This window comes from Methylobacterium sp. FF17, assembly GCF_025813715.1.
Taxonomy (GTDB): Bacteria; Pseudomonadota; Alphaproteobacteria; order Rhizobiales; family Beijerinckiaceae; genus Methylobacterium; species Methylobacterium flocculans.
Map to the genome: position 1 here is coordinate 1,757,536 of NZ_CP107532.1, position 56,764 is coordinate 1,814,299.

Annotated in this window: 49 protein-coding genes (2 of these 49 running past the window's edge); 30 read left to right on the top strand and 19 right to left on the bottom strand. The window is 70.9% G+C overall.

Going from position 1 to position 56,764, the window contains the following annotated elements:
- Positions 1-192, bottom strand: partial view of an Ldh family oxidoreductase gene (locus OF380_RS08125; protein WP_264050268.1) — the 5' portion only. It extends 798 nt beyond the left edge of the window; only the first 192 of its 990 coding nucleotides appear in the window; its start codon is at positions 190-192; its stop codon lies beyond the left edge, outside the window.
- Between the two features lie 122 nt (positions 193-314).
- Entirely contained in the window at positions 315-524 is a 210-nt protein-coding gene (locus tag OF380_RS08130) for a hypothetical protein (protein WP_264050269.1), read from the bottom strand.
- Here OF380_RS08130 and OF380_RS08135 point away from each other — a divergent pair.
- Positions 523-1,518, top strand: a complete 996-nt coding sequence (locus OF380_RS08135; protein ID WP_264050270.1) for a Hint domain-containing protein — start codon at positions 523-525, stop codon at positions 1,516-1,518. The genes OF380_RS08130 and OF380_RS08135 overlap by 2 nt on opposite strands.
- Before the next feature lie 144 nt (positions 1,519-1,662).
- Here the strand turns inward: OF380_RS08135 and OF380_RS08140 are convergent, their stop codons facing one another.
- Complete coding sequence (locus tag OF380_RS08140) at positions 1,663-2,526, bottom strand: chorismate mutase (RefSeq protein ID WP_264050271.1); 864 nt, start codon at positions 2,524-2,526, stop codon at positions 1,663-1,665.
- Positions 2,527-2,892: 366 nt separating this feature from the next.
- On the opposite strand from OF380_RS08140, the gene metX reads away from it, so the two are divergent.
- Complete coding sequence (metX, locus tag OF380_RS08145) at positions 2,893-4,008, top strand: homoserine O-acetyltransferase MetX (protein WP_404810605.1); 1,116 nt, start codon at positions 2,893-2,895, stop codon at positions 4,006-4,008.
- Positions 4,005-4,703: a methionine biosynthesis protein MetW gene (metW, locus tag OF380_RS08150; protein ID WP_404810554.1), complete on the top strand. Its 699-nt coding sequence runs from the start codon at positions 4,005-4,007 to the stop codon at positions 4,701-4,703. The genes metX and metW overlap by 4 nt, the downstream gene beginning before the upstream one ends.
- 36 nt (positions 4,704-4,739) lie before the next feature.
- Here metW and OF380_RS08155 read toward each other — a convergent pair whose 3' ends face one another.
- A complete protein-coding gene (locus OF380_RS08155; protein ID WP_264050272.1) occupies positions 4,740-5,504 on the bottom strand; it encodes a methyltransferase domain-containing protein in 765 nt (254 codons plus the stop codon).
- 79 nt (positions 5,505-5,583) lie between these two features.
- Positions 5,584-6,816, bottom strand: coding sequence for an amidase (locus OF380_RS08160; RefSeq protein WP_264050273.1), 1,233 nt, complete (start codon positions 6,814-6,816; stop codon positions 5,584-5,586).
- Positions 6,817-6,927: 111 nt separating this feature from the next.
- Between OF380_RS08160 and OF380_RS08165 the strand changes: the two genes are divergently transcribed.
- From OF380_RS08165 to OF380_RS08180, 4 genes are all read left to right on the top strand, one after another.
- On the top strand, positions 6,928-7,968 hold the full coding sequence (locus OF380_RS08165; RefSeq protein WP_264050274.1) for an extensin-like domain-containing protein: 1,041 nt from the start codon (positions 6,928-6,930) through the stop codon (positions 7,966-7,968).
- A 127-nt stretch (positions 7,969-8,095) separates the two neighbouring features.
- Positions 8,096-8,563: a hypothetical protein gene (locus tag OF380_RS08170; RefSeq protein ID WP_264050276.1), complete on the top strand. Its 468-nt coding sequence runs from the start codon at positions 8,096-8,098 to the stop codon at positions 8,561-8,563.
- Positions 8,560-9,240 (top strand): ribonuclease T2 family protein, encoded by a 681-nt coding sequence (locus OF380_RS08175; protein ID WP_404810555.1) that lies wholly within the window; start codon positions 8,560-8,562, stop codon positions 9,238-9,240. Before OF380_RS08170 ends, OF380_RS08175 begins: the two co-directional genes overlap by 4 nt.
- Before the next feature lie 86 nt (positions 9,241-9,326).
- Entirely contained in the window at positions 9,327-10,172 is an 846-nt protein-coding gene (locus OF380_RS08180) for a 23S rRNA (adenine(2030)-N(6))-methyltransferase RlmJ (protein WP_264050278.1), read from the top strand.
- Positions 10,173-10,176: 4 nt separating this feature from the next.
- On the opposite strand, the gene OF380_RS08185 is transcribed toward OF380_RS08180, so the two are convergent.
- Positions 10,177-11,610, bottom strand: a complete 1,434-nt coding sequence (locus OF380_RS08185) for an FAD-linked oxidase C-terminal domain-containing protein (RefSeq protein ID WP_264050279.1) — start codon at positions 11,608-11,610, stop codon at positions 10,177-10,179.
- Between the two features lie 288 nt (positions 11,611-11,898).
- Here OF380_RS08185 and OF380_RS08190 point away from each other — a divergent pair, with 288 nt between their 5' ends.
- A complete protein-coding gene (locus OF380_RS08190) occupies positions 11,899-12,264 on the top strand; it encodes a c-type cytochrome (protein ID WP_264050280.1) in 366 nt (121 codons plus the stop codon).
- Positions 12,265-12,391: 127 nt separating this feature from the next.
- Here the strand turns inward: OF380_RS08190 and OF380_RS08195 are convergent, their stop codons facing one another.
- Positions 12,392-12,925, bottom strand: a complete 534-nt coding sequence (locus tag OF380_RS08195; RefSeq protein ID WP_264050281.1) for a MarR family winged helix-turn-helix transcriptional regulator — start codon at positions 12,923-12,925, stop codon at positions 12,392-12,394.
- Positions 12,926-13,111: 186 nt separating this feature from the next.
- Here OF380_RS08195 and OF380_RS08200 point away from each other — a divergent pair, with 186 nt between their 5' ends.
- A complete protein-coding gene (locus tag OF380_RS08200; RefSeq protein WP_264050282.1) occupies positions 13,112-13,534 on the top strand; it encodes an organic hydroperoxide resistance protein in 423 nt (140 codons plus the stop codon).
- 44 nt (positions 13,535-13,578) lie between these two features.
- Here the strand turns inward: OF380_RS08200 and hisS are convergent, their stop codons facing one another.
- The 4 genes from hisS to secB all read right to left on the bottom strand — a co-directional run bounded on the left by hisS (position 13,579) and on the right by secB (position 17,780).
- Positions 13,579-15,102: a histidine--tRNA ligase gene (gene hisS / locus OF380_RS08205; RefSeq protein WP_264050283.1), complete on the bottom strand. Its 1,524-nt coding sequence runs from the start codon at positions 15,100-15,102 to the stop codon at positions 13,579-13,581.
- A gap of 98 nt (positions 15,103-15,200) precedes the next feature.
- The gene (locus OF380_RS08210) at positions 15,201-15,692 is read right to left on the bottom strand and encodes a DUF3429 domain-containing protein (RefSeq protein WP_264050284.1); all 492 of its coding nucleotides are present in this window, start codon (positions 15,690-15,692) and stop codon (positions 15,201-15,203) included.
- Between the two features lie 117 nt (positions 15,693-15,809).
- Positions 15,810-17,057, bottom strand: a complete 1,248-nt coding sequence (locus OF380_RS08215) for an MFS transporter (protein WP_264050285.1) — start codon at positions 17,055-17,057, stop codon at positions 15,810-15,812.
- A gap of 213 nt (positions 17,058-17,270) precedes the next feature.
- On the bottom strand, positions 17,271-17,780 hold the full coding sequence (gene secB, locus OF380_RS08220; RefSeq protein WP_264050286.1) for a protein-export chaperone SecB: 510 nt from the start codon (positions 17,778-17,780) through the stop codon (positions 17,271-17,273).
- Between the two features lie 480 nt (positions 17,781-18,260).
- Between secB and OF380_RS08225 the strand changes: the two genes are divergently transcribed.
- From OF380_RS08225 to OF380_RS08265, 9 genes are all read left to right on the top strand, one after another.
- Complete coding sequence (locus tag OF380_RS08225) at positions 18,261-18,992, top strand: Tim44/TimA family putative adaptor protein (protein WP_264050287.1); 732 nt, start codon at positions 18,261-18,263, stop codon at positions 18,990-18,992.
- Positions 18,993-19,026: 34 nt separating this feature from the next.
- Positions 19,027-20,232 carry a murein transglycosylase A gene (mltA, locus tag OF380_RS08230; RefSeq protein ID WP_404810556.1) on the top strand — a complete coding sequence of 402 codons (1,206 nt, stop codon included), beginning with the start codon at positions 19,027-19,029 and terminating at the stop codon, positions 20,230-20,232.
- Positions 20,229-20,858, top strand: a complete 630-nt coding sequence (locus OF380_RS08235; RefSeq protein ID WP_264050288.1) for a Smr/MutS family protein — start codon at positions 20,229-20,231, stop codon at positions 20,856-20,858. The genes mltA and OF380_RS08235 overlap by 4 nt, the downstream gene beginning before the upstream one ends.
- A gap of 276 nt (positions 20,859-21,134) precedes the next feature.
- Positions 21,135-22,475: a transcription termination factor Rho gene (rho, locus tag OF380_RS08240; protein ID WP_264050289.1), complete on the top strand. Its 1,341-nt coding sequence runs from the start codon at positions 21,135-21,137 to the stop codon at positions 22,473-22,475.
- A 270-nt stretch (positions 22,476-22,745) separates the two neighbouring features.
- A complete protein-coding gene (gene mnmE, locus OF380_RS08245) occupies positions 22,746-24,092 on the top strand; it encodes a tRNA uridine-5-carboxymethylaminomethyl(34) synthesis GTPase MnmE (protein WP_264050290.1) in 1,347 nt (448 codons plus the stop codon).
- A 160-nt stretch (positions 24,093-24,252) separates the two neighbouring features.
- Entirely contained in the window at positions 24,253-26,136 is a 1,884-nt protein-coding gene (mnmG, locus tag OF380_RS08250; protein WP_264050291.1) for a tRNA uridine-5-carboxymethylaminomethyl(34) synthesis enzyme MnmG, read from the top strand.
- Positions 26,126-26,764 carry a 16S rRNA (guanine(527)-N(7))-methyltransferase RsmG gene (gene rsmG, locus OF380_RS08255; RefSeq protein WP_264050292.1) on the top strand — a complete coding sequence of 213 codons (639 nt, stop codon included), beginning with the start codon at positions 26,126-26,128 and terminating at the stop codon, positions 26,762-26,764. The genes mnmG and rsmG overlap by 11 nt, the downstream gene beginning before the upstream one ends.
- Positions 26,761-27,609 carry a ParA family protein gene (locus OF380_RS08260; RefSeq protein ID WP_264050293.1) on the top strand — a complete coding sequence of 283 codons (849 nt, stop codon included), beginning with the start codon at positions 26,761-26,763 and terminating at the stop codon, positions 27,607-27,609. The genes rsmG and OF380_RS08260 overlap by 4 nt, the downstream gene beginning before the upstream one ends.
- A gap of 71 nt (positions 27,610-27,680) precedes the next feature.
- A complete protein-coding gene (locus OF380_RS08265) occupies positions 27,681-28,580 on the top strand; it encodes a ParB/RepB/Spo0J family partition protein (protein WP_264051242.1) in 900 nt (299 codons plus the stop codon).
- Between the two features lie 3 nt (positions 28,581-28,583).
- On the opposite strand, the gene holA is transcribed toward OF380_RS08265, so the two are convergent.
- From holA to leuS, 3 genes are all read right to left on the bottom strand, one after another.
- On the bottom strand, positions 28,584-29,612 hold the full coding sequence (holA, locus tag OF380_RS08270) for a DNA polymerase III subunit delta (protein ID WP_264050294.1): 1,029 nt from the start codon (positions 29,610-29,612) through the stop codon (positions 28,584-28,586).
- 19 nt (positions 29,613-29,631) lie between these two features.
- The gene (lptE, locus tag OF380_RS08275; protein ID WP_264051243.1) at positions 29,632-30,189 is read right to left on the bottom strand and encodes an LPS assembly lipoprotein LptE; all 558 of its coding nucleotides are present in this window, start codon (positions 30,187-30,189) and stop codon (positions 29,632-29,634) included.
- A gap of 124 nt (positions 30,190-30,313) precedes the next feature.
- Positions 30,314-32,920, bottom strand: coding sequence for a leucine--tRNA ligase (leuS, locus tag OF380_RS08280; protein WP_264050295.1), 2,607 nt, complete (start codon positions 32,918-32,920; stop codon positions 30,314-30,316).
- A 255-nt stretch (positions 32,921-33,175) separates the two neighbouring features.
- Between leuS and OF380_RS08285 the strand changes: the two genes are divergently transcribed.
- Positions 33,176-33,904: a YggS family pyridoxal phosphate-dependent enzyme gene (locus tag OF380_RS08285; RefSeq protein ID WP_264050296.1), complete on the top strand. Its 729-nt coding sequence runs from the start codon at positions 33,176-33,178 to the stop codon at positions 33,902-33,904.
- Between the two features lie 3 nt (positions 33,905-33,907).
- On the opposite strand, the gene OF380_RS08290 is transcribed toward OF380_RS08285, so the two are convergent.
- A complete protein-coding gene (locus OF380_RS08290) occupies positions 33,908-34,330 on the bottom strand; it encodes a MarR family winged helix-turn-helix transcriptional regulator (RefSeq protein ID WP_264050297.1) in 423 nt (140 codons plus the stop codon).
- Positions 34,331-34,443: 113 nt separating this feature from the next.
- On the opposite strand from OF380_RS08290, the gene OF380_RS08295 reads away from it, so the two are divergent.
- From OF380_RS08295 to OF380_RS08315, 5 genes are all read left to right on the top strand, one after another.
- Complete coding sequence (locus OF380_RS08295) at positions 34,444-35,790, top strand: MFS transporter (protein WP_264050298.1); 1,347 nt, start codon at positions 34,444-34,446, stop codon at positions 35,788-35,790.
- 420 nt (positions 35,791-36,210) lie between these two features.
- Positions 36,211-36,933 (top strand): amino acid ABC transporter permease, encoded by a 723-nt coding sequence (locus tag OF380_RS08300; RefSeq protein ID WP_264050299.1) that lies wholly within the window; start codon positions 36,211-36,213, stop codon positions 36,931-36,933.
- Between the two features lie 43 nt (positions 36,934-36,976).
- Positions 36,977-37,669 carry an amino acid ABC transporter permease gene (locus tag OF380_RS08305; protein WP_264050300.1) on the top strand — a complete coding sequence of 231 codons (693 nt, stop codon included), beginning with the start codon at positions 36,977-36,979 and terminating at the stop codon, positions 37,667-37,669.
- A 78-nt stretch (positions 37,670-37,747) separates the two neighbouring features.
- The gene (locus OF380_RS08310) at positions 37,748-38,476 is read left to right on the top strand and encodes an amino acid ABC transporter ATP-binding protein (RefSeq protein ID WP_264051244.1); all 729 of its coding nucleotides are present in this window, start codon (positions 37,748-37,750) and stop codon (positions 38,474-38,476) included.
- Positions 38,477-38,717: 241 nt separating this feature from the next.
- Positions 38,718-39,212: a lipocalin-like domain-containing protein gene (locus OF380_RS08315; protein ID WP_264050301.1), complete on the top strand. Its 495-nt coding sequence runs from the start codon at positions 38,718-38,720 to the stop codon at positions 39,210-39,212.
- Positions 39,213-39,820: 608 nt separating this feature from the next.
- On the opposite strand, the gene OF380_RS08320 is transcribed toward OF380_RS08315, so the two are convergent.
- The 4 genes from OF380_RS08320 to ptsP form a co-directional block, all read right to left on the bottom strand.
- On the bottom strand, positions 39,821-41,314 hold the full coding sequence (locus OF380_RS08320) for a carbohydrate porin (RefSeq protein ID WP_404810557.1): 1,494 nt from the start codon (positions 41,312-41,314) through the stop codon (positions 39,821-39,823).
- Between the two features lie 137 nt (positions 41,315-41,451).
- Positions 41,452-43,155 (bottom strand): fructose-specific PTS transporter subunit EIIC, encoded by a 1,704-nt coding sequence (locus OF380_RS08325; RefSeq protein WP_264050302.1) that lies wholly within the window; start codon positions 43,153-43,155, stop codon positions 41,452-41,454.
- An 89-nt stretch (positions 43,156-43,244) separates the two neighbouring features.
- Positions 43,245-44,189 carry a 1-phosphofructokinase gene (gene pfkB / locus OF380_RS08330; RefSeq protein WP_264050303.1) on the bottom strand — a complete coding sequence of 315 codons (945 nt, stop codon included), beginning with the start codon at positions 44,187-44,189 and terminating at the stop codon, positions 43,245-43,247.
- Positions 44,186-46,738 carry a phosphoenolpyruvate--protein phosphotransferase gene (gene ptsP, locus OF380_RS08335; RefSeq protein ID WP_264050304.1) on the bottom strand — a complete coding sequence of 851 codons (2,553 nt, stop codon included), beginning with the start codon at positions 46,736-46,738 and terminating at the stop codon, positions 44,186-44,188. The genes pfkB and ptsP overlap by 4 nt, the downstream gene beginning before the upstream one ends.
- Positions 46,739-46,892: 154 nt before the next feature.
- Between ptsP and OF380_RS08340 the strand changes: the two genes are divergently transcribed.
- The 6 genes from OF380_RS08340 to OF380_RS08365 form a co-directional block, all read left to right on the top strand.
- Positions 46,893-47,876, top strand: a complete 984-nt coding sequence (locus tag OF380_RS08340; protein ID WP_264050305.1) for a LacI family DNA-binding transcriptional regulator — start codon at positions 46,893-46,895, stop codon at positions 47,874-47,876.
- Between the two features lie 394 nt (positions 47,877-48,270).
- Positions 48,271-50,934 (top strand): pyruvate dehydrogenase (acetyl-transferring), homodimeric type, encoded by a 2,664-nt coding sequence (gene aceE / locus OF380_RS08345; RefSeq protein ID WP_264050306.1) that lies wholly within the window; start codon positions 48,271-48,273, stop codon positions 50,932-50,934.
- A gap of 116 nt (positions 50,935-51,050) precedes the next feature.
- Positions 51,051-52,373, top strand: a complete 1,323-nt coding sequence (aceF, locus tag OF380_RS08350) for a dihydrolipoyllysine-residue acetyltransferase (RefSeq protein ID WP_264050307.1) — start codon at positions 51,051-51,053, stop codon at positions 52,371-52,373.
- 40 nt (positions 52,374-52,413) lie between these two features.
- Positions 52,414-54,279, top strand: coding sequence for a dihydrolipoyl dehydrogenase (gene lpdA, locus OF380_RS08355; RefSeq protein WP_264050309.1), 1,866 nt, complete (start codon positions 52,414-52,416; stop codon positions 54,277-54,279).
- A gap of 134 nt (positions 54,280-54,413) precedes the next feature.
- Positions 54,414-55,049: a hypothetical protein gene (locus OF380_RS08360; RefSeq protein ID WP_264050310.1), complete on the top strand. Its 636-nt coding sequence runs from the start codon at positions 54,414-54,416 to the stop codon at positions 55,047-55,049.
- Positions 55,050-55,170: 121 nt separating this feature from the next.
- Positions 55,171-56,764: the 5' portion of an NADP-dependent malic enzyme gene (locus OF380_RS08365; protein ID WP_264050311.1), read on the top strand. Its footprint extends 647 nt past the window's final position; 1,594 of the gene's 2,241 nt are visible here — the first part of the coding sequence; its start codon is at positions 55,171-55,173; its stop codon lies beyond the right edge, outside the window.

Genomic DNA, 56,764 nt, shown 5'->3' on the forward strand with positions numbered 1-56,764 from the left:
ACCCTTCACCTTGCCCGCCCGGACCTGCGCCGCATAGGCGGGAACCCGGGACAGGCCGTGCCCCCTGAGGCCGTCGGCCTCCGCGCCGACCAGGGCACGCGCGGTGCTGTCGGCCGCAGTAGGCGACGTGCCGCATCGCAGCAACGCGTCCGTCACGAGGGCTTGGGCCTGGTCAAGGGTCAGAATCGGCATGGTCTTCGCGGTTTCCTTACTCTGCCGGTGATGCAGACGCGGCGGCTGGCCGGTCACCTCGGCGCGGTGACATCGGGTTTACTGGGCCGAGGCGCTGCAAAAATGGCACATCGCCCCGGAATTCATTCTTGATCTTTAACGGAACCGGAGTTTGGCCCCGGTTTGGGAAGTTCTGGCAAATGCTTCGGGGGGATTTGCCATAGACGCCCCAAGATCTTCGCAACATAGAACGAGAACCGATGACGGATGCCGGATCGTCTGGGCGCGCAACACAGAGCCTTGTCTTCCGCTGCAAAACGGTCGTCGAAGAAAATATTGGAGGGATCGAGCATGGCTGTCACTTTCAGAGATACTGTCTATGGCGCGGGCTTTGTTGGGTCAGATGACGGCGCTCCCAGCGCAGGATTTGGAATCGACGATGTCTCGACCTCGGCGATCTCCTTCACCGGCACCGTGAACCAGGCCGGCGATTCCATCTCGGCGACGGGCATCTTCCCGGGGGAGTCGGCCTCCTCGACCAGGACCCTGTTCGCGACGCAGTACGATTCGCAGAGCCAGATCCAGTTCACGGACAGCACGACCACGCCCACGACCCGGTACGTCCTGTCCAACTCGACCCTGACGCCCCGGCAGCGCGTCACCTTCGACAGCAACAACACCGTGGGTGACTACGCGCCGGTCTGCTTCGTCACCGGCACGGGCATCCGCGTGATCCGCGACGGCCGCGAGGTGGATGTCGCGGTGGAGGACCTGCGCGTCGGCGACCGGGCCGTGACCGCGTCCGGCCCGATCCGGCCGATCGTCTGGATCGGGCACCGCGACCTCGCGGGACAGGGCGGCGCGCTGCCCCACGCCCAGCAGCCGGTCCGCGTCAGCGCCGGTGCCTTCGGAGACGGCCTGCCGACCCGCGACCTCACCCTCTCGCCGGGCCATCCCGTGCTGGTGGGCGCGGACGACGACGCGCAGGGCGGCCACCTCGTGCCGATCATGTGCCTCATCAACGGCACCACCATCGTGCGCCTGCCGCTGGCCGCCGTCACCTACTGGCACGTGGAGCTCGACGCCCACGACATCCTGCTGGCCGAGGGTCTCGCCGCCGAGAGCTACATCGACGGGGGCGACCGTCCGTTCTTCGCGCAAGCCTCCGACCACGCCCTGCACAACCCGGATTTCGTGGCGCCGGGCTGGTCGGCCCGCTGCCGGCCGGTGGCCGTGGACGGTCCCGTCGTCACCGCCGAGCGGGCGCGCCTGAGCGCCGTGTTCGCCGACACGCTGACGGCGCAGGGCGCCTGGACCGACGCCGCCTTCACGACCGCGTGGAACTGACGAAACCGATCTCGCGGGCGGCGCTCGTGTGCCGCCCGTGACCGGAGCCCGAGCGCCCCGTCGATCGACCGTCCCGGACATGGGGGGTGCCGATCGGCGGGGCGCTTCGCTTTGGCCGCTCCCGGTGGGCGCGCTTCGCCCCGGTCAGACCCGGAAACGGGCGGCGTGGCTGCCGATCTCGTCGAGGGCCTGGGGCGCGGCCCCGGCGCGGGTCAGGGCCTCGTGCAGCTGCCGGGTGCTGACGCCGCCGGGGACGGCCAGCAGCAGGCAATGCCCCTCGGCCTGGGGCGCGCGCGCGACGACCTCCCCGTAGAGGTCCTGCAGGGCGCGCGACGCGGCCGGCTCCCAGGCCGCCACGCGGGTCGCGTGCAGGACCCAGTCGCGCTGGGCCGCCGCCGGATCGTCGAGGGGGTTCGAGACCACGAGGACGGGGGTACCGGCCGGATGCGTCGGCCGCTCGATGAAGGGCAGGCGCGCGATGACCTTGGGGCGCCCCTCGCCGACGAGCCCCTCCCACCAGGGCGCCGCGTCGGCGGACGCGCCCGAGCCGTCGGGATCGAGCCGGAAGATGCCGAGGTCGCCCCGCGAGGCCGCCACCGCCGCGATCACCGCGAGACAGGTGGGGTGCGGCCGGTAGGGCACCGTGAAGCCGAAATGGAAGCGGGCGGAATCGCGCATTGGCGCATCCCCGCCCGAGATGTCGGCATGCACCGAGAACGGCGCCTGCACGTAGGTGAAGGTGGCGATGATGACGCGCCAGATGCCCTCCACGGTGTCCAGCGGCAGCAATCCGCGATGGCGCTCGGCGACGCGGCGCATCATCGAGGCTTCCCGCCCCGGCCGGAAGGCCGAGCCGCTGGCCGAGGTCCGCTTGACGGCGATCAGCTGGTCGATGATCGACCCGCGCTGGATCAGCAGGTCATGCATCTCGGCGTCGATCCGGTCGATCTCGGCGCGCAGGTCGGCGAGGTTCTCGAGGGACGGCGCGGGTCTCGTGGTGAAGCGCATGCGGGGCTCGCGAGGGTCCGGCGAGAGATCCGGAGGAGAGGGGGTCGAGGAAACCGGCGGGGTCTCGTTCCCCCGTCATCGCCGCCCGGTCTACGATCGTGCGCGCCGAAGGGCCAGTGCGGAGCGCCGGCGGCGGTGGCCTTTCGTTGACGCGTGAGGGTGCGCACACTACCTCAACCCCCTGGGTCGCAGGGTCCTCGCGCGGATGGCATACCAGCCGGCCGCCCATCCCGGATCGACGCGCCGCCTCCTCCAACCCGTTTCCTGATCATGTCGCTGGATACCGCCCTCAAGCCCGGCACGTCCGAAGACGAAGCGGCCCGCGCCGAGGCGCCGGGCCTGGAACTGTCGCAGGCCCGCGAGCCGATGGGCCTCGTCGCCGCGTTCGGCCTGGACGAGCCCCTGGCGATGGATGCCGGCGTGCAGCTGGCCCCGTTCCAGATCGCCTACCGGACGGCCGGCACCCTCAACGCGGACCGCTCCAACGCCGTCCTGATCTGCCACGCGCTGACCGGCGACCAGCACTTCGCCCATACCCATCCGGTCACGGGCAAGCGCGGCTGGTGGGAGACCCTGGTGGGGCCGGGCAAGCCCGTCGACACCGACCGCTACTTCGTCGTCTGCTCCAACGTCATCGGCTCGTGCATGGGCTCCACCGGCCCGGCCTCCATCGACCCGGCGACCGGGCGCGCCTACGGGCTGGACTTTCCCCTGGTGACCATCCGGGACATGGTCCGCGCCCAGGCGATGCTGCTCGACCGCCTCGGCATCCCGGACCTGTTCCTCTGTATCGGCGGCTCCATGGGCGGCATGCAGGTGCTGCAATGGGCGGCGAGCTACCCCGAGCGGGTCTTCGCCGCGATGCCGATCGCCACGGGCCCGCGCCACTCGGCGCAGAACATCGCCTTCCACGAGGTCGGCCGGCAGGCGATCATGGCCGATCCCGCCTGGGCGGAGGGGCGCTACCTCGAGGTGGGCACGCGTCCCGCCAAGGGCCTCGGCGTCGCCCGCATGGGCGCACACATCACCTACCTGTCGGAGCCGGCCCTGCACCGGAAGTTCGGCCGGCGCTTCCAGGGTGGCTCGGCCCCGACCTTCTCGTTCAACGCCGACTTCCAGATCGAGAGCTACCTGCGGCACCAGGGCCTCAGCTTCGTCGAGCGCTTCGACGCCAACGCCTATCTCTATCTCACCCGGGCGATGGACTATTTCGACCTCGCCGCCGACCAGGGCGGCGTGCTCGCCAACGCCTTCAGGGGGACGAAGACCCGGTTCTGCGTGATGTCCTTCACCTCCGACTGGCTGTTCCCGACCTCCGAATCCCGCGCCATCGTGCACGCGCTGAACGCGGCCTCGGCCCCCGTCGCCTTCGTGGAGGTGGAGAGCGACAAGGGCCATGACGCGTTCCTCCTCGACGAGCCCGTGATGTTCGCCGCCGCGCGGGGCTACATCGACGCCGCCGCCCGGGCGCGCGGCCTGTGACGGCGTCCCGATCTCCGATCCAGGAACGCCCCTGGGAGACCGCCGAGGCACTGCCGCGCGACGACGCGGGCAGCACCCGCGTCGACCACCTCGTCGTGCTCGGCCTCGTGCCGGAGAATGCCCGCGTCCTCGATATCGGCTGCGGCGACGGAGCCCTGCTCGCCCTGCTGCGGGACCGGCGCGGCGTCGACGGGCGCGGCATCGAACTCTCGCGCGAGGGCGTCAATGCCTGCCTCGCCCGGGGCCTGCCGGTGATCCAGGGCGACGCCGACACGGACCTGGCGAACTATCCCGACGGCGCCTTCGACGTGGTGGTGCTGTCCCAGACCATCCAGGCGACCCGCAACCCGCGGATCGTACTGGAGCATCTGCTGCGCATCGGGCGGCAGGTGGTCATCTCGTTCCCGAATTTCGGCCATTGGCGCGTGCGCTCGGAACTCGCCCTGCGCGGGCGCATGCCGGTCACCGCCCTGATGCCGGAGGAATGGTACGAGACCCCGAACATCCATCACTGCACCATCCGCGACTTCGTCGGCCTGTGCCGGACGGTGAACGCGAAGATCGAGAAGGCGACGGCCCTCGACGCGCGCGGCCGGCCCATGCGGTTCGCGATGCCCTGGTGGGTCTGGAACCTGATGGGGGCCCAGGGCGTGTTCCTGCTGCGTCGCGGGGGCGCCGGCGATCCCGCGCCCTGAGCGAGGGCGCGGGATCGCTGTTGCACGTGAAAACCCTTAACCCTGTTGGCTGCGCCGGATGAGCAGGGTCGCGACCTCGTAGGTCACCTGCGCGCCCCCCGCCTCGAAGACCCGCAGGACGCGGCGCAGGGCGCCCGGCCGCAGGGGCATCCCCCCGCCGGGGGTGTCCGCCCCGATGGCGCGCAGGGATCGCAGGAAGGCGCGGCCATCGGCGTGGGGTTCGAGCAGGGCCTCGGCCGAGACGCAGAGCGTGCAGCCGGGAACCGCCAGCGCCGCGAGGTCCGCCAGGGCGGGGTAGCGGGGCGTCGCCGCCTCCAGGCCACAGGCCGCGTGCGCGGCCCGCCACTCGGTGAAGCTGCCCGAGGACAGGGTCGCCACCGCGAGCAGGCCGCCGGGGGCGAGGAGCGCGGCGAGGCTCGCCAGCGTGCCCGGAAGATCCTCGAACCATTGCGCCGCGAGGCTGGAGGCGATGAGGTCGAAGCCGGGGGCAAGGCAGGGCCGCTCCGCATCCATGACGAGGACGCGCAGGTTCGCCGCCCCGGCGAGGCGGGCGCGGCAGCGCCGGACCATGCCGGGCGCGATGTCGGTGGCGAGGAGCGTGCCGCCGTGCCCGTGTTCCCGTAAGGCCGTGGTGAGCAGGCCCGTCCCGCACCCGACCTCGAGGATGCGCCGCGCCGCCCGGGCTTCCCCCGCGATGCGTCCGGCCAGCCGCGCGGCGGCCTCGGCCTGGATCCGGGCCGCGCCGTCGTAATCTTCGGCGCCGTCGAAGGCCCGGGCCACTGCCTGCTTCCAGGAACGCATCACGGCTGCCGTCGGGATCGTCTGCGAGAGGCGGCGATAGCGCCTGCGCGGGGGCGGCTCAAGGTCCGGCCGGTCCGGTTCACGCCGCCAGCGCCGCCTCGATCATCCGCGCCACCGCGAGGGCGCGGCCGTCATCGCCGAAGCGGGCCACCACCTGCACGCCGAGCGGCAGGCCGTCGCTCGGGACCGGGACGGTGACGCAGGGGACGCCCATCAGGGTCCAGAGGCGGTTGTAGCGGGCGTCGCCCGTGGTGCCGAGACCGGCCGGTGCGCGGCCGGGCGCGGAGACGGTCAGGATGGCGTCGACGTCGCGGAACAGGTCCTTGAGCACGCGGCGGGCCCGGTGCGCGCTGCGCCGGGCCTCGTCGTACGCGGCGGCGTCGAGGGCCTGGGCCGCGTCGAGCTGGTCGCCGAGTTCCGGGCTGAGCCGGGCGCGGTGGTGGGTGTATTCCCAGGCCAGTGCCTGGCGCGCCTCGTAATCCTGGATGGTCGCGTGGCAGGCCCAGGCTTCGGGCAGCGGCGCCGGCAGGGTCAGGTCGCCGACCCGTGCACCGGCGGCCTCCAGGGCGCGCACGGCCGTCGAGAGTGCCGCTAGCGCCTCCGGATCGGCCGGGCCCGCGAAATCCTGGAGGCAGAGGCCGATGCGCGGGGTGCCCGGCGCTTCGTCGAGATCGAGCCCCGGCCGGTCGGCGATCAGGCTCAGGCCCTGCGCGATGTCCCGGATGCCGGCCCCGAACAGGCCGAGGGTATCGAGCGCCCAGGAGAAGGTCTTGACGCCGACCGTGGGCAGGAGGCGGAAGGACGGCTTGATCGCCGCGACCCCGCAGAACGCCGCCGGGCGGATCACCGAGCCGCCGGTCTGGGTGCCGATGGCCAGCGGGACCATGCCGGCGGCGACCGCCGCGGCCGAGCCCGCCGAGGACCCGCCGGGGGTGTGGCCCCGATCTCGCGGGTTCACCGTGGCGGTGGGGTCGTGGCTGGCGAACGGCGAGGTGGTGGTCTTGGCCAGCGGGACGGCGCCGAGCGCCCGCAGCCGCGCCACGATGGCCGCATCGGCCTTGGGTTGCCAGCCGGCATAGATCGGCGAGCCCATCTGCGTGGGCAGGTCGGCGGTGTCGATGATGTCCTTGATGCCCACCGCGATGCCCGCGAGCGGCCCCCCGCGGGGGATCGCCGGGTCCGGGTGCTGGCGGACGATCGCCCCGATTCCGGGATCGCGTGCCGCGATGGCCTCCTGGGAGAGGCGGACGGCACCGGCCGGATCCAGGGTGCCGGCGGCGATGCGGGTACGGAGATCGACGAGGGACAGCATGCGGGCTTGGTCCGGCCTGCGTCGGCGGCTGTCAACACCGTTCCACAAGGTCCGCGTTTCGCGTGGCATCGTTGACGCATCGTTTACGCAACGCTGCGCATCGTCCGCATCATGTGGCGTAGCGTATTCGCATTCTCAGGCTTGGCGTTGTTCGGTGCGGGCCTCACGGGCTGTGCCCTCAACAGGTTCGAGCAGCGCGAGCCCTGGCGCGACCAGACCGAGCAGGCCTGCAACGCCAAGCGGCTCGTGGAGACGACGGAGTTCGTCACCCCCGCCAAGGAGATCAGCGGGCCGGGCGTCTGCGGCATGCTCCAGCCCTATCGCGTCACCCGCCTCGGCAGGGGCACCGTCGCCCTCAAGCAGCGCGTGACCCTGGCCTGCCCGGCGCTCACCGAGGCCGAGGCCTGGCTCGCCGACACCATCCAGCCGGCCGCGAACCTGTATTTCGGCCAGCCGGTCGCCGAGATCAACGCGGGCACCTATGCCTGCCGGGGCCGCAACAACCAGGTCGGCGCCAAGCTCTCGGAGCATTCCTTCGGCAATGCCCTCGACATCATGTCGTTCAAGCTCGCCGACGGCTACGTCATCACGGTGAAGGGCGGCTGGCGCGGTACCGAGGCCGAGCAGGGCTTCCTGCGCGAGGTGTTCCTCGGCGCCTGCGCCCGGTTCTCGACGGTGCTGGCGCCGGGTTCGAACGTGTTCCACTACGACCATATCCACGTGGATCTCGCCCGCCACGATCCACGCGGCCTGCGCCGGATCTGCCAGCCGCTGATTAAGTTCGTGCCGCAGCTCGGCGCCGACGGAATGGCCCGTGCCACGGCCCGGCCGCGTCCGCCGGAGCGCCTGCCGGCCCCGCCCCAGGCGCCGATCGACGTCGAGGAGGACGATCCCTACGGGGCGACGCCGATGTCGTCCCGGCAGCCCGCGCGGCCGGCCCCGTCGCAGCTCGCGCACGCACCGGCCCGGATCCCGGCGCAAGCTGCGGCCCCGATGCGCCCGCCCGCGCCGGCGGTCGCCTACACCGCCGCGCCTCGTCCCCCGACCCCGCGCCCGCCGGCACCCCGGGTCGCGGCCGCCCTCCCCCCGGAGGATTTCGCCTCCGAGCCGCTCTCGCTGGCGGCGCCCGGGCTCGCCGATCCGATCTACTGAGGTGTGCCCGGCGAACCCCAGGCCCCCGAGAAAGCGACGCCGTTTCCCGGCGCGTGCTTGACACACCGGGCCGAGCCGCCATCGTTCGGGCAAGACTTACGGACTCCAGCGGAATAAAGACGCCGGCATGCGCCCGAACCCTCTCTCCACCGCCTTCGCCCTCGGCCTCGTCCTGGCCGGCGCCCTCCAGCCGGCCCTCGCCCGCTCCGGCCGCGAGGAGATCACCCCCGCCGAGGAGCGCGAGTTCAACTACGAGGCCGATATCCCGGGCTGCCAGGCGCCGGAGGTGCTGGAGCGGCTCTCGTCCCACTTCGCCGAGAAGGAGGCGAAGTTCTGGAACTCGTCCCTGACCATCCTGCGCTACGAGCGTATCGAGCGGACCGCCTGGCGGCCCTGGGGCCTCGACTACGTCCCGCGCCGCTTCTGCAGCGCGGTCGCCACCACCTCGGACGGCGTCCGCCGCAAGGTGGACTATTCCGTGCGTGACGGTCTCGGCATCATCGGGGCCGACTGGGGCATCGAGTTCTGCGTCCACGGCCTCGATCGCAACCTCGCCTACGCCTACGCCACGGCCTGCCGCGAAGCCCGTCCGTGACGCTTCGCCCGCGGCCGACCCTGCGCCTCGCCCTGGCGGGCCTGACCCTGGCGCTGGCGGCGCCCGATCTGCGGGCCCAGGGTTTCGAACGCGGCGGCACGCCGGGGTCGTTCGACTTCTACGTCCTGGCCCTGTCCTGGTCGCCGACCTATTGCGACGGCCCCGGGGCCCGTCGCGAGGCGGACGGCCAGTGCCGGCCGGGGCGCGGCCTCGGCTTCGTCGTGCACGGGCTCTGGCCGCAATACACCCGCGGCTATCCCTCCAACTGCGCCTCCGTCGAGCGCTCGCCGACCCGGCAGGCCATCGCGGTGGCGAGCGAGGTCTATCCGAGCGAGGGGCTGGCCCGGCACGAGTGGCGTACCCACGGCACCTGCTCGGGCCTCGACCCGGTCTCGTACTTCCAGGCGGCCCGCGAGGCCCGCGCGGCGGTGACGATCCCCGAGGCGTTCAAGCTCCCGGAGCGCGGCACCCGGATGGCACCGATCGAGGTCGCCCGGCAGTTCGTGACGGCCAATCGCGGCCTGCGCCCCGACATGATGTCGGTGACCTGCCGGAGCGGGCAGCTGCAGGAGGTGCGGATCTGCTTCACCAAGGACCTGCGCGGCTTCACCCCCTGCCCCGAGGTCGCGCGCCAGAACTGCCGCGCCGGCGAGGTCGCGGTCGACGCCGCGCGCTGACGCCGTCTCCGACCGGCTCTTGGTTCGATGCGCGATTCCCGCCCCGAGCGGAGGCGCCGGGCATCTGTGAGACGGGTTCCGAAGTCATGAATTACCGCCACGCCTTCCACGCCGGCAACTTCGCCGACGTTCTCAAGCACCTCGTGCTGACCCGCGTCCTCGCCCATCTCTGCCTGAAACCCACCGGGTTCCGGGCCATCGACACCCATGCGGGCCTCGGCTTCTACGACCTCACCGCCGACGAGGCCGGGCGCACCGGCGAATGGCAGGAGGGCTGGGGCCGTCTGGCGACGCCGTTCCCCGAAGCCGTCGAGGCCCTGCTCGCCCCCTATCGCGCGGCCGTCGCGGCGACGCGGGAGCGCCACGGGGCGGACACCTATCCGGGCTCGCCCGCCCTCATCCGCGAGTTCCTGCGCCCCACCGACCAGGGCGTGTTCGTGGAACTGCACCCCGCCGATGCCGAGACCCTGCGGGCGCGCTTCAACCAGGATTCGCTGTCCAAGGTGATGCACCTCGACGGCTGGACGGCGCTCAATGCCCTGATCCCGCCCCCGGAACGGCGCGGCGTGGTCCTGATCGACCCGCCTTACGAGGAACTCGGCGAGATCGACCGCCTCGGCGCCGCGCTGGCGAAGGCGGTCGCGAAATGGCCCACCGGCATCTATCTCGGCTGGTACCCGATCAAGGACGTGGCCAAGGTCGACCACATGGTGGCCGAACTCGATCGCGCCCTCGCCCGCCCGGCCCTGCGCCTCGACCTGATGGTCTCCGCGCCCGACCCGACCCGCCTCAACGGCAACGGGCTCATCGTCATCAACCCGCCCTGGCGGCTCGCCGAGGAGGCGATGCTGTTCCTGCCCGCGCTCGCCGAGCGCCTGGCCCGGACCGATTACGGCGCCTTCCGCTGCGAGGCCTTCGGCGCGGCGGCCTGAGTGCTCAGGCGAGCAGGCGTCCCTCCAGGGGAAACACCTTGGCGGGGTTCATCAGCCAGCCGGGGTCGAACACGTTCCTCACCCGCATCTGCTGCTCGAGGTCGGCCTGGGCGTACTGGAAGCGCATGAGCTCGCGCTTCTCGATGCCGACGCCGTGCTCGCCGGTGAGGCAGCCGCCGACCTCGACACAGAGCTTCAGGATCTCGTCGCCGGCCGATTCCGCCTTCTCGATCTCGCCCGGCGTGTTGATGTCGAACAGGATCAGCGGGTGCAGGTTGCCGTCGCCCGCATGGAACACGTTGGCGACCCGCAGGCCGCGCTCGGCGCAGATGGCGCCGATGCGCTCCAGCACCTGTGGCAGCTGGCCCGTGGGGATGGTGCCGTCCATGCAGATGTAGTCCGAGATGCGGCCCGTGGCGCCGAAGGCGGATTTGCGGCCCTTCCAGATCGCGGCGCTCTCGGCCTCGGACTTCGACACCCGCAGGCTCGTCGGGTTGAAGTCGCGGGCGATGGCCTCGATCCGGGCGAGCATGGCCTCGCACTCGGCATCCGAGCCCTCGACCTCGATGATCAGCATGGCCTCGGCGTCGCGGGGATAGCCGGCCTGGGCGAAGTCCTCGGTGATGAGGATCGCCTCGCGGTCCATGTACTCGATCGCCACCGGGATGATGCCGGCGCCGATGATGGCCGCCGTGCAGGCGCCCGCATCCTCCACCGAGCCGAAGCCGACGAGGGCCGGGCGCGCGCCCTCAGCCGCCCGCAGGATGCGCACGGTGGCCTCGGTGACGATGCCGAGCTGCCCCTCGGAGCCGCAGACGAGGCCGAGCAGGTCGTAGCCGCCGGAATCGAGGTGCTCGCCGCCGATCTCCACCACGGTGCCGTCGTTCATCACCAGGGTGACGCCGAGGAGGTTGTTGGTGGTGACCCCGTATTTCAGGCAGTGCGCGCCGCCCGAATTCATCGCGATGTTGCCCGCGATGGTGCAGGCGAGCTGGCTCGACGGGTCGGGGGCGTAGAAGAAGCCCTCGTGGCTCACCGCGCCCGAGATGGCGAGGTTGGTGATGCCGGCCTCGACCCGGGCGGTGCGGTTCTCGTAATCGAGGGCGAGGATGCGGTTCATCTTGGCGACGCCGAGGATCACCGCGTCCTCCTGCGCGATGGCGCCGCCGGCGAGCGACGTGCCGGCGCCGCGCGGCACCACCCGCACCCCGTTGGCATGGCAGAAGGCCATGATGGCCGAGACTTCGGCGGTGGTGGAGGGCAGCACCACGGCCAGCGGCATCTTCCGGTAGGCGGTGAGCCCGTCGGTCTCGAAGGCGCGGCGCTCGTCCTCGGTGGTCACCAGGGCCTCGGGCGCCACGAGAGGGGCGAGCCCGGCGATGATGGCCTCGCGGCGGGCGACGATGCCGGCATCCGGCACGGGAAAGGCGATGGACATGGGCGCTCCTCGCGGTGGTCTCGCCTTCATCCGGCACTCAGGCATGTCGGGGTAGACCTGACGTCCGGGACAGGGGCGATGTTGGGGAGAATCGTAAGCCAAACGCGCGCCGGCTGCACCCGTCGGACGGTCGAACGGAGGTTCGAAAGCGAAACCATCGCCCTGAAGCTTCGTTTCGTCGCAGTGCGCGACGGCGTGCTGAGGCGTTCTCAGCTTCGATCTGTTCTAAAACGTCAAGCTCTGCCATAAGCCAAGGCGGCTTCTGCCGCCCAACGGAGGAAAACAACAATGCGTCATCTGATCCTCGGCGCCGCGCTCGCGCTCCTGCTGCCCCTCTCCGCCCAGGCCCAGGATGCCGGCGATGCCGCAGCCGGCGAGAAGGCCTTCGCGCCCTGCAAGGCCTGCCACGCCTTCGGCAAGAACGGCGTCGGGCCGGACCTGAAGGGCGTCGTGGGCCGCAAGGCCGGCGTCCATGAGGGCTACAACTATTCCGCCGCCCTGAAGGGCTCGGGCCTGACCTGGGACGAGGCCAACCTCAAGGAGTGGCTGAAGGATCCCAAGGCCAAGGTGCCGGGCAACAAGATGGTCTATCCGGGCCTCAAGGACGACAAGAAGCTCGCCGACGTGATCGCCTACCTCGGCACGCAGAAGTAAGACCCGGCCTTCCGGGACCGTTCGACGGCGCGCCCGTCAGGAAGAGCCGTTCCCGCCCCCGCGGGGACGGCTCTTTTGCGTGAGGGGCTCCCGGTCGAGACCCGGCTCTTCGCGATCCGGTGCGACCTCAGACATCCGCCCCGGCGCGGGATTCCGCGTGGGACGTCTCCGGGTCGCCCGCATGCGCGAGGTTCTCGTGGAGCGAGGCGCGGAGCTGGACGAGGGTGTCGAGGAGGGCGCGGCGCGCCTCCATGTCGAGCCCCGTGAGGCCGCCGGCGCGACCCGGCACGCATTCCATCCGCTCGCGCAGGCTCCGGCCCTTGACGGTGAGGAGGATGCTGACCTGGCGCTCGTCGACGCGGTCGCGGGTGCGGCGCACGTGTCCGGCCGCCTCCAGGCGCTTGAGGAGCGGCGTCAGGGTGCCGGAATCGAGGAACAGCCGCTGGCCGATCTCCTTGACGGTCAGCCCCTCCTCTTCCCACAGCACCAGCAGCACCAGATATTGCGGATAGGTCAGGTCGTGTCCGGCGAGCAGCGCCCGGTAGGCGCGCCCGAAGGCGTGGGCCGAGGCGTAGACGGCAAAGCAGAGCTGGCTGTCGAGGCTCAGGGGATTCGAGCCCGGGGGCGGCTCGTTCGGCGGGCGAGTCTGCCGTCCCGACATGGCGCGGTGTCCTTCATGGGGTGGACCGGACGAAACCGGTCCTGTGTCGCGACCTTATGCAAAACTCATATTGCGCACAATCGAGTTCCGTGCGACAAGAAATCTAGATTGTGCGCAATCGATACGCCCCGGCATCCGTGGGGCTGGCGCAGGATCGCCCCGTTCGACGAACAGGAGAGACCGACCATGAAGGCACTCTACACCGCCCACGCCCATGCCACCGGCGGCCGCGAGGGCTCCGCCGCCACCGACGATGCCAAGGTCGACGTCAAGCTCTCGACCCCGAAGGAGCTCGGCGGCGGCGGTGGCGCCGGCACCAACCCCGAGCAGCTCTTCGCAGCCGGCTACGCCGCCTGCTTCCTCGGCGCGATCAAGTTCGTGGCCGGCAAGGACAAGATCACGGTCGCCGAGGATTCCAAGATCGAGTCGAGCGTCGGCATCGGCCCGCGCGACGACGGCACCGGCTTCGGCCTCGTCGTCGCCCTCAAGGCCACCCTGCCGGGCCTCGAGCGCAGCGTCGCCGAGGACCTCGTGAAGCGCGCGGACGTGGTGTGCCCCTACTCGCATGCCACGCGCGGCAACATCCAGGTCGACATCTCCGTCGCCTGACGGTCTTCGCCGTGGCGGCTCGTCCCCGCCACGGCCCGGGGCGCTCAGAAGTGGCGCCCCAGCACCTCCCGCACCCGCTCCACCATCTCGGCCACCGGGACCGAGAACTGCGCGGGCCGCGCGGCCTTCCACTCGGCGTTGCTGGTGATGGCGGCCGCCGCCTTGGCGCCCTCGATCAGGTCCTTGATCTGGACCTCGCCGGCCTCGCGCTCGTTCGAGCCCTGGATGATGGCGCACGGGCTGCCGCGCCGGTCGGCATACTTCATCTGCGCCTTCATGCCCGAGCCGCCGAGGTAGAGTTCGGCTCGGATGCCGGCCTCCCGCAGGGCCGAGACGAGGCGCTGGTAATCGGCGATGTTTTCGCGGTCCAGCACGAGGACCACGACGGGGCCGGGCTTGGTGATGCCGTCGAGCAGCGGGCTCTTCACGAGCTGCAGCGCCGAGAACAGCCGCGAGACGCCGATGGAGAAACCGGTCGCCGGCACCGGCTCGCTGCGGAAACGCCCGACGAGGCCGTCGTAGCGCCCGCCGCCCGAGACCGAGCCGAAGCGTACGGTCTGCCCGTCCTCGTTGGTGACCGGGAAGGTCAGCTCCGCCTCGTAGACCGGGCCGGTGTAGTATTCGAGCCCGCGCACCACCGAGGGGTCGATGCGGATGCGCCCGTCATAGCCCGCCGCCGCGAACAGGGCGGCCATCTCGGTGAGCTCGCGCACGCCCTCCAGGCCGATGGTGCTGCCCGCGAGCGACGTTTCGAAATTCGCCAGCGTGGCGGCATTGTCGGTGGTGGCCGCCTCGGCGCCGGTCCAGCCGGTGAAGGCCAGGACACGCCCGATCGCGTCCTCGGCGAGGCCCGCCCCCTTCGTGAAGTCGCCGCTCTCGTCCTTGCGGCCGGTTCCCAGCAACTCGCGCACGCCCGAATCGCCGAGCCGGTCGAGCTTGTCGATGGCGCGCAGCACGGTCAGGCGCTGGCCGGCCTTGTCGGGACCACTGAGCCCGATCGACTCCATCAGCCCGTCGAGCACCTTCCGGTTGTTGACCTTGACCACGTACTGGCCGGTGAGCCCGAGCTTCTCGAGCGTGTCGGCCATCAGCATGCAGATCTCGGCATCGGCCGCCACCGAGCCGGCCCCGACGATGTCGGCGTCGAACTGCATGAACTGGCGGAAGCGCCCCGGCCCCGGCTTCTCGTTGCGGAAGACGTAGCCCGCCCGAAAACTCCGGTAGGGCTTGGGGAGCGCGTCGAAGTGCTCGGCCACGTGCCGGGCCAGCGGCGCGGTGAGGTCGTAGCGCAGCGAGAGCCAGGCCTCGTCGTCGTCCTGGAACGAGAACACGCCCTCGTTCGGCCGGTCGAGGTCGGGCAGGAACTTGCCCAGCGCCTCGGTGTACTCGACGAAGGGGGTCTCCAACGCCTCGAATCCGTAGAGCTCGAAGCTCTGCCGGATCGTCTCCAGCATGCGGTGCTGAGCCGCGATCTCGTCCGCGCGCCGGTCGACGAAACCGCGCGGCAGGCGCGGCTTCAGGGTGTCGGCCTTGCCGGAATCGGCCTTCTTGGAATCGGCCTTGGCCATGGGATGCGTGTCCGTCGGAACTGTTCGGGGTTCCGGGGGCTCTATCGCGGGCAACGGGGGGCGGCAAGCGCCGGAGCCGGCGTCCGGGACGGCGCGGCTCAGAGCTTCAGCACCAGCAGCGCCGCGAGGCCGAGGAGCGCCAGCGGGATCTGCACCGGGCGCAGGCGCGCGAAGTACAGGGGCGCCTCGCCGCGCCGGGCCGCGATCGGATCGAGGATCGCGATCGCCGCGAAGCCGAGGAGGAGCAGGCTCAGCGCGGCCACGGTCCGGTCGGTCACGGCGAGCACCAGGGCCGCGAAGCCGAGGCTGAACAGGCCGATCATGGTGGCGACCTGGCTCAGCCTCGCCCCGCCCTCGGTGCGGAAGCTCAGGCCCCGGCGGACCCCGGACAGGAACAGCAGGATGGCGCAGCCCCACAGGAGGGTCAGGGTCAGGGCCGCGTCCCCCCACGCTTCACCCCGCCAGCCCCACGCGGCGGCGGCGCCGGCGAGGAAGGGCAGCATCGGCCCGTAGCCGAACACGATGCTGAGCCAGGGCACGCGGCGCGGCTCGGTGACGTGAAGCGTGCGGCCGTCGGGGTGGTCATCCATGGGGGCGGTCATTCATGGGGGCGGTCATTCGTGCGCGTGCGGTCCTCGGTCGGTCCCCGCCAACCCCGGCGCCGCGGCCCTGTTCCGGAGGTCCGCGCGCTCCGGCCGCGTTCGGGCTCAGGACGTGGAGGCCGGACCCGGCGCGCCATCGGGTTCGTCCCCAGGGTCCCGGGGCTGCCGGCCCCTTCCCTCGGCGGTGGTGTCGAGCCAGAGGACCAGTGCGAGGGCGAGGAGCGCGGGAGCGCCGAGCGCGAGGAAGGCGCCGCTCCAGCCGAGCCAGGATTGGGCGAGGCCGCCATACCAGGCCGAGAGCGCGCCGCCGATGCCCTGGATGGCGTTGAGCGAGCCCAGAGCCGTCTGGGTGCGGCCGGAGCCCCAGGTCAGGTCGGCGACCACCACCGGCACGGCGACGCCAATGATGCCGGAGGCGACCCCGTCGAGGATTTCGGCCGAGATCAGCCAGAGGGGATCGTCGATGAAGGCCGAGAGCAGGGCGCGGACGGGCAGCACCGCGCAGGCGGCGATGAGGAGCTGGCGCCGGCCGCGCCGGTCGGCGAGCGACCCGGCGAACAGGGCCACGGGGATCATCACGAGCTGCGCCACCATGACGTAGCGGGCGGTCCAGCTCGTGGCGTCGGCGGCGGTGGCCACCAGCTTCTGGCCGAGCAGCGAGAGCATGCCGCCGTTGCCGAGGTTGAACAGGGCCAGCGCCACGGCGAGCACGAGGAGCTTGCGGTTGGCGACGATGCTGCGCAGGCCGGCACGCGCGGGCTTGTCGTCCGAATCCTCCTGCCAGCCGAGCGCCCGGCGCTCGCTGTAGCAGTGCCCCGGCGTCGTGAGCGCGGCGAGGATGGCCAGCACCGCCATGCCGCCGAGCACCCAGAAGGCGATGGCCGGGCCGAACGCGCCGGTGCCGAGGCTGATGCCGCCGGCGGCCAGCAGGATGCCGAAATGGTTGAAGGCCTGGTTGCGGCCCTGCTGCTTCGGGAAGCGGTCCTTGCCGACGATGCCGAGGGTGAGCGCCGTCACGGCCGGCAGGAGCAGCGTGCCCCCCGCCGCCGCCAGCATCTGCGCGGCGAAGACGGGCACGACCCCCCGGGCGGGGAGCAGCAGCAGCGTGCCGCACAGGATCGCCCCGCAGGCCAGGGCGATGAGGAGCCGGGGCCGGCCGAGCCGGTCCACCAGGGCACCGAAGGGCCCGCTGAGCAGGAGGGAGCCGACGCCCACCAGGGTGGTGACGAAGCCGATGCGGGCCGGGCTCCAGGCGGCGGCCTCGGCGAGCCAGGTGCCGAGGAAGGGGCCGAGCCCACCCTGGATGTCGCCCGTGAAGACGTTGATCAGGGCGAGGTGATGGGTGGCGAGCATGCAAACCTGGGGCTGGAGCGGTCCGCCAGCCAAGAACGCGCTCTCGCCGAACAAGAACGGGTTCTCGCCGAGCCGGACCGGGAGCCTCTAACGGCCAAGCCTCGGTTTTCGATCCCGGGACGGAACGGGCTCGCCCCATGCCGCCCGCCCCGCCGGGAGGGACGCGCCGCACGGGGACGGCGCGTCACGCGCGGGGCGCGGGCGGAGGTTGCCTCAGGAGGCGAGCGGGCCGGTCGCGCCCTGGGCCTCGGCTTCCATCGCCTTCTGGCGGTAGAGGCCGACGAAGTCGATCGGGTCGATGTAGAGGGGCGGGAAGCCGCCGTTGCGCACGGCTTCGGCGACGATCTGGCGCGCGAAGGGGAAGAGCAGGCGCGGGCACTCGATCATCACCGCCGGGTGAAGCTGGTCCTGCGGGATGTTGCGCATGCGGAAGATGCCCGCATAGGTCAGTTCGAAGGCGAACAGCACCTCGCCGTTGATCTTGGCGTCGCCTTCCAGGGTCAGCTCGACCTCGAAATCGACGTCGGCGATCTGCCGGGCGTTCACGTTGACCTGGATGGCGATCTGCGGGCCGGTCTCCTGCGGCTGCAGCGAGCGCGGCGCGTTCGGATTCTCGAAGGAGAGGTCCTTGGTGTACTGCGCGAGCGCGTTGATCGTCGGGGTTCCGTCGTCGGGCTGCGCCGTGGCGCCACCGTTGCCGTTCGGTGCCGGAGTGTCGGCCATGGCGTTCTGTCCTCTCGCTGGGTCTTCGGGCGCCGGAGGAGCGATGCCGTGCCTGAACGGTGGCTCGGCTCCGACAGCGCGTCCGGGCCGGTCGCGCGAGCCGCGACGATGCGACCGCCCGGCCGACGCGCAAGCGCGCTATCATGCCCGTCCGGGCGGAACAAGCAGAGGTGTGCGGCGGCCCGGGACGTCCCCGACCGGTGGGCGCCTGCCTGGAACCCGCGCGCGAAATGCCCCATATCCTTTTCGCGACCCGAAGAATTCCCGATCTGAGGACTTCTCCACGCGAGGACATCAAGCCATCCCGCCCTTGCCCTCACGACGAACCGGCTCGATCCTTCAGCGGCTCTCCGTTAAAGCGCGGGAAGATCGAGCGTCTCGGCCGGATGGTCCGGTCGGGTCTCCCGGGCAGGCGGTTCGGCCGGGTTTCGGGACCCCTTGGAACACCATATTCGTGCGACGGCCACGATCGGATCAGTGATGCAGGACTCCTTCGACTTGACGACCCTGATCTTCCTCGCGCTGGCGGTCTTCGTCATCTGGCGGCTTCGCTCGGTCCTGGGCCAGAAGACCGGCGCGGAGCGCTCGCCCTTCAAGCCGGCGGACCGCAGCCGCACGGACTCGCCCACCGCGCGCGGGGACGGCGACAACGTGGTGCGCCTGCCCGGCAGCGACCGGGCCCAGGCCCCGGCCGAGCGCGGCCAGACGGCGGTCAAGACCGAGGTGCGGGACTGGCGCGGCATCGCCGAACCCGGCTCGGCCATCGCCCAGGGCCTCGAATCCGTGGTGCAGGTGGAGTCGAACTTCGATCCCCGCGCCTTCGTGGAGGGTGCCAAGAGCGCCTACGAGGCGATCGTGATCGCCTTCGCCAAGGGGGACCGCAAGACCCTGCGCAGCCTGCTCTCCCGCGAGGTCTGCGAGGGCTTCGAGCGGGAGATCGACGCCCGCGAGGCCCGGCGCGAGACCGTGGAGACCACCTTCGTCTCCCTGGACAAGGCCGAGATCGTCGCCGTGGACGTGAAGAACCGCGTCGCGCAGATCACCGTGCGCTTCCTGTCGCACCTCATCACCGCCACCCGCAACGCGCAGGGCGAGGTCACGGATGGCAGCGCCGAGGCCGTCGTGGAGGTGCCCGATGTCTGGACCTTCGCGCGGACGCTGGGCACCCGCGACCCGAACTGGCAGCTCGTGGCCACCGAGGCCGGCGCCTGAGCCCGAGACACGCTCTCGCGAGACACGTCCCCGCGTGACATTCCCCCTGCGCGCGGCCGTCACGGCCGCCCTCGTTGCCATAAGCCTCCCGATCCCCGGCTCGGCCGCCCCCGCGGCCGGGCCGTTTCGCGTCGGCGACGCCGTGCTGGAGCCGGTGGACCCCGCGACCCTGCCGGGCTTTCCCGGCGCGGACCCGGCCGCGTCCCTCGCGGCCTTCCGCCGGACCTGCCTCGCCGCGACGCCCGCGGCCCAGCCCGCCACGGTCACGGGATCGGCCACCGATCTCGCCGCCGCCTGCGCCCGGGCCGCCGCCACCCCCGAGGCTGAGGCGGCGCGCTTCTTCACGGACGCCTTCGGCGCCTACCGCATCGTCCGCCCCGCCCTCGACGGGGCCCCGGAACGCCGCACCGGCTTCCTCACGGGGTATTTCGAGCCGGAACTCACCGGCTCGCCCGGTCCGGCCCCCGGCTTCAGCGCCGCCGTGCTCGCCCGGCCCGACGATCTCGTCAGCCTGGAACCCGGCGAGACGCGACCCGGCCTCGACCCCACCTTGCGCGCCGCGCGCCGGGTCGGCGACGCCTTCGAGGCCTATCCCGACCGGGCGGCCATCGAGGACGGGGCCCTCGGCGCGCGGGCCCGTCCCCTCCTCTACCTGCGCGACGCCGTCGACCTGTTCGTGCTCCAGGTGCAGGGATCCGGCCGGGTCCGCCTCCCCGACGGGCGCTCGGTGCGCGTGCTCTATGACGGGCGCAACGGCCGCCCCTACACCTCCATCGGCAAGCTCATCGTCTCGGAAGGCCACCTCCCCCTCGAGGGGCTCACCCTGGCGCGCTGGACCGGCTGGCTGCGGGCGAACCCCGAGCCGGCACGCCGCCTGATGCGGGCCAACGCCTCGTACATCTTCTTCCGGCTGGCCGAGATCACCGATCCCGCCCTCGGGCCGCCGGGTGCCGCCGGCGTGCCCCTCGCGCCGGGCCGGAACCTCGCGGTCGACGCCACCCTGTGGCGCTACGGGCTGCCCTTCTGGCTCGACGGACGGATCGCGGGCGATCCCGCCCCGGGCCGCCTCGTGGTGGCGGCCGATACCGGATCCGCCATCGTCGGACCGGCGCGCGGCGACCTCTACGTCGGCACCGGCGCGGAGGCCGGCATCCGGGCCGGGAACCTGCGCGATGCGGTGGGCTTCATCGTCCTGCTGCCGAAACCCGTGGCCGCGCCCGAGGCCCCGTCCACGCCATGAAGACACCGCGACGCCCACGCGGCCTCTCCGGGGAGGATGCCTATCTCTGGGGAGAGATCGCCCGCCTGATCGTGCCCCTGCGCGGGCGCGCCGCCGCCCGCACCCAGGTGCCGGCCCCCGCCGCCGGAACCGCGGCGGCGCCGAAGGCCGGTCCGGGTCCCGCCCCGAAGGTGCCCCCGCCCCCCGGCCCGCCCAAACCAATGCCGAAGACGCTCGCCAAGCGCGCCGCACTGAAACCGGGCCCCGCCCCGGTGGCGCCGGTGCCGGCCCCCCCTCCCCCGGCGGCGCCGGGCCTGGAGCGACGCGTCCGTCTCGCCCTGCGCCGGGGCGCGCTGCGGGTCGATGCCCGCATCGACCTCCACGGGATGTACCAGGCCGAGGCGCACGGCGCGCTGATGGGCTTCCTGATGCGGGCCCGCGCCGCCGGGCACACCCATGTCCTCGTCGTCACCGGGAAGGGCGGACCGACCTACGACGAGGCCTTCTCCGAGCGCGGCGTGCTCCGGCGCAGCGTCCCGCACTGGCTGCGGGCGCCGGAACTGCGCAACGTCGTGCTCGGCTTCGAGGAGGCGGCCCGCCACCATGGCGGGGCGGGCGCGCTCTATGTGCGTCTACGCCGCCGGTGATCCAGCTTGACGCGGGAGGGCGCTTGCGAAAGCCGGCGAAACGCGCTAGCGGTGAGGTCTCTCCTCGTTACGCCGTTCTGCATCCGTGAGCCCAGAGGCTCCGCAAAGACGATGCGCGGAGCCGTTTTCCCCGAAGACGGTTCGACTGACAGGCGCCGCAAAGGCGCCCGGCGATCATATCCCCCGACGACCGATTTCTTGAATTCTACTTTCCACGACCGCGAAAACTCAGACGCTCTGCCCCGCCTCGCCCTCCCCGCCGGTTCTGAATCTCCCATGACGTCACAGTACGATGCCCTTCCCGTGGACGAGTCGGCCGAGGGCGGAATCGTCGCCGCCGACCTTGATGCCGTGCGCGAGGTCAAGCTCCAGGACCTCAAGTCCAAGACGCCGACCGACCTGATCGCCTTCGCCGAGGAGGTCGAGGTCGAGAACGCCTCGACCATGCGCAAGCAGGAACTGATGTTCGCCATCCTGAAGCAGCTCGCTGCCAAGGAAGTCGAGATCATCGGCGCCGGCACCGTCGAGGTCCTGCAGGACGGCTTCGGCTTCCTGCGCTCCTCCGATTCGAACTACCTGCCGGGCCCGGACGACATCTACATCTCGCCGACGCAGATCCGCCGCTTCGGCCTGCGCACCGGCGATACCGTCGAGGGCCCCATCCGGGGACCGAAGGACGGCGAGCGCTACTTCGCCCTGCTCAAGGTGAACACGATCAACTTCGAGAACCCGGAGAAGATCAAGCACAAGGTTCACTTCGACAACCTGACGCCGCTGTTCCCGACGCAGCGCTTCAAGCTCGAGCTCGACAATCCGCCGAAAAAGGATTTTTCGCCCCGGATCATCGATATCGTCGCCCCCATCGGCAAGGGCCAGCGCGCCCTGATCGTGGCGCCGCCGCGCACGGGTAAGACCGTACTGATGCAGAACATCGCCCAGTCGATCACCATCAACCACCCGGAATGCTACCTCATCGTGCTGCTCATCGACGAGCGCCCCGAGGAAGTGACCGACATGATCCGCTCGGTGAAGGGCGAGGTCATCGCCTCCACCTTCGACGAGCCGGCTACCCGCCACGTCCAGGTCGCCGAGATGGTGATCGAGAAGGCCAAGCGCCTCGTGGAGCATGGCCGCGACGTGGTCATCCTGCTCGACTCGATCACCCGCCTCGGCCGCGCCTACAACACGGTGGTGCCGTCGTCCGGCAAGGTGCTGACGGGCGGTGTCGACGCCAACGCGCTGCAGCGCCCGAAGCGCTTCTTCGGTGCCGCCCGCAACATCGAGGAGGGCGGCTCGCTCTCGATCATCGCCACCGCGCTCATCGATACGGGCTCGCGCATGGACGAGGTGATCTTCGAGGAGTTCAAGGGCACCGGTAACTCGGAAATCATCCTGGACCGCAAGGTTTCGGACAAGCGCATCTTTCCGGCCATCGACATCACCCGCTCCGGAACCCGCAAGGAAGAGCTGCTGGTGCCGCCGGATTCCCTCAAGAAGACCTATGTGCTCCGCCGCATCCTCAACCCGATGGGCGTCACCGACGCCATCGAGTTCCTCATGGACAAGCTGCGCCAGACCAAGAGCAACAACGACTTCTTCGATTCGATGAACACCTGAGACCGGATCCGCTCGGTCGAAGCGGACGCTGTTCCGTCAGGCCCGAGCGACGTTTCGGTGAAGTTTCGATTGGGGTTGCGTTCGGTGGCGATGCGGGCAACGGCTCGTGTCGCCACTCTCGTTTCGAGCGTGGGTCCATCACGTCGCGGGCTCGGCTCGAACGCCCATCGGGCACGCTCGCAACTATCTATTTTCCAAGAATAATAAAATAATTCGCCGGCTTAACAAGGCGCGGGGCCGTGCGTCAGGACCTCTCTCGGAGCCGATCGGATGTCGAACGCGAGTACCATCTACGCGCCGGCCACCGGCTTCGGGCGCGCCGCCATCAGCGTGATCCGGATCAGTGGACCGGCATCGGCGGATGTGCTCGGACGCCTGACGGGTGCCCTCCCCCCACCGCGTCGCCTGTCCCTGCGGACCTTGCGAAACACGGACGGCGATGTGCTGGATCAGGCCCTGGTCGCCTGGATGCCCGGCCCTGGAACGGTCACGGGCGAGGACATGGCGGAGCTTCATCTCCATGGCGGCCTGGCCGTGCGCAGCGCCGTTCTCGGGGCGCTCGCAACCGTGCCCGGCTGCGAGCCCGCGCAACCCGGCGCCTTCACCCGTCGCGCCTTCCTGAACGGCCGCCTCGATCTCACGGAGGCGGAGGGCATTGCCGACCTGATCGATGCCGAGACCGAGGCGCAACGGCGCCAAGCCCTGCGCCAGCTCGACGGCGCTCTCGGGCGCCAGGTCGCCGATTGGCGCACGCGGCTCATCGATCTGCTGGCCGGGGTCGAAGCGGCCCTCGACTTTTCCGACGAGGGCGATGTGGACGAGGCGGCCCTCGACGCAGCCCTGACCGCGAAGGCCGCTCTCCTGCGGGATGAGATCGCCCGCACCCTGGCGGATGGGCGGCGCGGCGAGCGCCTGCGCGAAGGGTTCGTGGTGGTGCTGGCGGGCGCCCCGAACGCCGGGAAGTCCACCCTGCTCAACGCCCTGTCCCGTCGCGATGCGGCAATCGTCTCGGCGATCCCAGGGACGACCCGGGACGTCATCGAGGTCCGCTGCGATCTCGGTGGGCTACCCGTCATCCTCGTCGATACGGCTGGCTTGCGGGACGCCGGCGATCCGATCGAGGCGGAGGGCATTCGGCGCACGCGCGTCCGCATGGAACAGGCCGATCTGATCCTGTTGCTGCGTGCGCCGGATGAGGCGGGAAACGCGGCCTCGCACACGGACGAGACTGATCTGCACGTGCCGGCGGGGGTGCCGACACTCACGATCCGGACGAAGCAGGATGTCGTCGCCTCAGGCGCGGAGGCCGAGGATCAGACCGCACTGCGGATCTCGGCACTGACCGGTCTCGGGCTCGATCGCCTTCTCGGCCGCATCGAGGCACAGGCGGCCGAAGCGGTCGGGGGCGGGAGCGCACTGATCACCCGGGAGCGGCATCGCCTCGGTCTGGCCCGGTGCCGCGATCACCTCGACCGCCTGCTCGCGGGAAGCGCCTTGCCAGAGCTCGCGGCCGAGGATCTTCGCCTCGCGGTGCGTGCACTCGGCGAGGTCGCCGGCATGGTCGGTGTCGAGGAATTGCTGGATCGCTTGTTCTCGGGCTTCTGCATCGGCAAATGATCCGACGGGGCGGGTCGATAGCCGGACGTCTCGGCAGCGCAGTCCTGACGGCAGGAAGGCTGTGTTGCCGGCACCGCACAAGCGTCTTGTTTCACGTGGAAACACCCTTCTTCAGCGCCCCTGCGTTGACCGGCCCCATCACGCCCGCGTAACTGGAACCATGCATCACGATCCTGATTCCTTCGACGTGATCGTCGTTGGCGGAGGCCATGCGGGCGTCGAGGCGGCCGCGGCCGCAGCCCGCATGGGTGCCCGCACGGCTCTGGTGACCCATCGGGCCTCGACCATCGGCGCCATGTCCTGCAACCCGGCGATCGGCGGCCTCGGGAAGGGCCACCTCGTGCGCGAGGTGGATGCCCTCGACGGCCTCATGGGGCGCGTCGCCGATGCGGCCGGGATTCAGTTCCGTCTCCTCAACCGCCGCAAGGGACCGGCGGTCCGGGGCCCCCGGACGCAGGCCGACCGCAAGCTCTACGCCCGCGCCATGCAGGACGCCATCGCCGAGACCGCGAACCTGCGGGTGATCGAGGGCGAAGTGGCGGATCTCGCGGTGAGCGCTGGCCGCGTCGCCGCCGTCGTCCTGGGAGATGGCACCACCCTCCCCTGCGCCGCCGTGGTTCTGACCACGGGCACGTTCCTGCGCGGGCTGATCCATATCGGAGAGACCCAGGTTCCGGCGGGACGCGTCGGCGAGGACCCGTCCATCGGTCTCGCCCATACCCTCGACCGCTACGGCTTCGCCCTCGGGCGCCTGAAGACCGGCACCCCGGCCCGCCTCGACGGCCGCACCATCGACCGGTCCGGCCTCGACATGCAGTCGGCCGACGATGAGCCGGTCCCCTTCTCGACCCTCACCGAGCGCATCACCAACCCGCAGATCCAATGCGGTGTCACGCGCACCACCCAGGCCGTGCACGACCTGATCCGCGCCAACCTCCATCGCTCGCCGATGTATTCGGGCGGTATCGCGAGCCGAGGTCCGCGCTACTGCCCCTCCATCGAGGACAAGGTGGTGCGGTTCGGCGACCGCGAGGGCCACCAGATCTTCCTCGAGCCGGAGGGGCTGGACGATCCGACAGTCTATCCGAACGGGATCTCGACCGCCCTTCCCGAAAGCGTCCAGCGCGACATCATCGCGTTGATCCCGGGCCTGGAGCGGGCTGCGATCCTGCGCCCCGGCTACGCCATCGAGTACGACTACGTCGATCCGCGCGAACTCGACGCGACCCTGCAGACGAAGCGCCTGCCGGGACTGTTCCTAGCGGGGCAGATCAACGGGACGACGGGATACGAGGAAGCGGCCGGGCAGGGCCTCGTCGCCGGGATCAACGCGGCGCGGCTCGCCGGCGGGTCCGCCCTCGCGGTGTTCGATCGCGCGGAATCCTATCTCGGCGTCATGATCGACGATCTGGTGACCCATGGGGTGAGCGAGCCCTACCGGATGTTCACCTCGCGCTCGGAGTACCGGCTGTCCCTGCGCATCGACAACGCCGACGAGCGCCTGACACCGCGCGGCGCGGCACTGGGCTGCGTCGGCCCCGTACGGGCGTCGCACTTCGCGGCCTCGCAGGCGGCGCTGGAGGCGACACGGTCCCGTCTCGACGCCCTGAGCCTGACGCCGAACGAGGCCCGGGCCGTGGGGCTCGACCTCAACCAGGATGGCCTGCGGCGCAGCGCCTTCCAGCTGCTCTCCTATCCCGACATCGGCTGGGACCGCCTCGCGGCGATCTGGCCCGAGCTTGCCGCGGTCGCGCCCCGCGTCGCGGAACGCCTCTGCACGGACGCGACCTACGCCGTCTACCTCGACCGGCAGCGCGCGGATATTGCCGCCTTCCGCCGGGACGAGGCCGTGGCGCTCTCGGACCGTCTCGACTACGCGGCGATCCCCGGGCTCTCGAACGAGATGCGGGCGAAGCTCGAGATCGTCCGGCCCGGGACCCTGGGGCAGGCGGCCCGCATCGAGGGCGTGACACCGGCCGCCCTCACCCTGCTCGCGGCGCATGCCCGGCGCCGTCATCGGGAGCCGGTGGCGCATGCCCGCTGAACCGGACCGGGATCGTGTGCTGGCGGAGGCCGGTGTTTCACGTGAAACCGCCCGACGCCTCGCCATCTACGTGGCGCAGCTTCGACGCTGGCAGAACGTGAAGAACCTCGTCGGACCCGGCACCCTGGCCGAGGTTTGGACCCGCCACATCGCCGATGCCCTTCAGCTCCGGGCCCTGGCACCCGAAGCCGACACCTGGCTCGACCTCGGAGCCGGCGCCGGCCTGCCGGGCCTCGTCCTGGCGATCGCCGGACATGAGCGCCCCGGGTTTCAAGTCGACATGATCGAGAGCAATGCCCGCAAATGCGCCTTCCTGACGGAGACGGCGCGTCTCACGGAGGCGCCGGCGCGGGTGCACAATGCCCGTATCGAGCAGGCCATCGATGGGCACCAGGGCGTTGGCATCGTCTGTGCTCGCGCGCTGGCACCCCTCACCCAGCTTCTCGCCTGGTGTGAGCCACTGCTGACGACGGGCACCATCGGCCTGTTCCCGAAGGGCCGGGACGTGCAATCGGAATTGACCGACGCTGCGCAACGGTGGAGGTTCGTTTACGATCTTGAGCCGAGCCGAACCGATTCGGAAGCGCGGATCGTCCGCGTCACGACCCTATCTCGCGTGGATTCATGACAAGCGATCCGACGAAAATCCCCGCCGCCGGAGGCAACCCGGAGCGGCCGCTGCGTATCCTGGCGTTGGCCAACCAGAAGGGCGGCGTCGGCAAGACCACGACGGCGATCAATCTCGGCACCGCCCTGGCCGCGATCGGTGAAACCGTCCTGGTGATCGATCTCGATCCGCAGGGCAACGCCTCCACGGGGCTCGGCATCGACCGGCGCCAGCGCAAGGTGTCGACCTACCACGTCCTCGCCGGAGAGGCGTCCCTGGCGGAGGCCTGCATCCCGACGGCGGTGCCGCGCCTGCTGGTGGCCCCCTCCACCATGGACCTGCTCGGCCTCGAGCTGGAGATGGCGAGCGCGCCGGACCGGGCCCACCGCCTGCGCAACGTACTGAAGGGGATCGGTCAATCCGGAGCGACCGAAGGCGTGACCTACGTCCTGATCGATTGCCCGCCCTCCCTCAACCTCCTCACCATCAATGCCCTGGCGGCCTCGGACGCGGTGCTGGTGCCGCTGCAATGCGAGTTCTTCGCCCTGGAGGGCCTGAGCCAGCTCCTGCGCACCGTGGAGCAGGTGCGCGGCGCCCTCAATGCCCGCCTCACCATCCAGGGCATCGTGCTGACGATGTTCGATCCGCGCAACAACCTGTCGGCGCAGGTGGTGGCGGATGTGCGCAGCTTCATGGGCGAGAAGGTTTACGAGACCATGATCCCCCGCAACGTGCGCGTGTCGGAGGCCCCGTCCCACGGCAAGCCGGTGCTGCTCTATGACCTCAAATGCGCGGGTTCGCAGGCCTATCTGCGTCTGGCCTCGGAGATCATCCAGCGCGAGGGGCGGCTGCCGGTGGCGGCCTGAGATTTGACCGGAGGGGCACCCTGCTCCCCGGGACGAGCGTGAAACGGATTCGGGAGTCGAAGCAGGTGGCGATGGCGGATGATGTGGTGCGACCCCGGCTCGGACGTGGCCTCGCGGCCCTGATCGGTGATTTCGGCGATGATACGCCCGAGGCCGGCAAGTCCCAGGCGCAGCGCAAGGTCGCCGTCGAGTTCCTGCGGCCGAACCCGCGCAACCCGCGCCGCCGCTTCAACGAGGCGGACCTCGACGAACTCTCGGCCTCGATCAAGCTGCGCGGCATCATCCAGCCCATCGTGGTGCGGGCCCTTCCCGGTGTTCCGGACACCTACGAGATCGTCGCGGGCGAGCGCCGCTGGCGCGCGGCCCAGCGCGCCGGCCTCACCGAAGTGCCGGTGGTTACCGTGGAGATCGACGACCGGACCTCGCTCGAATTCGCGATCCTGGAGAATGTCCAGCGCACGGACCTCAACGCGATCGAGGAAGCGGCCGGCTATGAGCGCCTGATGAGCGAGTTCCAGTACAGCCAGAGCGAGCTGGCCGAGATCCTGGGTAAGAGCCGCAGTCACCTCGCCAACACCCTGCGCCTGTTGCAGCTGTCGCCGTCGATCCAGGACCGGGTCGTGGCCGGCGAGATCACGGCGGGTCACGCGCGCGCATTGCTGGCGGTGCGGGACGCCGAAGGCGTCGCGCGCCGGATCGTGGAGGAGGGGCTCTCGGTCCGCGAGGTCGAGGCCCTCGCCTCGGCGGAGGTGCCGGAGGGCGATGGCCCCCGCCCCGGCCGGCCGCGCCGCGCGGCCGAGAAGGATGCCGAGATCCGCTCCCTGGAGCAGGCCATGGCCCGCGCCCTGGGAATGAACGTCGCGTTGAAATCCAAGGTCGCGGGAGCCGGAGAAATCCGCATCCGCTATGAGACCCCCGCCGAACTCGACGCCCTCTGCCAGCGCTTCAACATCGCGCGGTCCGAGGGGTAGGCCTCAGCGCCGCCGCGCGGCCTCGGAGGCGATGCGCAGGAGCGTGCTCGAGGCCTGCGCATGCGCCAATCCGGGATCGGAGCGGCGGCAGGTCAGGACCGCGTCCTGGAGCAGCTGAACCGCGTGGCGGAGGGCAGGGGGAGACCAGCGGGCAAGCTGCGTCTCCACCAGCGCCTTGCGCCGGAAGTGCAGGCCGCGCCAGTTCGCCACCATGGCGCCGGCACTCTGTCCCTCCCCCGCGATACGGGTCGCGAGCAGGGTCAGGGCGTGGCGCAGGGCGGCGCCCAGCATCACCGAGGGGTCCATGCCCTCGTGGCGGAAGCGCCGGTAATCGCGCTCCACCTCGCCGATGCGGCCGGCAAAAGCCGCGTCGATCAGCGTGTTGAGCACACTGCCCGCGACATCGCTGACGATCGCTTCCACATCGTCCAGGCTGACGGTGCCCTGCCCCTGGGCATAGAGCGACAGCTTCTCGATCTCCGACAGGCTCGCGCCCCGGTCGCCGCCGAGACTCGCCGCGAGGATGTCGCGGGCGTCCCGCGCGATGCGCAGGCCCTGGTCCTGCAGCGTGCGGTCGATGATGTCGGCGAGCGCCCGCTCGTCGTCGGGATAGCAGGGTAGGGCGAGGGCCTTGGGGGATTTCTCGCAGAGGGTCCGCAAGGGAGCGGTCTTGCCGAGGTCGCCACCTTCCACGACGATGCGCGCCTGGGTGATCTCGGCCTTCAGGGCGGCCTCCACGGCCGGCGCGTAGTTGCGACTGCCCGCGCGCACCCAGATCGTGCGGTTGCCCCCGAACAGGCCGACGGTGCCGGCCTCGTCCACCAGGCGCCCAGGATCCTGCGCCAGCACGTCGCCGTCGATCTTCACCATGGCGAAGGGGTCGCCCGGATCCGCCACGAAGGCCTCCGCTAGCGCCTTGGCCCGGTGGAAGACGAGCCCGGTATCCGGCCCGTAGACGAGCAGGATCGCGATGCGCGGATCGGGGCCGCGCCGGATCAGGCCATCGACGTCGCCGGCCTTGACGGCGGTCATGCCGGGGTCCCCGACGTCGTCAGGGCTTGGTCACCAGCACGGAGGCGATCCGGGTCTTGATCTGCTCGGCCAGCACCTTGGCGAGGCGAATCTCGGCGTCGCGGGCGGCGCGCAAGCTGGCGAAGCGCTGGATCGAACGGTCATACGTCGCCGTCGAGGTGGCGACACCCTCGCTGATGATCTTCGTGCCGCTCAGGTCCTCCAGGGCGTACTTGATCGTGCCGACGATCGTGCCCGCTTCGGCGCGCCCGGTCAGCGAGGACACGATCGGGGTCTGCACCGTCTCGCTCCCCTGCATCTTGAGCCGATAGCGCTTGGGCGCGCTCTGGCCCGATCCGTCGAGGTCGAAGATCAGTTCGCTGCGCAGGTAGTGCCCGAGGCGCTCCTGGCCCTGCGCCATCAGCACGTCGTCCACCTGCACCGCGGCGAGCAACGCCGCCATCGGCTCACCGGAGGCGGTGGGGCCGTAGAGGGGGCGGAAGCAGGCCGAGAGGTTGAGGGCGAGCGACGAGACGAGGGCGACGCGCGCCGCCCGACGCAGGGTTCCGCCCGCTGCCGCTCCGAGTGCCAAACGCATCATGCCCGCCGCCGTCCCGCTCATCCGTTCCGCCCGATCTGTACGGCGAACCGAGGTCCGACGACAGCCTATTCGCCCCAAGCTTTACGTTTCCTATCCGGCCACGGTCGGAGCCGGATCGGGGTCAGACGACGAGGTTCACGATCCGGCCCGGCACGACGATGACCTTCTTCGGGGTTCGCCCTTCGAGGGCCCGCTGTACGGCCTCGTCTGCGAGGACCAGGGCCTGGACCGCCGCGACATCGGCGCTGCGGGGGACGGTCACGTCCGCACGCTTCTTGCCGTTGAGCTGGACGGGGAGGGTGACCTCGTCCTCGACCAGCAGGCCGCGCTCGACCTCCGGCCAGCCCGCCTGCGCGGCCAGACCGTCGCGGCCGAGCGCCCGCCAGCACTCCTCCGCGAGGTGCGGCATCATCGGGGCGATCAACTGCGTGAGGATGCCGGCCGCTTCCGTCGCGGCGCTCCGGGAGACGCCGCCCCGCAGGCCCTCGTCGAGGGCGTTGGCCAGCGTGTAGGTATGCGCGACGCAGCGGTTGAAGCGCAGGCGTTCGATATCCTCCTCCACCGACGCAAGGGCCTTGTGCGCGGCCTTGCGTAGGGCGGCGTCGCCGCTGCCCGCGCTGCCCTCCGACGCGGCCGCGAGGGACACCAGCCGCCAGACGCGCTGGACGAAGCGCGCCGCGCCCTGCACGCCGTCCTCGGTCCAGATCACGTCGCGCTCGGGCGGCGAATCGGAGAGCATGAACCAGCGGGCGGTATCGGCGCCGTAGCTCGCGATGATGTCGTCGGGGTCGACCACGTTCTTCTTCGACTTCGACATCTTCTCGATGGGGCCGATCGCGATCGGCTCCGCTGTTTTCACGTGGAACGCCTGACGCGCACCGGCCTCGCCCGTGATGCGGATGTCGGCCGGGGGCACCCAGGCGCCGGCCGCATCCTTGTAGGTCTCGTGCACCACCATCCCCTGCGTGAACAGGCCGGCGAAGGGCTCGGAGACGCCGGACCAGTCCGTCGCCTTCATCGCCCGCATGAAGAAGCGGGCGTAGAGCAGGTGCAGGATCGCGTGCTCGATACCGCCGATATACTGGTCGACGGCGAGCCACTGGTCGACGGCCTTGCGGTCCGTGGGCGCGTCCTGGAGCCAGGGCGCTGTGAAGCGCGCATAGTACCAGGACGAATCCACGAAGGTGTCCATGGTGTCGGTTTCGCGCCGGGCCGGCTTCCCGCAGGTGGGGCAGGGGACGTTGCGCCAGGCGTGGTCGCGCTCCAGCGGATTGCCGGGCACGTCGAAGGAGACCTCGTCCGGCAGCTTCACCGGCAGGTCGGCCACCGGCACCGGCACGGGCCCGCAGGCCTCGCAATGGATGATCGGGATCGGGCAGCCCCAGTAGCGCTGGCGCGAGACGCCCCAGTCGCGCAGGCGGAACTGCACCTTCCGCGAGGCCACCGCGGTGCCGGACAGGGTCTCGGCTTCGAGGCGGTTGGCCACCGCCTTGAAGGCCTCGTCCGTGGTCATGTCGTCGAGGAAGCGGGAATTGATCATCCGGCCGTCGCCGTCATAGGCGGTGTCGGTGACGACGAAGCTGCCGGCGTCCTGGTCTTCCGGGCAGACCACGGGCGTGTTGCCGAGACCGTACTTGTTGGCAAAATCGAGGTCGCGCTGGTCGTGGGCCGGGCATCCGAAGACCGCGCCGGTGCCGTAGTCCATCAGCACGAAGTTCGCGACGTAGACCGGCAGCAGCCAGGACGGGTCGAGGGGATGGCGGACCTTCAGCCCGGTGTCGAAGCCAAGCTTCTCGGCCGTGTCGATGGCGGCCTGGGCCGTACCCGTGCGCCGGCATTCCTCGATGAAGGTCTGGAGGGCCGGATGGGCGGGTGCGAGCTTCGCCGCGATCGGGTGATCGGCGGCGATCGCCAGGAACTTCGCGCCGAACAGGGTGTCGGGCCGCGTGGTGTAGACCGTCACCTCGGGGGCGACGCCGTGGGGCGGTGCCTCGATGGCGAAGCGGACCTCGAGCCCCTCCGAGCGGCCGATCCAGTTCTTCTGCATCAGCCGGACTTTTTCCGGCCAGCGCTCCAGGCCGTCCAGCGCATCGTAGAGGTCCTGCGCGAAATCGGTGATCTTGAAGAACCACTGGGTCAGCTCGCGCTGCTCCACCAGGGCGCCCGAGCGCCAGCCGCGCCCGTCGATGACCTGCTCGTTGGCGAGCACGGTGTGATCCACCGGGTCCCAGTTCACCTTGGCCGTGCGGCGCGTCACCAGCCCCTTGGCCAGGAAGTCGAGGAACATGCGCTGCTGGTGCTTGTAATAGTCGGGGTCGCAGGTCGCGATCTCCCGGCTCCAGTCCAGCGAGAGGCCCATGCTCTGCAACTGGCCGCGCATCGTCGCGATGTTGGCGTAGGTCCAGTCGCGCGGGTTGACCTTGCGCTCCATGGCGGCGTTCTCGGCGGGCAGACCGAAGGCGTCCCAGCCCATCGGGTGCAGCACGTTGAAGCCGCGCGCCCGCTTGTAGCGCGCCACCACGTCGCCCATCGCGTAGTTGCGCACGTGGCCCATGTGGATGCGCCCCGACGGATAGGGGAACATCTCCAGCACGTAGTATTTCGGCCGGGGATCGTCGTTCTTCGTGGCGTAGATGCCCGCCGCGTCCCAGGCCTGCTGCCAGCGCGGCTCGGTCTCCTTGGCGTTGTAGCGCTCGGGAGCGGGACTTTGAGCGGGGGACGTGGTCATGGGCCGGGCGCCGGGGTTCGCGAGGGTGAGGGCGGGCCGCGCGTGGTCGCGCCGCCGCCGGGGGTTGGGGGTCGGACTACCACGGCAAGGGGAGGGGTCAACACGGCGGCCGCACCGCGACGCATCGGAGCCGCTGCGGGAGCTTCGTCTTGCTGCGGGAGCTTCGTCTTGCTGTGGGAGCTTCGTCTTGCGGCCCGCGTTCGGAATGGTAGTCCCCGGTCGGACCGGTTCATCCCACGCATTTCCCGAGAGATCATGGACGACGTAGCTCCCGACGCTCCCGCCCCGCAGGCCACCACTCCCCTCGAGGCCACCGATGTCGTGGCCGGGCTGGAGGCGGTGCGCCACCGGATCCGCCAGGCGGCCCAGGATTCCGAGCGCGACCCGGCCTCGGTCGCCCTGGTCGCCGTGTCGAAGACGATTCCCGCCGAGGGGATCCTGCCGGCGCTGGAGGCCGGGCAGCGGGTGTTCGGCGAGAACTACGTGCAGGAATCGAAGGCGAAATGGCCGGCGCTCCGCGCGCGCTTCCCGGATGTCGAACTTCACCTCGTCGGACCGCTGCAATCGAACAAGGCGCGCGAGGCCGTGGAGCTGTTCGATGTGATCCACGGGCTCGACCGGCTCTCGCTGGCCGCCGCGCTCGCCAAGGAGATCGAGCGGGTCGGGCGCGCGCCGAAGCTCCTGATCCAGGTGAACACCGGGGACGAGCCGCAGAAGGGGGGCGTCTCTCCCTCGGCGGTGGATACGCTCCTCTCGGAATGCCGCGACACCCACGGGCTCGCGATCCAGGGGCTGATGTGCATCCCCCCCGCCGAGGCGCCGCCCTCGCCGCATTTCGCCCTGCTCGCCCGCATCGCGCACGCTCACAACCTGCCGATCCTCTCCATGGGCATGAGCGCGGATTACCCGGCCGCGATCCAGATGGGGGCCACCCATGTCCGTGTCGGCACCGCGATCTTCGGGGCCCGCCCGCCCAAGGGCTGAGGCTCACACGGCGGCGACGACCCGGGCCAGGGCCCCGCGCAGGGTCGCGGCCTCCGCGGCGCCGTAGCGCGCCTCGAACGCGGCCTGCGCCGCCTGCCAGAGCGGCTCGGCCGCCTCCAGCCGCGCCCGGCCCGCCTCGGTCAGGGTCAGGGCGCGCGTGCGCCCGTCCGGGCCGGGCCCGATCGCCACGAGGCCGTCGCGCTCCAGGGGGCGCAGGGCCCGGCCCATCGTGGTCCGGTCCATCACCATCGCGTCGGCGAGCCCGTTGATCGAGATCGGCCCCAGGCGCCGCAGGCCCTTCAGCATCGCGTATTGCGAGATGCGCAGGCCCGTCGGGGCGAGCTGCCGGTCATAGAACTGCGTGACCTGCCGGGCGCCCTGGCGGATCGCGTTGCAGAGGCAGATCACCGGGCGAGGATCGTCCATCGAGAACTCCGGGCGGGCCGAACCCGCCGCTCTCCGAGTGCCCTTGTCTAAAGCGTGCATATGCGCCTATGCAAGGGGACGCCGGTGGAAGCGGCGCCCCGGAGCGCGCTCGCATGGCCACGCACCCCTCTCTCCTCGTCTCGGATGCGGTGGCCGCGAGCCTCGCCCGGCGGGGCATCCATTACGGCTGGGCGGTGGCCGCCGTGACCTTCCTCACCATGCTGGTGACGGCGGGCGCGGTCGGGGCCCCCGGCGTCCTGATCCTGCCCCTGCAACGTGAATTCGGCTGGGACACGGCGACGATCGGCTCGGCGCTGGCCGTGCGCCTCCTGCTGTTCGGCCTGATGGGACCCTTCGCCGCCGCCCTGATGAACCGCTACGGGCCGCGCCGCATCGTGCTCCTGGCGCTCGCGCTCATCGCGGGCGGGCTCCTCGCCTCCCTCGGGATGCGGGAGGTCTGGCAACTCGTCCTGCTCTGGGGCGTGGTGGTCGGCGTCGGCACCGGGCTCACCGCCCTGGTGCTCGGCGCCACGGTGGCGACGCGCTGGTTCTCGCACCGGCGCGGCCTCGTCGTCGGCCTGCTCACCGCGAGCTCGGCCACGGGCCAGCTCGTGGTGCTGCCCCTGCTCGCGGCGCTCACCGAGGCCCTGGGCTGGCGCGCCGCCCTCCTGGTGATCTGCGGGCTCCTGCTCACGGCGGGTCTCGGCGTGCTGGCGCTGATGCGCGACCGGCCGGAGGATCTCGGCCTGGTCCCCTACGGCGAGACCGCGCCCGCCGGGCCGGGTGCCATCGGCTCCCAAGCGACTGGAGCGATCGCCGGCGGAGCGATCGCGGCCCTGCGGGAGGCCGCCGCCGCCCGGGTGTTCTGGGTGCTGTTCGCCACCTTCTTCATCTGCGGGGCCAGCACCAACGGGCTGATCCAGACCCACTTCATCCCCCTCTGCGCCGATTACGGCATCGGCCCGGTCCAGGGGGCGAGCGTGCTCGCGGTGATGGGCGTGTTCGACTTCATCGGCACGGTGGCCTCGGGCTGGCTGTCGGACCGCTACGACAACCGCTGGCTCCTGTTCTGGTACTATGGCCTGCGCGGCCTCTCGCTGATGTTCCTGCCGTTCTCGGACTTCTCCTTCGTCGGCCTGTCGCTGTTCGCGGTGTTCTACGGCCTGGACTGGATCGCCACCGTGCCGCCCACGGTTCGGCTCACGGCGGCGCGGTTCGGGCGCGAGCGCGCCAACCTCGTCTTCGGCTGGGTCTTCGCGGGGCACCAACTGGGTGCGGCCACCATCGCGTACGGGGCCGGGCTCTCGCGGGCGGAACTGGCGAGCTACCTGCCGGCCTTCTTCGCGGCGGGCGCGCTCTGCCTGATCGCGGCACTGCTGATCCTCACCCTCGGCCGCCCCGTCGCGGGCCAAGCCTCCGCCCCGCGCCAAGCCGCCGCCGCGCGGCCGGCCCGCGCCTGAGACGGGCGGGGACGCAGCGCCTTCCGCCCGCCGAGCGCCTTCGGGCGATTCCGGAGCCCCGTGCTCCCTCGGCGCCCCCCTGGCGTCGCCCTGAAGCCTCACATCGTCGGCTCCGCCCGGCACCGCCGGGGATGTGGTCCGGATGATGCTAGGCGGGGCGGCACCGATGCCCCGCCGACCCGCCCTCCCGAATCGACCGAGACGCACCGGCGCCCCCGCTCTGGCGGGGTGGGCGCGTGCATGCCACAAGCCCGAATCTGCCTGTAAAAGCGGCAAACCTTGGGAAATGTCAGTGCGCGACCGAGGCGCGGGCTTGGAGGCCCTGGACCTTCCGGCCAAGGTCTCGGCACTGTCCGACACAGCACCGCCACATTCCACGGGCGCCCGCCCGTACGCCCGATCACAGGGAACGAGGACGCGATGAACTACAACTGGAATTGGGGCATCTTCCTTGAACCTTCCCCGGAAGGGGCCGGAACCTACGCGGGCATGCTGCTCTCGGGCCTGCTCTGGACCGTCGTGACCGCGCTCTGCTCCTGGATCATCGCGTTCTCCCTCGGCTCGGTCATCGGCGTGATGCGCACGCTGCCTTCGAAGACCGCCAACGCCATCGGCACGACCTATGTCGAGCTGTTCCGCAACATCCCGCTCCTGGTGCAGATGTTCCTCTGGTACTTCGTGCTGCCGGAGGTGCTGCCCGAGGCATGGGGCAACGGGATCAAGCAACTGCCCAACGCGCCGTTCTACACGGCGGTGGTGTGTCTCGGCTTCTTCACGGCCTCCCGCGTCGCCGAGCAGGTGCGTGCCGGCATCCAGGCCCTGCCGCGCGGACAGAAGATGGCCGGCACCGCCATGGGCCTCACGGTGAACCAGACCTACCGCTACGTGCTGCTGCCCAGCGCCTACCGGATGATCCTGCCGCCCCTGACATCGGAGTTCCTCAACAACCTGAAGAACACCTCCGTGGCCCTGACCATCGGCCTGCTGGAGTTGACCGCGCGGGCCCGCGCCATGCAGGAATTCTCGTTCCAGGTGTTCGAGGCCTTCACGGCCGCCACCATCCTCTACGTCCTCATCAACATCGTGGTGATCTTCACCTCCGGCTGGATCGAGCGGCGCGTCGCCGTCCCGGGCCATCGCTGAGGGCCCCCAGCCCTCGCGCCTCCCCCCTTAAGGATCGCCCACGATGCTCGCGAACTTCGACTTCTCCGTCATCACCTCGGCGCTGCCGTACCTGTTCCTCGACGGCATGCGCTTCACCCTGACGCTCACGGCGCTCGCCGCCGTCGGCGGCATCATCCTCGGCACGCTCATCGCCATGATGCGGCTCTCCAGCATCCCGGTGATCCCGCAGGTGGCCAAGGGCTACGTCAACCTGATGCGGTCGCTGCCCCTCGTGCTGGTGATCTTCTGGTTCTACTTCCTGGTGCCCTATCTCGGGCAATGGGTGACGGGGGCCGACCGGCCGATGACGGTGGGCGCCTTCACCTCGTCGTTGGTGACCTTCACGCTGTTCGAGGCCGCCTACTTCTCCGAGATCATGCGCGCGGGCATCCAGTCGATCCCCAAGGGCCAGGCGGCGGCCGCCTCGGCGCTGGGGCTCACCTACTTCGCCTCGATGCGCAGCGTGATCCTGCCCCAGGTGTTCCGCAACATGACGCCCATCCTCCTGACCCAGACCATCGTGCTGTTCCAGGACACCTCGCTCGTCTACGTGCTCTCGGTCACCGACTTCCTGGGCGCGGCCTCGAAGATCGCCCAGCGCGATGGCCGCCTCGTCGAAATGTATCTGTTCGCGGCCGTGGTCTACTTCGCGGTCTGCTTCGTGGCCTCGATGGCGGTGCGCCGCCTTCAGAAGAAGATCGCCATCATCCGCTGACGCCGCACCCCGAGCCTTAGGATTCCCCCGATGAGCACGTCGCTGAACACGTCCCAGGCCCGCGAGACCACGGCCCCCATGATCACGATGAAGTCCGTCAGCAAATGGTATGGCGACTTCCAGGTCCTCACCGACTGCACCACCGCCGTGAACAAGGGTGAGGTGGTGGTGGTGTGCGGACCCTCCGGGTCGGGCAAGTCGACCCTGATCAAGACCGTCAACGCCCTCGAGCCCTTCCAGAAGGGCGAGATCGTGGTGGACGGCACCCCCGTGCACGACCGCAAGACCAACCTGCCGAAGCTGCGCGCCCGCGTCGGCATGGTGTTCCAGCACTTCGAGCTGTTCCCGCACCTGTCCATCACGGAGAACCTGACCCTCGCCCAGGTGAAGGTGCTCAAGCGCAACGAGGGCGAAGCCCTGAAGACGGGCCTGGCGCTCCTCGACCGGGTCGGCCTCTCGGCCCATGCCAAGAAGTTCCCGGGCCAGCTCTCGGGCGGCCAGCAGCAGCGCGTCGCCATCGCGCGGGCGCTCGCCATGAACCCCGTCGTGATGCTGTTCGACGAGCCGACCTCGGCCCTCGACCCCGAGATGGTGGGCGAGGTGCTCGACGTCATGGTGCAGCTCGCCCGCGAGGGCATGACCATGATGTGCGTGACCCACGAGATGGGCTTTGCCCGCAAGGTCGCCAACCGCGTCATCTTCATGGACAAGGGCGAGATCGTCGAGGACGCCACGAAGGAAGACTTCTTTGGCAACGCCCGCTCGGAGCGCGCGCAGAACTTCCTCTCCAAGATCCTCGTGCACTGACAGCCGCGAAGCCCCGTCGCCCCGAAGGGCCGGTTCCGTGAGAGACGGAACCGGCCCTTCGTCGTTCGGGCCCCCTGTTTTCGCGTGCCGGGCCGGACCCAGGCGGGGCGACAACGCATTATGCCCTCAAGGCCGAGACCATCGGCGGGCGGCCTCCCGAACGGACCGCGACGCCGGCGGGAGATCGCAGAGGCGTCGGAATCCTGTCGGTGCGGTCCGCACCTTGAGGGAGACGATGTCCATGCCCACACGCACCACGACGATGGCCGCGCTCGCGTCGGCCTGCCTGCTCACCGGACCGGCCCGGGCCGAGGCGCCACCGGCCCTGACCGGCCTCTGGAAGCTCGTCTCCTACGAGGTCGAGGTCCGCGCCGACGGCAAGACGCAGCCGGTGATGGGCGCCCATCCCACCGGCTACGCCTACTTCACGCCGGAGAACCGCGTCTTCTTCCTGCTCTCGGGGGAGGGGCGCAAGGCCGCCGAAACCGACGCCGAACGCGCCCAGCTGATGAAGACGCTGGTCTCCTACACCGGCACGGTGACGCTCAGCGGCGACCAGTGGACCACCCGGATCGACACGGCCTGGGACCCGAAATGGGTCGGCACCGACCAGACCCGGACCTTCACCGTCGAGGGCCGCCGCCTGCGCGTCCTCACCCCCTGGCGCGTGATGCCGAACTGGGCCGACCAGGGCGAGACCCGCAGCATCGTCACCTTCGAGCGCGCGAAGGACTGATCGGGCTTCACGCTCGCAGTGCGCTTCCTCTCCCGAAAGAGAGGGGACCCGCGGCGTCGCCGAGAGCGACACAGCGTGGCGGGGCTTTCGATGCCCCTTGAGGCCCTGCCGCAACGGGGGCCGTCGTGGTCCGAACGCCGGATCTCGCCGGCCTTCACATCCGCGCTTGGGGAGAAGAGACCGATCGCCCCAGCACGAACCCAAATCCGTCCAGCACTGCTCTCCTCCCCCTTGCGGGAAGGAGCCGGAGGTGGGGGTGCGGCGCCTTACTTCGGACGTTGAGGCGCTCCTGGCGATCCGGTTCGGGGGACCTTGGGAGTGGCGCGCCGGCACCCCCACCCTGACCCTCCGGCAAGCCCAGGATGACCCAGCGTGGCAGGGCATTCGATGCCTCCAAGCGCCATAGGCGATCGCCCTACCTGTAAGGAGAGGGTGAGGGCGTGGTCCATCTCCGGAGAATCCAAATACCTCACCGGCCCCCAAAGGCGGGGAACCCGCACCAGAACCCGACCGATTCAGTCGAAAACAGCATGCTGCGGCTTCCGGTGCGGCCGGAGCGAACGCACCGCACGGGATTTCACGGGAAACAAGCCGCGCGGCCGGGCGGTCTACTGTCCCGGCCCGCGCGCCAGCCCCGCCAGGGTGAACAGGTCGACCGAGAGCTTGGCGCCGATGACGAAGGCGTCGGGGATCGTCTTGCGACGGTACGGGAAGCGCGTCTGGTCCGGATTGATGATGTACTGGAGGTTCGGCGTCAGCCGCACCGAGGGCGCGACCTGGATGCCGTAGTTCAGTTCCATCATGATCTGCTGGCGCGGGATGGTCCGGTCGATCCCAAGGCTGTTCTGCGCGAACACGATGTTCGAGAGCGCGAGCCGCGAGAAACGCTGGATGTTGACCACGAAGCCCACGGTGTCGAAGGGCCGGCCCGCGAAGGTGCCGGTCTGCAGCGCGCCGATCTCCAGGAAGGTATCCTCCACGAGGCGGCCCGAGGTGCCGGCCATGGCGACACCGAACACGGTCAGGCCCTGGATGCCGGCCGGGTCGGGGCGCCACACCATCTGGTCGAAGCGCGCATAGATGCCGGAGCGCCCGAACCGGGTGGCGGGGGCGAGGCCGGTGAGCACCGAGCGTTGGCCGGTCACGTCGCGGACCGGGTCGGCGTAGTCGGAGGCGTCGTACCAGCCGCCGACGCCGTAGTTCCGGGGCAGGGGGTCGTTGGCGAAGGTGGTGGCGTAGCCGAGCTCGAACGGCATGATCGCGCCGGTGGCGCCCCGCGTCGAGAAATCGAGGCCGTTGTCGCCGAGCTGCTGGTGGCGCGGGTTCACCTCGTAGACGCCCGCATGGACGAACACCCGGTCGGTCAGCCAGGCCTTGGCGTGGGCGCCCCAGCTCGCGACCGGCCAGAAGGTGAAGTTCGAGGTCTTGAACACGAAGGTCGGGTTGCCGCAGGCGGAGTTCGTCTGGAAATTGCAGTAGATCGGCGAGTTGAGGAAGGCGATGTTGGCGACCAGCCGGCCGAACTCGACGATCAGCCGGTCGTCGAAGAGCTTCTGCTCGTAGCTGAGCAGGGTGAGCCGGGTGGTCTGGCCGCCCCCGAAGATCTCCTGCACCGAGGTGTTGTTGCCGATGAACCGGTCGGAGAGATTGTTGCCGTGCCGGTTCGTCACCGCGACGTGGAGGGCTCCGCCCGCGATCCCGGCGAGCCGGTTCAGGTCGGCGTCGATGCCGAAGAAGACCTGCCCCGCATAGGCGCCGCCCTGCCGGATGCCGCCGATGGGATTGGCCGCCGCCTGCCCGGTGTAGTTGGCGATGAGGTTGAGGCCGTTGCCGAGGTCGAAGGTGCCGGCCGGCAGGGTCGGGGGCGTCGCGGTCTGGCCCAGCGTGTCGGCGGCGCCGGCCGCGCTGTCGGCGCCCGCGAATCCCTGGCCGTCCGGCTGCGGCGGCCGGCGGGAAGCGCGCCGCAGGGCAGGCCGCTGCACCGTGTCCGGCAGGCCGATGCCGGTCGCTTGCGCCCGCGCTTCCGGTGCGAAGGCCAGCGCCGCGAGGCCGAGGCCCAGAGCGCTCGCTCTCAATCCCGCCACCGTCGATATCTTGCCCATTGGTCGTGCCCCCTCGAGTTTCGTGGTGTTCGCGTGGCCGGTCTTGGCGCCGGGTTGGTGGAGTGCGGCCCTCCGCGATGCGTGAGGCGTGGAGGCTTCGAAGAGGCTCCACGTCGCACCCGGGAAAGCACCGCCCCTCAGGCCGCCCGCTTCTTCAGGAGCCCGACGAGGAGCCCCGTCGTCAGGGTGCCGGCGACCAGCGCGATCAGGGCGCCGGGCAGGTTGGTGACCGCGTTGGGGATCGGCAGCACGAACAGGCCGCCATGGGGCACCTTGAGCTCGACGCCGAGGCTCAGCGCGAGGGCGCCGGCCAGGGCCGAGCCCGCCACCATCGCGGGGATGACCCGGAGCGGGTCGGCCGCCGCGAAGGGGATCGCCCCCTCGGTGATGAAGGCCGCGCCCAGCACGGCGGCGGCGCCGCCCGCCTCGCGCTCGGGCTTCGAGAAGCGGGCCGGGAACAGGCGGGTGGCGAGCGCGATGCCGAGCGGCGGTGTCATGCCCCCGATCATCACCGCCGCCATCGGGGCGGTGATGCCCGACGCGATCAGCGCCGCGGAGGACGCATAGGCCGCCTTGTTGACCGGCCCGCCCATGTCGATGGCCATCATGCCGCCGAGAACGAGGCCGAGCAGCACGGCGCTGGTGCCCTGCATGCCCTTCAGCCACTCGGTCAGCGCGGCCAGGATCGCCGCCACGGGCACGCCGACGACGTAGATCATCAGGAGGCCGCTGATCGCGGTGGCCAGCAGCGGCAGGATCAGGACGGGCTTGAGGCCCTCCAGGTTCCGGTGCAGGCGGATATGCCTGTTGAGGAAGGAGGTGGCATAGCCGGCTATGAAACCCGCCGCGATGCCGCCGAGGAAGCCGGCCTGGAGGTTGGCGGCCAGCATGCCGCCGATCATGCCGGGCGCGATGCCGGGGCGGTCCGCGATGGAATAGGCGATGTAGCCGGCGAGTGCCGGAACGATCAGCGCGAAGGCCGCCTTGGCGCCGATCTCGCCGAGCGCGAAGCCCAGCGTGCCGGCGTGCTCGGGCTTCATGGCGTCGATGCCCCCGAGCGCGAAGGCGAGCGCGATGAGCAGCCCGCCCGCCACGACGAAGGGCAGCATGAACGAGACGCCCGTCATCAGGTGCTTGTAGGCGCCCGCCTTCGCCTCGGCCGCCGCCGGACGGGCGGGCTCCCCCGCCGCCGCCGCGCCCCCCTGCACCTGTGCCGCGTCGAACGCTGTGGCGATCAGGCCCTTGCCGTCGCGGATCGCCGCCTTGGTGTTGGTGGCATAGACCAGTTTGCCGGCAAAGCGGGAGCGGTCGACCCCGGTATCGGCCGCGATCAGGACGAGGTCGGCCGCCGCGATCTCCTCCGGCGTGAGCGCGTCGTGGGCGCCGACCGAGCCTTGCGTCTCGACGCGGACCGCGTAGCCCAGCGCCTGCGCCGCCGCCTGGATGCCTTCCGCCGCCATGAAGGTGTGGGCGATGCCGGTGGGGCAGGAGGTGACGGCGACGATCGTCCTGGATGCCGTCGCGGGCGCCGCGCCGGCCTCACCGGACAGGACGCGGTCGAGCACCGCGTGCGCGTCGGTGAGCACGTCCTCGATCCGGATCCGGGCCCGGCGCATCGCCCCGAACCGACCCTCGCCGAGGTCGCCTTCGCCGATCAGGAGGACGGTGTCCGCCCCCGCGATCGCGGCGGCGCTGAGGGGATGGCCGCCCACGCCCTTGCCGCGCAGTTCCACCTCGACGGCCTGGCGCCGCCTCTGCGCGGCCTTGCGCAGGGCCTCGCCGGCCAGCACCGCGTGCAGGCCCTGGGCCCCGCCTCCCACTACCGCCAGAACCTGGGTCATGGCTTCCTCCTCGTCGTTCGGGTTGCGTCTGATCGTTCGTCGCCGATGCGCGCGGCGCGGCGGGGGCACCCGGGTCCCGTGCCCTCGGCTCAGCCCGTGAGGCGCTCCACCCGCACCGTGGCGGCGATGGCCTCCACCGCCGCGCGGGGCGGCAGGTTCGCGCCGGCCCGGGCCAGCTTGCCGGCCGCGAAGGCAAGGGCGAGGCGGGCGGTGTCGGGCAGGGCGAGGTCCGCATGCAGACCCGCCACCAGCCCCGCCACCAGGGCGTCGCCGGCCCCGACGGTGCTGGCGATCGCGGTCGGCGGGGCCAGGGCGTGCAGCGTCCCGTCCCCGTCGCAGAACAGCGCGCCCTCGGCCCCGAGGGAGACCACCACCAGGGCGATGCCGCGCGCCCGCAGGTCCTGGGCCGCAGCCGCAACGTCGGCCAGCCCCGGCAGGGTGCGCCCGGCCCATTCCTCCAGCTCGTGCCGGTTCGGCTTGATCGCGAAGGGGAGGACGGGGGCCGCCAGCGCGGCGGCGAGCGGCGGGCCGGAGGCGTCGAGGATCACGCGGGCGCCGCGCGCCCGCAGCTCGGCGGTGAGGTCGGCATAGGTCCGGGGTCCCAACCCGCCCGGCAGGCTGCCGGCCAGCACCACCAGCCCCTCCGGGGCGGTCAGGGCGCGCAGGGCGGCGCGCACGGTCACCAGGGCATCCGGCGTGAGGTCCAGGCCCGGCAGGTTGATGTCGGTGGTGTCGCCGCTGGCCCCGTCGAGGAGCTTGAGGTTGGTCCGGGTCTCGCCGGGAATCCAGGCGAAGCGGTCCTCGATGCCCTTGGCGTCCATCAGAGCCTGGAACGGGGCGGCGTTGTCCCGGCCGAGCACGCCGGTGGCGGCGACGGATAGGCCCCAATCGGCGAGGCAGGCGGCGACGTTGACGCCCTTGCCGCCCGCATCCCGGCGCACGCTGCGGGCGCGGTGGACCGCGCCGGGGGTCAGGGCCTCCAGCACCACGGTCTGGTCGAGGGCCGGGTTGAGGGTGACGGTGACGACACTCACGCGGCATCCCCCGTCCATGCGCGGGCGAGCGCCCGGACGCCGGCCGCATCCTCCTGGGCGCAGGCGCGGGCGGCGAGCGCCCGCAGCTCGCCGATCCCGGCGGATCGCAGCCGCGCCTTCACGGCGGCGACGTCGCGGGGCGTCATCGAGAGTTCGTGCACCCCGAGGCCCGCGAGCAGGCCGGCGCCGAAGGGGTCGCCCGCGATGCCGCCGCAGACGCCGACCCAGCGCTTGTGGCGCGCGGCCCCCTCGCAGGTCATGTGGATGAGGCGCAGCACCGCCGGGTGCAGGCTGTCGGCCTCCGGGGCGAGGTCGGTGTTCTGACGGTCGATGGCGAGCGCGTACTGCGTCAGGTCGTTGGTGCCGATGGAGAAGAAGTCGCAGTGCCGCGCCAGCGCATCCGCCTGGATCGCGGCGGCCGGCACCTCGATCATGATGCCGATCGGCACCGCCGGCGCGTCGAGTTCGAGCCGGATGCGCTCGCAATGGGCGCGCAGGGTCAGCACCTCGGGCACCGAGGTGATCATCGGGAACATGATGGAGAGCGGCGCGTGCTGGCCGAGGGGGGCGCCGGCCGGCACGCCGTCCCGGGCGGCCCGGTAGAGGGCGCGCAGCTGCGGCTCCATCAGGTCGGGCCGGCGCAGGAGCAGGCGGGCGCCGCGCACGCCGAGGAAGGGGTTCTCCTCCCGCGGCAGGTGCAGGTGCGCCACCTGCTTGTCGCCGCCGATGTCGAGGGTGCGCACGATGAGCGGACGGCCGGCGAGCGCCGCCAGCATGGCCCGGTAGGTGGCGTACTGGTCGTCTTCCGTGGGCGTGTCGCCGCGCTCCAGGAACAGGAACTCGGTGCGCATCAGGCCGACGCCCTCCGCGCCCTGGTCGAGGGCCAGCGGCACCTGCTCGGGGTTGTTGACGTTGGCGCCGATGGCGATCGCGTGCCCGTCCGTGGTGCGGGCGGGCAGCGCCCGGGCGCGGGCCTCGTCCGCGGCCGCGGCGCGCTGGCGCGCGCTCCAGGCCCGGGCCGAGGCGAGGTCCGCTTCGCTCGGGTCGAGGTAGAGGCGCCCGGTACCGCCATCGAGGATGGCGGGGGTGCGGTTCGCGAGGGCGAGCAGGCTCGCGCCCCCCGCCACCAGGGCGGGGATGCCCAGCGTCCGGGCCAGGATCGCGGTGTGCGAGGTCGGGCCGCCCTGCGCGGTGGCGAGGCCGATGACGCGGGCGGGGTCGAGCCCGGCGGTGTCGGAGGGGGCGAGATCCGGCGCGATCAGGATGCAGGGCACGTCCGGCAGGTCGTGGCCGCTCTTCAGGGCGGGGTCGATCTGCGCCAGCACCCGCCGGCCGACGTCGCGCAGGTCCGCCGCGCGGGCCGCCAGCACCGGGTTGCCCAGCGCCGAGAGCTTGCCCGCCATCCGCTCCACCGCCTGGTTCCAGGCGAAGGCGACGCCGTGGCCCTCCACCATGAGCTGGCAGGCCAGCGTGATGAGGTCGGTGTCGGCGATGAGTTCGCCCTGCGCCTTGAAGATCCCCGCATCCGCCTTGCCGAGGCGGCGCTCGGTGTCGTCGGCCAGCGCCCGGAGCTGTCCCGCGGTGGCCTCGAGGGCCGCGTGCAGGCGGTCGCCGCCGGAGGTCAGCGGCTCCGGCTCGTCCGGCACCGCGACCTCGGCCTGGCTCAGCACGTGGATCGGGCCGATGACGAGGCCCGGCGAGGCGCCGAGGCCGGCATGGATGCGCGGCGCGTCGGCCGGGTTCCAGCCCGCCACCGGCCCGGCGGCCTTCGCGGCGGCGGCGGCGGCCGCCTGCGCCGCCGCCTTTTCGCCGGCGCTGAGGCCGGTCACGGCCTTGCAGATCTTCGAAAGGGCGCCGGCCTCGTCGTCGCCCTCGGCCGAGATCGTGACCCCGTCGCCGCAGCGCAGGCCGAGCTGCAGCAGCGCGATCAGGTTCTTGGCATCCGCCACCTCCGCGCCGTGCCGCACCTGGATGCGGGCCGGGCAGGAGCGCGCGACCTCGACCCAGTGCGCGGCCGGGCGGGCATGCAGGCCGGTGGGGTAATCCACCGTCCAGTCGAAGCGCTGGCTCAGGTCGGTGGCCGGACCGGCGCTGCCGGGGCTCGCCGCGTCCTCGGTGAGGGCCGCCGCGATCTCCTCCTTGCGCGGGGTGGCGCGCAGGGCGGTGAGGCGGGCCTCGTCCTGGATCAGGCGGGTGAGCCGGCGCAGCAGCGTGATGTGGGTGTCGGACTGCGCCGCGATGGCGACCACGAGATGCGCGACCTGGCCGTCATGCCACGCGATGCCGCCGGGCACCTGCAGCACCGCGAGCCCGCTTTCGCGGACGAGGTGGCGGTCGTCGACCATCCCGTGCGGGATCACGACGCCGTGCCCGAGATAGGTGTTCGACACCGCCTCCCGGCGCAGCATGCTCGCCTCGTAGGCCGGATCGATGCAGCCGCCGGCGACGAGAAGCTGGGCCGCCTCGCGAATGGCCGCCTCCTTGGTCGTGGGCGTGGCGCCGAGGCGGATGAGCAGGCGCGGATTCAGTGGCGGCGTCGGTGCGAGCATGGCGCGCTCCTCCCGTGTTGTGTGTTAATGCCACTGAAAACGTTTTCACATGCAATGTCAACGTGTATTGGCGTAATAGTGCAGCATCCCGCCTTGCGAGGTGCGCGAGGGGCTGGCATGACGGGGCCATGAGCATGAAAACGTTTCCCGTCCGATGACCGTCGGGATCCGCGATGTCGCCCGGGCCGCGGGGGTCTCGACCGCCACCGTATCGCGGGCGCTCGGCCAGGGACCGGTCAGCGAGGCCCTGCGCCGGCAGGTGGAGGCGGCGGTGCGCGCCACGGGCTACCGGCCCAACCTGTCGGCCCGGCGCCTGCGCTCGCAGACGACCCGGACGATCGGGCTGATCGTGGCCGATATCCGCAACCCGTTCTTCACGGCGGTGAGCCGGGCGGTGGAGGACGCCGCCTACGCGGCCGGGATGCGGGTGATCCTGTGCAACACCGACGAGGACCCGGCCCGCGAGGCGCTCTACCTGCGCCTGATGGAGGAGGAGCGCGTCACCGGCCTCATCTTCGCGCCGACCCGGATCACCGCCGAGGCGATGAAGGCCGGCGACCTCGACGTGCCGGCGGTGTTCATCGACCGGCCCGGGCCGCCGGGCGCCCATGACAGCGTGGTCCTCGACAACGTCGCGGCGGCCGCCGCCCTCGTCGACCACCTCCGGGCCCAGGGCTACCGCCGGATCGGCGGCCTGTTCGGCGCCACGAGCTCCACCGCGCAGGAACGTTGCGCGGGCTACACGGAGGCCCTGGGCCGGCACGGGGCGGACCCCCTCGCGCGCGTGGCCGCGCCGAACGCCGCCGCCGCCGAGGCTGCGCTGACGGCGTGGCTCGCGCAGGGCGACCGCCCCGATGCGCTGCTCCTCTCGAACGGCCTGATGCTGATGGGGGCGGTGCGGGCCGCGCGCGGCCTCGGCCTCGCGGTGCCCGGCGACCTCGGGCTCGCGGGCTTCGACAACGAGCCCTGGACCGACCTCGTGGAGCCCGGCCTGACGGTGATCGAACAGCCCGTCGCGGAGATCGGCGCGCAGGCCATGGCGCTCCTGTTCGACCGGCTGAAGGCGCCGGACCAGCCGGTGCGCAAGGTGACCCTGAGCGGCCGGCTCATCCTGCGCGGCTCCTCGCAGCGGGGATAGGCGGCGTTCCGGATTTCGGGAACGCCGGTCTTTCTCCGCCCGCGCGGGGGCGGGATGCGGGCGGAAATTCGGCCCGTGCCGGGTGAGGGCCTGCCCCGCCTGCGTCCGAGGGTTGCGCTGACCGCAGGTTGTGGCGGCTTCCACGTCGATGCCATGCGTGGAAAGGACATCGGGGCGGGATTTGGCGGTCAAGGCGCCGGGTGCGGGTCCGGAAACCCAGACAAAAAAATTCAAACCCGTAACAAACTTCGCCGAACGACCATTCTGCCTTCCGACGAAGCCATTGCCACAAAACATGAAAATTGCTTGGGTGGGTTTGGCACGAAGGCTGCTCAACGGCGCCCAGCCAAATAAGCGGGTCTCACGACCCGCATAAAATCCCAGGAGGATGCCCATGGAGCGTAGCCGCGACCTCGACCCGGTCGAGACCCAGGAATGGCTGGATTCGCTGGACGGCGTCCTCGACGTCGACGGGCCGGAACGGGCGCATTACCTGATCGAGCAGGTCATCGACGGGGCCCGCAAGAAGGGCGCCCCCGTCCCGTACTCGGCCAACACCGCCTACCTGAACACGATCCTGCCCGAGAAGCAGGACCCGCATCCGGGCGACCGGGCGATCGAGCACCGCATCCGCTCGGCCATCCGCTGGAACGCCATCGCGATCATCCTGCGGGCGAACAAGGATTCCTCCGAGCTCGGCGGCCACATCGCCAGCTTCCAGTCGGCCGCGACCCTCTACGACACCGGCTTCATGCACTTCTGGCGCGGGGCCGATTCCGAGCATGGCGGCGACCTCATCTACGTGCAGGGCCATTCCTCGCCCGGCGTCTATGCCCGCGCGTTCCTCGAGGGGCGCCTGACCGAGGAGCAGCTCCTCGGCTTCCGCCAGGAAGTCGGCGGCAAGGGCCTGTCCTCCTATCCGCATCCCTGGCTGATGCCGGATTTCTGGCAGTTCCCCACCGTCTCGATGGGCCTCGGCCCCCTGATGGCGATCTACCAGGCGCGCTTCCTGCGCTACCTGCACCACCGCAACCTCGCGCAGACGGACGGCCGCAAGGTCTGGGCCTTCATGGGCGACGGCGAGATGGACGAGCCGGAGAGCCTCGGCGCCATCGCGCTCGCCGCGCGTGAGAAACTCGACAACCTCGTCTTCGTCATCAACTGCAACCTGCAGCGCCTCGACGGGCCGGTGCGCGGCAACGGCAAGATCGTCCAGGAACTCGAGGCCGATTTCCGGGGCGCGGGCTGGAACGTCATCAAGGTGCTGTGGGGCTCGGGCTGGGATGCCCTGATCCAGCGCGACACCACCGGCATGCTGGCGCGCCTCATGGAAGAGTGCGTCGACGGCGAGTACCAGGACTTCAAGTCGAAGAACGGCGCCTACATCCGCGAGCACTTCTTCGGGCGCTATCCCGAGACCGCGGCCCTCGTCGCCGAGATGAGCGACGACGACATCTGGCGCCTCACCCGCGGCGGCCACGACCCGCGCAAGGTCTTCGCCGCCTACAGCGCCGCCTCCAAGCACAAGGGCCAGCCGACCCTCATCCTCGCCAAGACCGTCAAGGGCTACGGCATGGGCGAATCGGGCGAAGGCCAGAACATCACCCACCAGCAGAAGAAGATGGGCGAGGCGGTCCTCAAGCAGTTCCGCGACCGCTTCCAGATCGACCTGACGGACGACCAGCTGAAGGAGATCCCCTTCATCAAGTTCCCCGAGGGCAGCCCCGAGCACCGCTACCTGATGGCGCGGCGCGAGGCGCTCGGCGGTCCGCTCCCGGCCCGGCGCTCCAAGTCCAAGTCGCTCGAGATCCCGCCGCTCTCGGCCTTCTCGGCCCAGCTCAAGGAGACCGCCGGCCGCGAGATCTCCACCACCATGGCCTTCGTGCGCATCCTCAACACGCTGCTGCGCGACAAGAACATCGGCAACCGCATCGTGCCGATCGTGCCCGACGAGAGCCGCACCTTCGGCATGGAGGGCATGTTCCGCCAGTTCGGCATCTTCTCCCAGGTCGGCCAGCTTTACCGGCCGGAGGATGCCAACCAGCTCATGTACTACAAGGAGGACAAGAACGGTCAGATGCTCCAGGAGGGCATCAACGAGCCGGGCGCGATGTCGTCCTGGATCGCGGCCGCGACCTCCTACTCGCACTCCGACGCGCCGACGATCCCGTTCTACGTCTACTACTCGATGTTCGGCTTCCAGCGGGTCGGGGATCTGGCCTGGGCGGCGGGCGACATGCGGGCGCGCGGCTTCCTCATCGGCGGCACGGCCGGGCGCACGACCCTCAACGGCGAGGGCCTGCAGCACGAGGACGGCCACAGCCACCTCATCTCGTCCACCATCCCGAACTGCGTCTCCTACGACCCGACCTTCTCGTACGAAGTCGCGGTGATCGTGCAGGACGGCCTGCGCCGGATGTATGCCGAGCAGGAGGACGTGTTCTACTACATCACCGTGATGAACGAGAACTACGAGCACCCCGGCATGCCGGAGGGCGCGGAGGCCGACATCATCAAGGGCATGTACCTCTTCAAGGAGGGGGCGAAGGAGACCACGCAGGGGCACCGGGTCCAGCTGCTGGGCTCGGGCACCATCCTGCGCGAGGTCATCGCGGCGGCCGAGCTCCTGGAGACGGATTTCGGCATCGCCTCCGACATCTGGAGCTGCCCGAGCTTCACCGAACTGCGCCGCGACGCGATGGCGGCGGAGCGCTGGAACCTCCTGCACCCGCTCGAGGGCAAGCGCCTCTCCCACGTCGAGACCTGCCTCGCCGGCCGCACCGGCCCGGTGATCGCCTCGACGGACTACATGCGCCTGTTCGCCGACCAGATCCGCGCCTGGGTGCCCGGACGCTACCGCGTCCTGGGGACGGACGGCTTCGGCCGCTCGGACTACCGGGTCCGCCTGCGCGACTTCTTCGAGGTCAACCGGCACTGGGTCGTGGTGGCGGCCCTGCACAGCCTCGCCGCGGACGGCGTGATCCCGGCCCAGACGGTCGCGGACGCCATCGCCAAGTACGGCATCGACACGGACCGGCCGGCACCCTGGACCGTCTGATCCGGCACGCGCCGGCCGCCCGAGCGCGGCCGGCGCCCCGACGTCCCGACCCTTTCATCGAACAGACCGCACGAGGGGGCCCGCGAGAGGCCCCGCCTCACCAGGGAGACTACGCAGTGGGCATCGAGATCCAGATTCCGGACATCGGCGACTTCAAGGACATTCCGATCATCGAGATCCACGTGAAGGAGGGCGACACGATCGGGCCCGACGACCCGCTGGTCTCGCTGGAATCCGACAAGGCGACCATGGACGTGCCCTCGCCGAGCGCCGGCGTGGTGGAGCGGATCCTGGTCAAGCTCGGCGACAAGGTGAGCGAGGGCTCGCCCCTCCTCGTGTTCAAGGGCGAGGGCGCCAAGGGTGACACCCAGGCCGCCGCGAAGGCCGCCGACGCCCCCGCCGGCGCCGACAGCGCCGCGTTGCTCGCCAAGCAGGAGCCCGCGCCGGGTGTGGCTCCCGCGCCGGCTGCCCCCACGCCTGCCGCATCGGCCGGCAACCTCCCCGATTTCTCGCAGGTCCATGCCAGCCCCGGCGTGCGGCGTCTGGCCCGCGAACTCGGCCTCGACCTCACCGCCGTGAAGGGCACCGGCGAGAAGGGCCGGATCACCAAGGAGGACGTGAAGGGTCACCTCACGCGCGCGGCCGCCCCGGCGCCTGGCGCGTCCGGCACCGCCGCGTTCGCCGGCGGCGGCATGGGCATCCCCGAGATCCCGGCCGTCGACTTCTCGAAGTTCGGCCCGATCGAGACCCAACCCCTGTCGCGGATCAAGAAGATCTCCGGCGCGCACCTGCACCGGTCCTGGCTCAACGTGCCGCTCGTCACCCACCAGGACGAGTCGGACATCACCGAGACCGACGCCTACCGCAAGGAGCTCGACAACGCCGGCAAGGAACTGAAGGACAAGGGCTACCGCGTCACCCTGCTGGCCTTCCTGATCAAGGCCGCCGTCTCGGCCCTGCGCAAGCACCCCGAGTTCAACGCCTCGCTCAGCCCCGAGAAGGACGCGCTGATCCTCAAGCGCTACTACAACATCGGCGTGGCGGTCGACACGCCGGACGGCCTCGTCGTGCCGGTGATCAAGGATGCCGACCGCAAGGGCATCGTCGAGATCAGCCGCGATCTCGGGGCGATCTCGGCCAAAGCCCGCGACGGCAAGCTCAGCGCCGCCGACATGCAGGGCGCCACCTTCTCGATCTCCAGCCTCGGCGGCATCGGCGGCACCTCCTTCACGCCGCTGGTCAACGCCCCCGAGGTCGCGATCCTCGGCGTCGCCCGCTCGAAGATGAGCCCGGTCTGGAACGGCACCGAGTTCAAGCCGCGCCTGATCGTGCCGCTCTCGCTCTCCTACGACCACCGCGTCATCGACGGCGCGCTCGCCGCGCGCTTCGCCCGCCACCTCGCCCACGTCCTCGAGGACGTCCGCCGCCTCGTCGTCTGACGAGGTCCGGCCCGCGCGAAACAACGAGTGAGGTGAAGCGATGAGCAGCAACGACATCCACCTGCCGGATATCGGCGACTTCAAGGACGTGCCGGTCATCGAGGTCAGCGTCAGCCCCGGCGACGTGATCTCGGTGGACGACGTCATCGTCGTGCTCGAATCCGACAAGGCGACCATGGACATCCCGTCCCCGGTGGCCGGCACGGTGGCCGAGGTGAAGATCAAGCCGGGCGACACCGTCAGCCAGGGCGACCTGATCCTGGTCATGGCCGCCGCTGCCGGGGCCGGCGCCGCCAAGCCGGCGGTGACGGACACCACCAAGGCGGACACCTCCAAGGCGGGCGCCGGCGCGCCCACCAACGGCGCGCCCGCCCACGCCCCGGGCGAGGGCCAGGCCGGCTACGGCTCGTCGGCCACCGCGACCGGCGGGGCGGCTCCGGCCCCGGCTCCGAAGGGGGCCGCCCCCGTCTCCGGCGAGGAGATGCGGGCGCAGGTGCTCGTCATCGGCGCCGGGCCCGGCGGCTACACCGCCGCGTTCCGGGCGGCCGATCTCGGCCAGTCGGTGGTGCTGGTGGAGCGCTGGCCGAATCTCGGCGGCGTCTGCCTCAACGTGGGCTGCATTCCCTCCAAGGCCCTGCTGCATGCGGCCAAGGTCATCGACGAGAGCCACGCCATGGCGGCGCACGGCATCTCCTTCACCGCGCCGCAGATCGACATCGACAAGCTGCGCGACTGGAAGGACGGGGTGGTCAAGCGCCTCACCGGCGGCCTCACCGGGCTCGCCAAGCAGCGCAAGGTCACGGTGGTGACGGGCGAGGCCCGCTTCGTCAGCCCGAACCAGGTCGCCGTCGAGCACGAGGGCCAGACCCGGATCATCGGCTTCGATCACGCCATCATCGCGGCCGGCTCCGAGCCGGTGCAGATGCCCTTCATCCCGCACGACGACCCGCGCGTCATCGACTCGACGGGAGCGCTCGAACTCGACGGCGTCCCGGCCCGCCTCCTCGTGATCGGCGGCGGCATCATCGGGCTGGAGATGGCCACCGTCTACCATGCGCTCGGTTCGAAGGTGACCATCGTCGAGTTGATGGACCAGATCATCCCGGGTGCGGACAAGGACATGGTCACGCCGCTGATGAAGCGGATCTCGAAGCAGTACGAGGCGATCCACCTCAAGGCCAAGGTCACCGCCGTCGCGGCGACGCCGGAGGGGCTGAAGGTCTCGTTCGAGGGCGGCACCGCGCCGGCCAGCGACACCTTCGACAAGGTGCTGGTCTCGGTGGGGCGGCGCCCCAACGGCAAGCGCATCGGCGCGGAAGCGGCGGGCGTCGCCGTGGACGAGCGCGGCTTCATCGCCGTCGACAAGCAGATGCGCACCAACGTGCCCCACATCTTCGCCATCGGCGACGTGGTCGGCCAGCCCATGCTCGCCCACAAGGCGACGCACGAGGGCAAGGTCGCGGCGGAAGTGGCGGCCGGCAAGGCCAGCGCCTTCGACGCCAAGGTCATCCCCTCGGTGGCCTATACCGATCCGGAGGTGGCCTGGGTCGGCATGACCGAGAACGAGGCCAAGGCGAAGGGCATCAAGGTCGGCAAGGGCGTGTTCCCCTGGGCGGCCTCGGGACGCTCCCTGGCGCTCGGGCGCGAGGAGGGCCTGACCAAGGTGCTGTTCGACCCCGAGACCGACCGCATCCTCGGCTGCGGCATCGTCGGGCCGTCGGCGGGCGACCTCATCGCGGAAGCCGCGCTCGCCATCGAGATGGGGGCGGATGCCGAGGATATCGGCCTGACCATCCACCCGCACCCAACCCTGTCGGAGACGATCGGACTGGCGGCCGAGGCCTTCGAGGGCACCATCACCGATCTCTACATGCCTCGGAAGGACGGGCCGAAAAAAGCCCACTGAGGACGGCCCAGCGACGACAGCCTGACGAACGCCGCTCCGCGTGAGGGGCCGGCTCGATCGGAAGACGGGGCCGCGCCGGACCGGCGCGGCCCTCGCGGAGCCGGTGGGGGCTCCGGCTTCAGGAGACGCGCCACATGTCATCGAACGAGACCGACACGCCGGCCGATCCGGCCCTGCGGCAGGCCGAGGCCGCCCGCGACGCCGTCATCCGGGCCATGGGGGACTACGTCGATCGCCTCGCGGCCCTGAGCCGCGCGGCCCGCAACGACCTCGACGCCGACCTGCAGGCGGCGGGCCGGCTGATCACCCGCAACACCCACCGGCAGCTCGCCGCCAACCTCACCCTGGTGCGGCGGATGATGGAGGCGCGCAGCCTGCCGGCGCTGCTCCAGCTGCAGCAGGAGTTCCTGCAGCGCCAGGCGCAATGGGCGGTGCGCGACTGGGAGCGGATGAGCGCCCAGGCGCTCGCCCTCCTCCAGGAAGGCCGGCAGGCGGCGGCGCTGGAGCGGCCGGAACCGCAGGATTTCGAATCACCGGATTCGACTCCTCCGAGTCTCGAACCCCCGGGCTCGGATCTCCCGGGCTCGGATCTCCCGGGCTCGGATCTTCCGGGCTCGGATCTTCCGGGCTCCGAACCCCCGGGCTCCGAGTCTCGCGATTCCGAGTCTCCCGACTCCGCGTCTCCGGATTCCGAGTCCCTCTTGCCCCCCGTGGAGGCGCCGGCGGCCGGTCCGCCCGCCGCCGATCCGGATCGGCCGGGCTCGTCCTGAACCCGGACGGTCCCGCCCTCGGCACCACCCGACACCCGAACCGGACGCCGCCGCCCCGATGCCCTGCGCGGGGCGATGGCGTCCGTCACTCCAAAGCACGACGAAACCGGGAACGACGACGATGAGCAAAGACACCGACCTGCGCACGGCGGGCGCCGCGGCGAACGCGGATGCCGGCACCGAGGCCGCCCTGACCCGGGCCGCCCTCGATTACCACCGCTTCCCCGCGCCGGGTAAGATCTCGGTCCAGCCCACCAAGGACATGAGCACCCAGCGCGACCTCGCGCTCGCCTATTCGCCGGGCGTCGCCGCCGCCTGCATGGCGATCCACCACGAGCCCGAGGAGGCCTACAGCCTGACCTCGCGCGGCAACCTCGTGGCGGTCATCACCAACGGCACGGCGGTGCTGGGCCTCGGCAACATCGGTGCGCTCGCCGGCAAGCCCGTGATGGAGGGCAAGGGCTGCCTGTTCAAGAAGTTCGCCGGCATCGACGTGTTCGACATCGAGGTGGACGAGACCGACCCGGAGAAGTTCATCGAGACCGTGGCCCGCCTCGAGCCGACCTTCGGCGGCATCAACCTCGAGGACATCAAGGCCCCCGAATGCTTCGTCATCGAGACGAAGCTGCGCGAGCGCATGAAGATCCCGGTCTTCCACGACGACCAGCACGGCACCGCCATCGTCGCGGCCGCCGCCCTCATCAATGCGCTCCAGGTGGTGGGCAAGCCCATCGAGAGCGCCAACCTCGTCTGCTCGGGCGCGGGGGCCGCCGCCATCGCCTGCCTCAACATCCTGGTGGGCCTCGGCCTGCGCAAGGAGAACATCTTCGTCTGCGATTCGCGCGGCGTGGTCTCCACCGAGCGGATGGCCTCCCTGGACGAGCAGAAGCGGGCCTATGCCCGCGACACGCAGGCCCGCAGCCTCGGCGACGCCATCCGGGGCGCCGACATCTTCCTCGGCGTCTCTCAGGGCGGCGTGCTCAAGGCCGAGATGGTCGCCGCCATGGCGGACCGGCCCATCATCCTGGCGCTCGCCAACCCGGACCCGGAGATCCTGCCCGAACTCGCCAAGCAGGTCCGGCCGGACTGCCTCATCGCCACCGGCCGCTCGGACTACCCGAACCAGGTCAACAACGTCCTGTGCTTCCCCTTCATCTTCCGGGGCGCCCTCGATGTCGGTGCCACTGAGATCAACGAGGCGATGAAGCTCGCCGCCGTGCGCGCCATCGCCGACCTCGTCCATGCCGAGCAGTCGGACGTGGTGGCCGCCGCCTACGGCGCCAACGACCTGCGCTTCGGCCCCGATTACCTCATCCCGCGCCCCTTCGATCCGCGCCTGATCACCACCGTCGCCCCGGCGGTGGCCCAGGCGGCCATCGACAGCGGCGTCGCGACCCGGCCCTTCCGGGACGTGGATTCCTACCGCCGCTCCCTGGAGCGCCTCGTCTACACCTCCGGCACCGTGATGCAGCCCGTCTTCGCAGCGGCCTCCGAGGCCGGCGGCAAGCGGATCGCCTTCGCGGAAGGCGAGGAGGACCGGATCCTGCGGGCCGCCCAGGTGGTGGTGGACGAGCGCCTCGCCCGCCCCGTCCTCGTCGGCCGCGCGGACGCGATCGCCGAGACGATCGCGCGCCTCGGCCTGCGCATCCGGATCGGCACGGATGTCGACGTCGTCGAGGCGGACGGCGCCCACACCGCCCGGGCCGCGCAGCTCC

Excerpts from the sequence above, each read along its gene's own strand:
- OF380_RS08135 (WP_264050270.1), top strand. The coding sequence starts at position 523 with ATGGCTGTCACTTTCAGAGATACTGTCTATGGCGCGGGCTTTGTTGGG.
- OF380_RS08130 (WP_264050269.1), bottom strand. The coding sequence starts at position 524 with ATGCTCGATCCCTCCAATATTTTCTTCGACGACCGTTTTGCAGCGGAA.
- OF380_RS08140 (WP_264050271.1), bottom strand. The coding sequence starts at position 2,526 with ATGCGCTTCACCACGAGACCCGCGCCGTCCCTCGAGAACCTCGCCGAC.
- metX (WP_404810605.1), top strand. The coding sequence starts at position 2,893 with ATGGGCCTCGTCGCCGCGTTCGGCCTGGACGAGCCCCTGGCGATGGAT.
- OF380_RS08155 (WP_264050272.1), bottom strand. The coding sequence starts at position 5,504 with ATGCGTTCCTGGAAGCAGGCAGTGGCCCGGGCCTTCGACGGCGCCGAA.
- OF380_RS08160 (WP_264050273.1), bottom strand. The coding sequence starts at position 6,816 with ATGCTGTCCCTCGTCGATCTCCGTACCCGCATCGCCGCCGGCACCCTG.
- OF380_RS08165 (WP_264050274.1), top strand. The coding sequence starts at position 6,928 with ATGTGGCGTAGCGTATTCGCATTCTCAGGCTTGGCGTTGTTCGGTGCG.
- OF380_RS08170 (WP_264050276.1), top strand. The coding sequence starts at position 8,096 with ATGCGCCCGAACCCTCTCTCCACCGCCTTCGCCCTCGGCCTCGTCCTG.
- OF380_RS08180 (WP_264050278.1), top strand. The coding sequence starts at position 9,327 with ATGAATTACCGCCACGCCTTCCACGCCGGCAACTTCGCCGACGTTCTC.
- OF380_RS08185 (WP_264050279.1), bottom strand. The coding sequence starts at position 11,610 with ATGTCCATCGCCTTTCCCGTGCCGGATGCCGGCATCGTCGCCCGCCGC.
- OF380_RS08190 (WP_264050280.1), top strand. The coding sequence starts at position 11,899 with ATGCGTCATCTGATCCTCGGCGCCGCGCTCGCGCTCCTGCTGCCCCTC.
- OF380_RS08195 (WP_264050281.1), bottom strand. The coding sequence starts at position 12,925 with ATGTCGGGACGGCAGACTCGCCCGCCGAACGAGCCGCCCCCGGGCTCG.
- OF380_RS08200 (WP_264050282.1), top strand. The coding sequence starts at position 13,112 with ATGAAGGCACTCTACACCGCCCACGCCCATGCCACCGGCGGCCGCGAG.
- hisS (WP_264050283.1), bottom strand. The coding sequence starts at position 15,102 with ATGGCCAAGGCCGATTCCAAGAAGGCCGATTCCGGCAAGGCCGACACC.
- OF380_RS08210 (WP_264050284.1), bottom strand. The coding sequence starts at position 15,692 with ATGGATGACCACCCCGACGGCCGCACGCTTCACGTCACCGAGCCGCGC.
- OF380_RS08215 (WP_264050285.1), bottom strand. The coding sequence starts at position 17,057 with ATGCTCGCCACCCATCACCTCGCCCTGATCAACGTCTTCACGGGCGAC.
- secB (WP_264050286.1), bottom strand. The coding sequence starts at position 17,780 with ATGGCCGACACTCCGGCACCGAACGGCAACGGTGGCGCCACGGCGCAG.
- OF380_RS08225 (WP_264050287.1), top strand. The coding sequence starts at position 18,261 with ATGCAGGACTCCTTCGACTTGACGACCCTGATCTTCCTCGCGCTGGCG.
- OF380_RS08235 (WP_264050288.1), top strand. The coding sequence starts at position 20,229 with ATGAAGACACCGCGACGCCCACGCGGCCTCTCCGGGGAGGATGCCTAT.
- rho (WP_264050289.1), top strand. The coding sequence starts at position 21,135 with ATGACGTCACAGTACGATGCCCTTCCCGTGGACGAGTCGGCCGAGGGC.
- mnmE (WP_264050290.1), top strand. The coding sequence starts at position 22,746 with ATGTCGAACGCGAGTACCATCTACGCGCCGGCCACCGGCTTCGGGCGC.
- mnmG (WP_264050291.1), top strand. The coding sequence starts at position 24,253 with ATGCATCACGATCCTGATTCCTTCGACGTGATCGTCGTTGGCGGAGGC.
- rsmG (WP_264050292.1), top strand. The coding sequence starts at position 26,126 with ATGCCCGCTGAACCGGACCGGGATCGTGTGCTGGCGGAGGCCGGTGTT.
- OF380_RS08260 (WP_264050293.1), top strand. The coding sequence starts at position 26,761 with ATGACAAGCGATCCGACGAAAATCCCCGCCGCCGGAGGCAACCCGGAG.
- OF380_RS08265 (WP_264051242.1), top strand. The coding sequence starts at position 27,681 with ATGGCGGATGATGTGGTGCGACCCCGGCTCGGACGTGGCCTCGCGGCC.
- holA (WP_264050294.1), bottom strand. The coding sequence starts at position 29,612 with ATGACCGCCGTCAAGGCCGGCGACGTCGATGGCCTGATCCGGCGCGGC.
- lptE (WP_264051243.1), bottom strand. The coding sequence starts at position 30,189 with ATGCGTTTGGCACTCGGAGCGGCAGCGGGCGGAACCCTGCGTCGGGCG.
- leuS (WP_264050295.1), bottom strand. The coding sequence starts at position 32,920 with ATGACCACGTCCCCCGCTCAAAGTCCCGCTCCCGAGCGCTACAACGCC.
- OF380_RS08285 (WP_264050296.1), top strand. The coding sequence starts at position 33,176 with ATGGACGACGTAGCTCCCGACGCTCCCGCCCCGCAGGCCACCACTCCC.
- OF380_RS08290 (WP_264050297.1), bottom strand. The coding sequence starts at position 34,330 with ATGGACGATCCTCGCCCGGTGATCTGCCTCTGCAACGCGATCCGCCAG.
- OF380_RS08295 (WP_264050298.1), top strand. The coding sequence starts at position 34,444 with ATGGCCACGCACCCCTCTCTCCTCGTCTCGGATGCGGTGGCCGCGAGC.
- OF380_RS08300 (WP_264050299.1), top strand. The coding sequence starts at position 36,211 with ATGAACTACAACTGGAATTGGGGCATCTTCCTTGAACCTTCCCCGGAA.
- OF380_RS08305 (WP_264050300.1), top strand. The coding sequence starts at position 36,977 with ATGCTCGCGAACTTCGACTTCTCCGTCATCACCTCGGCGCTGCCGTAC.
- OF380_RS08310 (WP_264051244.1), top strand. The coding sequence starts at position 37,748 with ATGATCACGATGAAGTCCGTCAGCAAATGGTATGGCGACTTCCAGGTC.
- OF380_RS08315 (WP_264050301.1), top strand. The coding sequence starts at position 38,718 with ATGCCCACACGCACCACGACGATGGCCGCGCTCGCGTCGGCCTGCCTG.
- OF380_RS08320 (WP_404810557.1), bottom strand. The coding sequence starts at position 41,314 with ATGGGCAAGATATCGACGGTGGCGGGATTGAGAGCGAGCGCTCTGGGC.
- OF380_RS08325 (WP_264050302.1), bottom strand. The coding sequence starts at position 43,155 with ATGACCCAGGTTCTGGCGGTAGTGGGAGGCGGGGCCCAGGGCCTGCAC.
- ptsP (WP_264050304.1), bottom strand. The coding sequence starts at position 46,738 with ATGCTCGCACCGACGCCGCCACTGAATCCGCGCCTGCTCATCCGCCTC.
- OF380_RS08340 (WP_264050305.1), top strand. The coding sequence starts at position 46,893 with ATGACCGTCGGGATCCGCGATGTCGCCCGGGCCGCGGGGGTCTCGACC.
- aceE (WP_264050306.1), top strand. The coding sequence starts at position 48,271 with ATGGAGCGTAGCCGCGACCTCGACCCGGTCGAGACCCAGGAATGGCTG.
- lpdA (WP_264050309.1), top strand. The coding sequence starts at position 52,414 with ATGAGCAGCAACGACATCCACCTGCCGGATATCGGCGACTTCAAGGAC.
- OF380_RS08360 (WP_264050310.1), top strand. The coding sequence starts at position 54,414 with ATGTCATCGAACGAGACCGACACGCCGGCCGATCCGGCCCTGCGGCAG.